At 36.8% G+C, this 57,671-nt stretch carries 51 protein-coding genes and 1 pseudogene (1 of these 52 cut by a window edge); 22 read left to right on the top strand and 30 right to left on the bottom strand.

Features of this window, described 5'->3' with window-relative positions; all coding sequences use genetic code 11:
* On the top strand, positions 1 to 1,052 hold the final stretch of the coding sequence (nifJ, locus tag ACNARN_RS01390; protein WP_416304037.1) for a pyruvate:ferredoxin (flavodoxin) oxidoreductase. The gene continues 2,503 nt to the left of window position 1, outside the view; the window shows 1,052 of its 3,555 coding nt (coding positions 2,504-3,555); the start codon falls outside the window, past its left edge; it ends in the stop codon at positions 1,050 to 1,052.
* Between the two features lie 76 nt (positions 1,053 to 1,128).
* On the opposite strand, the gene ydeE is transcribed toward nifJ, so the two are convergent.
* On the bottom strand, positions 1,129 to 2,316 hold the full coding sequence (ydeE, locus tag ACNARN_RS01385; RefSeq protein ID WP_196532712.1) for an efflux MFS transporter YdeE: 1,188 nt from the start codon (positions 2,314 to 2,316) through the stop codon (positions 1,129 to 1,131).
* Between the two features lie 305 nt (positions 2,317 to 2,621).
* Between ydeE and accA the strand changes: the two genes are divergently transcribed.
* Both accA and ACNARN_RS01375 read left to right on the top strand, forming a co-directional pair.
* Positions 2,622 to 3,584, top strand: coding sequence for an acetyl-CoA carboxylase carboxyl transferase subunit alpha (gene accA / locus ACNARN_RS01380; RefSeq protein WP_100158242.1), 963 nt, complete (start codon positions 2,622 to 2,624; stop codon positions 3,582 to 3,584).
* A 78-nt stretch (positions 3,585 to 3,662) separates the two neighbouring features.
* Entirely contained in the window at positions 3,663 to 4,550 is an 888-nt protein-coding gene (locus ACNARN_RS01375) for a LysR family transcriptional regulator (protein ID WP_102086831.1), read from the top strand.
* A 3-nt stretch (positions 4,551 to 4,553) separates the two neighbouring features.
* Here ACNARN_RS01375 and ACNARN_RS01370 read toward each other — a convergent pair whose 3' ends face one another.
* On the bottom strand, positions 4,554 to 6,056 hold the full coding sequence (locus tag ACNARN_RS01370; protein ID WP_416304036.1) for an MFS transporter: 1,503 nt from the start codon (positions 6,054 to 6,056) through the stop codon (positions 4,554 to 4,556).
* A 153-nt stretch (positions 6,057 to 6,209) separates the two neighbouring features.
* Between ACNARN_RS01370 and ACNARN_RS01365 the strand changes: the two genes are divergently transcribed.
* Both ACNARN_RS01365 and ACNARN_RS01360 read left to right on the top strand, forming a co-directional pair.
* The gene (locus ACNARN_RS01365) at positions 6,210 to 6,806 is read left to right on the top strand and encodes a TetR/AcrR family transcriptional regulator (protein ID WP_102086730.1); all 597 of its coding nucleotides are present in this window, start codon (positions 6,210 to 6,212) and stop codon (positions 6,804 to 6,806) included.
* 22 nt (positions 6,807 to 6,828) lie between these two features.
* On the top strand, positions 6,829 to 7,059 hold the full coding sequence (locus tag ACNARN_RS01360) for an MFS transporter (RefSeq protein WP_349443076.1): 231 nt from the start codon (positions 6,829 to 6,831) through the stop codon (positions 7,057 to 7,059).
* A 70-nt stretch (positions 7,060 to 7,129) separates the two neighbouring features.
* Here the strand turns inward: ACNARN_RS01360 and fhuB are convergent, their stop codons facing one another.
* The 4 genes from fhuB to ACNARN_RS01340 all read right to left on the bottom strand — a co-directional run bounded on the left by fhuB (position 7,130) and on the right by ACNARN_RS01340 (position 12,939).
* Positions 7,130 to 9,097, bottom strand: a complete 1,968-nt coding sequence (fhuB, locus tag ACNARN_RS01355; RefSeq protein WP_198632718.1) for a Fe(3+)-hydroxamate ABC transporter permease FhuB — start codon at positions 9,095 to 9,097, stop codon at positions 7,130 to 7,132.
* Positions 9,087 to 10,007, bottom strand: coding sequence for an iron-siderophore ABC transporter substrate-binding protein (locus ACNARN_RS01350; RefSeq protein WP_416304035.1), 921 nt, complete (start codon positions 10,005 to 10,007; stop codon positions 9,087 to 9,089). Before ACNARN_RS01350 ends, fhuB begins: the two co-directional genes overlap by 11 nt.
* Positions 9,998 to 10,780, bottom strand: coding sequence for an ABC transporter ATP-binding protein (locus ACNARN_RS01345; protein WP_198625626.1), 783 nt, complete (start codon positions 10,778 to 10,780; stop codon positions 9,998 to 10,000). The genes ACNARN_RS01350 and ACNARN_RS01345 overlap by 10 nt, the downstream gene beginning before the upstream one ends.
* Positions 10,781 to 10,854: 74 nt before the next feature.
* Complete coding sequence (locus tag ACNARN_RS01340; RefSeq protein WP_416304034.1) at positions 10,855 to 12,939, bottom strand: TonB-dependent siderophore receptor; 2,085 nt, start codon at positions 12,937 to 12,939, stop codon at positions 10,855 to 10,857.
* Between the two features lie 339 nt (positions 12,940 to 13,278).
* Here ACNARN_RS01340 and ACNARN_RS01335 point away from each other — a divergent pair, with 339 nt between their 5' ends.
* The gene (locus tag ACNARN_RS01335; RefSeq protein ID WP_198619518.1) at positions 13,279 to 13,908 is read left to right on the top strand and encodes a hypothetical protein; all 630 of its coding nucleotides are present in this window, start codon (positions 13,279 to 13,281) and stop codon (positions 13,906 to 13,908) included.
* Between the two features lie 14 nt (positions 13,909 to 13,922).
* Positions 13,923 to 15,908: a hypothetical protein gene (locus ACNARN_RS01330; RefSeq protein ID WP_416304033.1), complete on the top strand. Its 1,986-nt coding sequence runs from the start codon at positions 13,923 to 13,925 to the stop codon at positions 15,906 to 15,908.
* 90 nt (positions 15,909 to 15,998) lie between these two features.
* On the opposite strand, the gene ACNARN_RS01325 is transcribed toward ACNARN_RS01330, so the two are convergent.
* From ACNARN_RS01325 to ACNARN_RS01300, 6 genes are all read right to left on the bottom strand, one after another.
* On the bottom strand, positions 15,999 to 17,597 hold the full coding sequence (locus tag ACNARN_RS01325) for an ABC-F family ATPase (protein ID WP_198625623.1): 1,599 nt from the start codon (positions 17,595 to 17,597) through the stop codon (positions 15,999 to 16,001).
* Between the two features lie 227 nt (positions 17,598 to 17,824).
* Complete coding sequence (locus tag ACNARN_RS01320) at positions 17,825 to 18,451, bottom strand: NAD(P)H-binding protein (RefSeq protein WP_416304032.1); 627 nt, start codon at positions 18,449 to 18,451, stop codon at positions 17,825 to 17,827.
* A gap of 6 nt (positions 18,452 to 18,457) precedes the next feature.
* Complete coding sequence (hutX, locus tag ACNARN_RS01315) at positions 18,458 to 18,946, bottom strand: heme utilization cystosolic carrier protein HutX (protein ID WP_232797447.1); 489 nt, start codon at positions 18,944 to 18,946, stop codon at positions 18,458 to 18,460.
* Positions 18,947 to 18,988: 42 nt separating this feature from the next.
* A complete protein-coding gene (hutW, locus tag ACNARN_RS01310; protein WP_198632715.1) occupies positions 18,989 to 20,335 on the bottom strand; it encodes a heme anaerobic degradation radical SAM methyltransferase ChuW/HutW in 1,347 nt (448 codons plus the stop codon).
* Between the two features lie 13 nt (positions 20,336 to 20,348).
* A complete protein-coding gene (locus tag ACNARN_RS01305; RefSeq protein WP_349443002.1) occupies positions 20,349 to 21,227 on the bottom strand; it encodes a heme/hemin ABC transporter substrate-binding protein in 879 nt (292 codons plus the stop codon).
* A 2-nt stretch (positions 21,228 to 21,229) separates the two neighbouring features.
* Positions 21,230 to 23,368 (bottom strand): TonB-dependent receptor plug domain-containing protein, encoded by a 2,139-nt coding sequence (locus ACNARN_RS01300; RefSeq protein WP_416304031.1) that lies wholly within the window; start codon positions 23,366 to 23,368, stop codon positions 21,230 to 21,232.
* A gap of 305 nt (positions 23,369 to 23,673) precedes the next feature.
* Between ACNARN_RS01300 and ACNARN_RS01295 the strand changes: the two genes are divergently transcribed.
* The 3 genes from ACNARN_RS01295 (at position 23,674) to ACNARN_RS01285 (ending at position 26,169) form a co-directional block, all read left to right on the top strand.
* Entirely contained in the window at positions 23,674 to 24,129 is a 456-nt protein-coding gene (locus ACNARN_RS01295; protein WP_040133470.1) for a YaiI/YqxD family protein, read from the top strand.
* Positions 24,130 to 24,268: 139 nt separating this feature from the next.
* Positions 24,269 to 25,669: an amidohydrolase gene (locus ACNARN_RS01290; RefSeq protein ID WP_198625620.1), complete on the top strand. Its 1,401-nt coding sequence runs from the start codon at positions 24,269 to 24,271 to the stop codon at positions 25,667 to 25,669.
* Between the two features lie 266 nt (positions 25,670 to 25,935).
* Complete coding sequence (locus ACNARN_RS01285; protein ID WP_416304162.1) at positions 25,936 to 26,169, top strand: DUF4139 domain-containing protein; 234 nt, start codon at positions 25,936 to 25,938, stop codon at positions 26,167 to 26,169.
* A gap of 110 nt (positions 26,170 to 26,279) precedes the next feature.
* Here the strand turns inward: ACNARN_RS01285 and yidZ are convergent, their stop codons facing one another.
* The 3 genes from yidZ to mnmH all read right to left on the bottom strand — a co-directional run bounded on the left by yidZ (position 26,280) and on the right by mnmH (position 29,720).
* The gene (yidZ, locus tag ACNARN_RS01280; RefSeq protein WP_311747729.1) at positions 26,280 to 27,257 is read right to left on the bottom strand and encodes an HTH-type transcriptional regulator YidZ; all 978 of its coding nucleotides are present in this window, start codon (positions 27,255 to 27,257) and stop codon (positions 26,280 to 26,282) included.
* A complete protein-coding gene (locus tag ACNARN_RS01275; RefSeq protein ID WP_416304030.1) occupies positions 27,247 to 28,419 on the bottom strand; it encodes an MFS transporter in 1,173 nt (390 codons plus the stop codon). Before ACNARN_RS01275 ends, yidZ begins: the two co-directional genes overlap by 11 nt.
* 215 nt (positions 28,420 to 28,634) lie before the next feature.
* A complete protein-coding gene (gene mnmH, locus ACNARN_RS01270) occupies positions 28,635 to 29,720 on the bottom strand; it encodes a tRNA 2-selenouridine(34) synthase MnmH (protein ID WP_416304029.1) in 1,086 nt (361 codons plus the stop codon).
* A gap of 480 nt (positions 29,721 to 30,200) precedes the next feature.
* Between mnmH and ACNARN_RS01265 the strand changes: the two genes are divergently transcribed.
* From ACNARN_RS01265 to ACNARN_RS01250, 4 genes are all read left to right on the top strand, one after another.
* A complete protein-coding gene (locus ACNARN_RS01265; protein ID WP_040133164.1) occupies positions 30,201 to 30,608 on the top strand; it encodes a DUF6122 family protein in 408 nt (135 codons plus the stop codon).
* A 126-nt stretch (positions 30,609 to 30,734) separates the two neighbouring features.
* Positions 30,735 to 32,087, top strand: coding sequence for a molecular chaperone (gene yegD / locus ACNARN_RS01260; RefSeq protein ID WP_198619528.1), 1,353 nt, complete (start codon positions 30,735 to 30,737; stop codon positions 32,085 to 32,087).
* A gap of 147 nt (positions 32,088 to 32,234) precedes the next feature.
* Positions 32,235 to 33,260 carry a threonine aldolase family protein gene (locus ACNARN_RS01255; RefSeq protein WP_416304028.1) on the top strand — a complete coding sequence of 342 codons (1,026 nt, stop codon included), beginning with the start codon at positions 32,235 to 32,237 and terminating at the stop codon, positions 33,258 to 33,260.
* A gap of 163 nt (positions 33,261 to 33,423) precedes the next feature.
* Complete coding sequence (locus tag ACNARN_RS01250; protein WP_040133167.1) at positions 33,424 to 33,687, top strand: DUF3811 domain-containing protein; 264 nt, start codon at positions 33,424 to 33,426, stop codon at positions 33,685 to 33,687.
* A 101-nt stretch (positions 33,688 to 33,788) separates the two neighbouring features.
* On the opposite strand, the gene xylB is transcribed toward ACNARN_RS01250, so the two are convergent.
* From xylB to ACNARN_RS01230, 4 genes are all read right to left on the bottom strand, one after another.
* Entirely contained in the window at positions 33,789 to 35,243 is a 1,455-nt protein-coding gene (gene xylB / locus ACNARN_RS01245; protein ID WP_416304027.1) for a xylulokinase, read from the bottom strand.
* A 72-nt stretch (positions 35,244 to 35,315) separates the two neighbouring features.
* Positions 35,316 to 36,632, bottom strand: a complete 1,317-nt coding sequence (xylA, locus tag ACNARN_RS01240; RefSeq protein WP_311747392.1) for a xylose isomerase — start codon at positions 36,630 to 36,632, stop codon at positions 35,316 to 35,318.
* A gap of 10 nt (positions 36,633 to 36,642) precedes the next feature.
* Positions 36,643 to 38,118: a Na+/H+ antiporter NhaC gene (gene nhaC / locus ACNARN_RS01235; protein ID WP_098942911.1), complete on the bottom strand. Its 1,476-nt coding sequence runs from the start codon at positions 38,116 to 38,118 to the stop codon at positions 36,643 to 36,645.
* Between the two features lie 6 nt (positions 38,119 to 38,124).
* Positions 38,125 to 39,294: a MalY/PatB family protein gene (locus ACNARN_RS01230; protein ID WP_198619532.1), complete on the bottom strand. Its 1,170-nt coding sequence runs from the start codon at positions 39,292 to 39,294 to the stop codon at positions 38,125 to 38,127.
* 188 nt (positions 39,295 to 39,482) lie between these two features.
* On the opposite strand from ACNARN_RS01230, the gene ACNARN_RS01225 reads away from it, so the two are divergent.
* Entirely contained in the window at positions 39,483 to 40,649 is a 1,167-nt protein-coding gene (locus ACNARN_RS01225) for a XylR family transcriptional regulator (RefSeq protein ID WP_040133172.1), read from the top strand.
* 31 nt (positions 40,650 to 40,680) lie between these two features.
* On the opposite strand, the gene ACNARN_RS01220 is transcribed toward ACNARN_RS01225, so the two are convergent.
* Positions 40,681 to 40,971: a VF530 family DNA-binding protein gene (locus ACNARN_RS01220; RefSeq protein ID WP_040133173.1), complete on the bottom strand. Its 291-nt coding sequence runs from the start codon at positions 40,969 to 40,971 to the stop codon at positions 40,681 to 40,683.
* A 170-nt stretch (positions 40,972 to 41,141) separates the two neighbouring features.
* Between ACNARN_RS01220 and ACNARN_RS01215 the strand changes: the two genes are divergently transcribed.
* Positions 41,142 to 41,486, top strand: a complete 345-nt coding sequence (locus ACNARN_RS01215) for a fimbrial protein (RefSeq protein WP_416304161.1) — start codon at positions 41,142 to 41,144, stop codon at positions 41,484 to 41,486.
* Between the two features lie 61 nt (positions 41,487 to 41,547).
* Here ACNARN_RS01215 and ACNARN_RS01210 read toward each other — a convergent pair.
* The 3 genes and pseudogenes from ACNARN_RS01210 to ACNARN_RS01200 form a co-directional block, all read right to left on the bottom strand.
* Positions 41,548 to 43,083 (bottom strand): annotated as a pseudogene (locus ACNARN_RS01210) (MFS transporter).
* A 127-nt stretch (positions 43,084 to 43,210) separates the two neighbouring features.
* Positions 43,211 to 45,079: an amidohydrolase gene (locus ACNARN_RS01205; RefSeq protein WP_040133175.1), complete on the bottom strand. Its 1,869-nt coding sequence runs from the start codon at positions 45,077 to 45,079 to the stop codon at positions 43,211 to 43,213.
* A gap of 278 nt (positions 45,080 to 45,357) precedes the next feature.
* Entirely contained in the window at positions 45,358 to 45,993 is a 636-nt protein-coding gene (locus ACNARN_RS01200) for a Crp/Fnr family transcriptional regulator (RefSeq protein ID WP_198625609.1), read from the bottom strand.
* 428 nt (positions 45,994 to 46,421) lie between these two features.
* Here ACNARN_RS01200 and ACNARN_RS01195 point away from each other — a divergent pair, with 428 nt between their 5' ends.
* On the top strand, positions 46,422 to 47,543 hold the full coding sequence (locus ACNARN_RS01195) for a JmjC domain-containing protein (protein ID WP_416304026.1): 1,122 nt from the start codon (positions 46,422 to 46,424) through the stop codon (positions 47,541 to 47,543).
* Between the two features lie 174 nt (positions 47,544 to 47,717).
* Here ACNARN_RS01195 and arsC read toward each other — a convergent pair whose 3' ends face one another.
* The 3 genes from arsC to ACNARN_RS01180 form a co-directional block, all read right to left on the bottom strand.
* Entirely contained in the window at positions 47,718 to 48,143 is a 426-nt protein-coding gene (arsC, locus tag ACNARN_RS01190) for a glutaredoxin-dependent arsenate reductase (protein ID WP_198619536.1), read from the bottom strand.
* 10 nt (positions 48,144 to 48,153) lie between these two features.
* Positions 48,154 to 49,443, bottom strand: a complete 1,290-nt coding sequence (locus tag ACNARN_RS01185) for an arsenic transporter (protein ID WP_198619537.1) — start codon at positions 49,441 to 49,443, stop codon at positions 48,154 to 48,156.
* Between the two features lie 73 nt (positions 49,444 to 49,516).
* Positions 49,517 to 49,852, bottom strand: a complete 336-nt coding sequence (locus ACNARN_RS01180) for a metalloregulator ArsR/SmtB family transcription factor (protein WP_198632706.1) — start codon at positions 49,850 to 49,852, stop codon at positions 49,517 to 49,519.
* A gap of 826 nt (positions 49,853 to 50,678) precedes the next feature.
* Between ACNARN_RS01180 and ACNARN_RS01175 the strand changes: the two genes are divergently transcribed.
* Positions 50,679 to 50,960 (top strand): hypothetical protein, encoded by a 282-nt coding sequence (locus ACNARN_RS01175; RefSeq protein WP_416304025.1) that lies wholly within the window; start codon positions 50,679 to 50,681, stop codon positions 50,958 to 50,960.
* 101 nt (positions 50,961 to 51,061) lie between these two features.
* On the opposite strand, the gene tehA is transcribed toward ACNARN_RS01175, so the two are convergent.
* Positions 51,062 to 52,039 (bottom strand): dicarboxylate transporter/tellurite-resistance protein TehA, encoded by a 978-nt coding sequence (gene tehA / locus ACNARN_RS01170; RefSeq protein WP_232799490.1) that lies wholly within the window; start codon positions 52,037 to 52,039, stop codon positions 51,062 to 51,064.
* 239 nt (positions 52,040 to 52,278) lie between these two features.
* Here tehA and osmB point away from each other — a divergent pair, with 239 nt between their 5' ends.
* The 4 genes from osmB (at position 52,279) to ACNARN_RS01150 (ending at position 54,252) form a co-directional block, all read left to right on the top strand.
* A complete protein-coding gene (gene osmB, locus ACNARN_RS01165; protein ID WP_109374011.1) occupies positions 52,279 to 52,500 on the top strand; it encodes an osmotically-inducible lipoprotein OsmB in 222 nt (73 codons plus the stop codon).
* A gap of 255 nt (positions 52,501 to 52,755) precedes the next feature.
* The gene (gene ydfG / locus ACNARN_RS01160; protein WP_109374010.1) at positions 52,756 to 53,505 is read left to right on the top strand and encodes a bifunctional NADP-dependent 3-hydroxy acid dehydrogenase/3-hydroxypropionate dehydrogenase YdfG; all 750 of its coding nucleotides are present in this window, start codon (positions 52,756 to 52,758) and stop codon (positions 53,503 to 53,505) included.
* Positions 53,506 to 53,605: 100 nt separating this feature from the next.
* Positions 53,606 to 53,962 (top strand): DUF1283 family protein, encoded by a 357-nt coding sequence (locus ACNARN_RS01155; protein WP_088495660.1) that lies wholly within the window; start codon positions 53,606 to 53,608, stop codon positions 53,960 to 53,962.
* Positions 53,963 to 54,015: 53 nt separating this feature from the next.
* Positions 54,016 to 54,252, top strand: coding sequence for a DUF1161 domain-containing protein (locus tag ACNARN_RS01150; RefSeq protein ID WP_099075341.1), 237 nt, complete (start codon positions 54,016 to 54,018; stop codon positions 54,250 to 54,252).
* A 278-nt stretch (positions 54,253 to 54,530) separates the two neighbouring features.
* Here the strand turns inward: ACNARN_RS01150 and bioD are convergent, their stop codons facing one another.
* From bioD to ACNARN_RS01135, 3 genes are all read right to left on the bottom strand, one after another.
* Positions 54,531 to 55,202 carry a dethiobiotin synthase gene (bioD, locus tag ACNARN_RS01145; protein ID WP_416304024.1) on the bottom strand — a complete coding sequence of 224 codons (672 nt, stop codon included), beginning with the start codon at positions 55,200 to 55,202 and terminating at the stop codon, positions 54,531 to 54,533.
* Between the two features lie 196 nt (positions 55,203 to 55,398).
* Positions 55,399 to 56,610 carry an ROK family protein gene (locus ACNARN_RS01140; protein ID WP_409281703.1) on the bottom strand — a complete coding sequence of 404 codons (1,212 nt, stop codon included), beginning with the start codon at positions 56,608 to 56,610 and terminating at the stop codon, positions 55,399 to 55,401.
* Between the two features lie 128 nt (positions 56,611 to 56,738).
* On the bottom strand, positions 56,739 to 57,653 hold the full coding sequence (locus ACNARN_RS01135; protein ID WP_198619541.1) for a LysR family transcriptional regulator: 915 nt from the start codon (positions 57,651 to 57,653) through the stop codon (positions 56,739 to 56,741).
* Positions 57,654 to 57,671 lie beyond the last annotated feature (18 nt).

The following is a 57,671-nucleotide window of genomic DNA, read 5'->3' as shown; positions in this document are numbered from 1 at the left end:
TTAAATTATTAACTCAGCTTTATGGCGATGAATTATTAATTGCAAATGCCACAGGGTGTTCATCTATTTACGGTGGTAATCTCCCAACCACACCCTATACCACAAACAGAGAAGGCAGAGGGCCTGCTTGGGCTAACTCCTTGTTTGAAGATAATGCCGAATTTGGTCTAGGTTTTCGTCTCACCTTAGATCAGCATAAAAAACGTGTTGAGCGCTTATTAAATCGATTTGCAACAGAAATACCCGCTTCACTTTATCAAACGTTGACTGATACGAATAATTCTAATCAGGATAAACGCAATGGAATTAATGAGTTATCCACCTTATTAGGTCACAGTAGTGATCCACTAGCCAAAGAGTTACTCCATGATGCGCACTATTTAATGCAAAAATCTGTATGGATGGTTGGCGGTGACGGTTGGGCTTATGATATTGGTTTTGGCGGACTTGATCATGTATTGAGTAGCGGTGAAAACGTTAATGTACTGGTGTTAGATACACAATGTTATTCCAATACTGGTGGACAACAATCTAAAGCAACCCCAATGGGCGCTATTACTAAATTTGGTGAGGATGGAAAAAATAAAGCTCGCAAAGATTTGGGTATCACCATGATGATGTATGGCAACATTTATGTTGCTCAAATCGCTATTGGTGCTCAAATGAACCAAACTATTAAAGCCATTCAAGAAGCGGAGGCCTATCAAGGACCTTCACTGATTATTGCTTATAGTCCTTGTGAAGAGCATGGTTATGACTTGGCCTTTAGCTATGAACAAATGAAGCAACTGACTGCATCAGGTTTCTGGCCTCTCTATCGATTTGATCCTCGCCGTGAACAAGAGGGCAAAAATCCGTTAACGCTAGATTCAAGAGCTCCTAACCAAGTCGCTTCTGCGGTGTTAAATAAAGAGCAACGTTTTAGTCGACTATTTAAAATCTATCCTGATAAAGCAATGGCATTAGCGAATCAAGCACAACGTAATATTGAAAAGAAATATGCTTTACTTAATCTATTGGCAGAAAAAAGCATAAAGTCAGAGACTGAATAAACTATAAATCCCACTCGGCTAAAAATCATAACCACTCGTAAGATGGGTGGTTATGATTTTATTAATACCTAATATATTAAACAGATATCATTTTATTTCGGCTGGCATTCATACCTTGGATCATACAAAACCAAGCCAATGCAGAAACCACCATTAAAATAGCGAATAAAGAGGCGGGCGGAAATGCAGTTAAAATAAAACCACTGGCAAGTGGATTAAGCGCCGCACCTAACCAACCGAGTGACTGTGCAGAGAAATAACTTGCTTTCATTCCTAACGGTGCAATGTTATCAATCATCATATACTCGCCTGGTGCATAAATTAATTCACCAAAGGTAAACACAGCGATAGCTAGTGCCCAAAAGATTAAATTGTCACCAGCAAACATAAAGCCAAGTAAGCCTGTCATAAAAAATAACGTACCTAATGTCATTAATTTACGTAGCCTTTCTGCGGTAACATGTTTACCCACTATATATTGTAAAGAGACTACAATGGCAGCGTTTACAGGTAATACCACGGCGATAACAGACTCTGCTAATTTTGCATCGTAAACCACTAAAATATATTGCGAAATACATGAGGCAAAAGAGCCAAACGTTAATGTACCGAAAAAAGTTGAGAGTACAAACCAACTTAATGCTCTATCTTTTAGCATTATTTTCGGATCCCATTTCACACTATTTTCTTCATCTGTATTCACCGCTTTTGAGCGTTGAACAAAAACTTGGATCATAAATAGTGGAAATGTTGCCGAAATAGCTGCAAGCCAGAAAGGTAATTGTGTTCCATACATTAATAATAAGGTGCCGATAGGGGGCCCCACCGTCCATCCCATATTGATAAAGGTATAGTTTAGAGAGAATATTTTAGGTTTTGCTGAAACTGATAAGGTTTCGGCAAAATACGCTTTTAATACGGTTGAAAACACTAAATAAGAGCAGTTAATCACAGAAAAAAAGATAACGACTAAAATAGTGCTATGAACAAGAGGGATTGCAGCAAATCCAAAAATAAACGTTAGAATTGCAAGGATCATATAACGTTTTTTCTCAAATTTATCAGCAAGCATGCCAAAGCCAAGGCTGAAGAAAATCCCCGTTGTTAATGCAATAGACATGGCAATACCAATATCATCGACAGGTAATTGATACTCCCTCGACAAATAGATAGCCATAAACGGTAATGTTGCACCTCTTCCTATTGTAAGAAGAAGTGATGAAAATAGCAGTGCAGCTGTTGAGCGTGTTTTTTTTGAGAACATATTATCTTTATTCTAATTATTTGTATTTTATGGCGTGTTTTATAATTCGTACGATTTTTTACGGGTGAAAAAAAGAACAAATTCGCACTGTATATTAATACATAACTTAGTAATTACTGTATAGCTTAAAGTCAGAAAAAAAGCTCTTTTTGATCTTATCTTTTTTCTTGCTGATCTTGTTGTAATGTTCAATTATCCCATTTTTGATAATAGTGTTTATCAAATTCTAATCTATTAACACATTGTTATTTTTTCTAAACTGAGCCAATCATTGTTTTATTTACTGAATTAAATCTGAGGTCGTTATGTCTTTTATTCATCTTGAATTTGAAAAACCTATTGTTGAATTAGACGAAAAAATAGATGCATTGCTCACCTTTAAGCAATCTCAAGATGAACCAACAGGTATTAATTTAGATGAAGAAATCGCACGTTTAAGGCAAAAAAGCCTTTCGCTGACAAAATCTATTTTTACTGATTTAGGTGCTTGGGAAATTGTGCAACTCGCTCGTCACCCAATGCGTCCATATACCCTTGACTATATTAAAGCGGTTTTTACTGATTTTCAGGAGTTGGCGGGTGATAGAGCTTATGCCGATGATAAAGCGATTGTTGCGGGTTTAGCGCGTTTAGACAAAATGCCAGTCATGGTGATTGGGCAGCAAAAAGGGCGTGATACAAAAGAGAAAATTCTTCGCAATTTTGGTATGCCGTCACCAGAAGGTTATAGAAAAGCATTACGTTTAATGAAAATGGCGGAGCGCTTTCATCTACCCGTAATTATTTTTATTGATTCTGCGGGAGCGTACCCTGGTGTTGGTGCTGAAGAGCGCGGACAAGCTGAAGCTATCGCACGTAATATTCTTGAAATGTCACGATTAAAAACACCTATTATTTGCACTATTACTGGTGAAGGATTTTCTGGAGGTGCGCTAGCTATTGGTGTTGGTGATAAAGTTAATATGCTGCAATACAGTACTTATGCAGCAATTTCACCAGAAGGCTGTGCATCTATTCTGTGGAAAAGTTCTGATAAAGCGCCAATTGCGGCAGAAACCATGGGAATGACAGCACCTAAATTACAATCATTAGGTATTATCGACGCCATTATTCCAGAGCCATTAGGTGGAGCTCATCGAGATCATCAACAAGCTGCCGAATTTCTTAAACAACAGTTATTAACTGACTTAGCCTTATTAAAAAGCTATTCAACCGAAGAACTTTTAGATAAACGCTATCAAAAACTCATGTCTCATGGTTACTGTTAATTATTAACGAGTGAAAAGAAAATGAATGATACACTGCCTATATTGAGTAATAGAAATACAGTAGGCAGTGAATTATTTATGCAAATCGATCTTAATTTATTACGTATTTTTTCTGCCGTAGCAGAGCAAGGGCAATTTGCAGCAGCAGCTCGGCTATTATCTATGCCTACCTCAAATATCAGTCGTGCAATTAAACAGCTTGAACAGCAACTCAATTGTAAACTTATTGATAGAACAACTCGAAAAATGCGCCTTACTGAACAAGGCAAAATACTCTATCAGCAAGGAATAAAAACCTTAACTGAATTAGACAATGTTGTAAGCAATATCACTAGTGATGGACCATTAACGGGTACTTTCCGTTTAACTATTCCGAGTGAATATGGCAGTGAGCTACTTGGTGATATTTTGGCTGATTTTGCTGCACTTCATCCTAATTTACTTATTCAATGTGATACCCAACTAATGCCAAGAAATATCATCGATGATGATATTGATTTACTGTTAACTTTTCATCGTGGAAATTTAGCGGATAGTAGCTATCACTCACGCTTAATTAAATCATGGCGCAGTATTGTTGTGGCATCTAATGAATTATTAGAAAAAACAGGAATACCCACACATATTGAACAATTAAGCAAAATGCCTTGTATTTCTAGCTTAAGCGCACTAGAAGGGCAACCTTGGATATTTATGGATGAAGATAAAAAGCCAATCAGAGTAACCATTAATAGTAATTATCGAGTAAACAGTGCCATATTAGCAAAATCAGCAGTATTAAAAGGATTGGGATTTGCTATTTTAGCTGAGCATTGCTGCCTTGATATGATTAAAGAAGGGAAGTTACGAGCTATCGAGTTTCCTCAACAACCCGCAACGATTAACTTAGTGGCAATATATGCAACTCGTAGCACACTCTCACGTAATATTGAGTCTTTTCTTGAATTTCTAGCTCAACGTTTATAGATATTAATCTGTGATTTGTTGAGTAAGTGCCTTATGTTTTGCTTTAACAGGAAAGAGCACAATAAATAAAGTCACAAAACATGAGATCCCCGCGATCGCAATTGCATAAGCAAACCCCGAATTAAATACCTCTGGTAATAGAGTGACAAATCCTTTGTCTAAACTATTTGTCGTATTTTCAGTCACCAAACTAACAATATCGGTATAACTTACAGATATTCCCAATGTCTGACTTTGGAGCACCATATAATGAATTGCTTGCTGCACCATCAAAGTGCCTAATAAAGCAATTCCCATTGTCATACCCGTTTGTCTTAATGCATTCATGGTTGCAGACGCCATACCAGAACGAGATGGTGACACACTTTTCATCACTAAAGCACCTATTGCGGGTGTTGCTAATCCCATTCCAGCACCTAATACAAACAGATAGCTTCCGGTTATTCCATAATGGCTATTTGTTGCTAATGTCGCTAATAAACAAGAAGAAATAGCGATTAATAAGAAACCACAGATCATAAGTTTTCTAACAGAGAAATAAGAAGATAACCGTCCAAAAGACATAGAAAATAGTGCCATTGCAATAAATTCTGGTGCCATTCTCCAACCCGCTTCTAATGCACTCCAACCTTGTGCTTTTTGCAAAAAGAATGCGATAAAAAATACATTACTGTATGTAGCAAAACCCAAGGTAAAAGAAGAAAGGTTATATTGAAAGAACGTGCGATCTTTAAATAAAGCCAGTGGTAATAAAGGACGCTCCACACGTTTTTCTATCATTAAGAAAAGGGCAAGGAATATAATCCCCATAATCAGTGTTGATACTGTTCTATAATGTGACCAACCCACAGAGCCAGCTTCAATTAAACCATAAGTCAGTAATCCTAATCCCAACATACTGGTTAATTGGCCAAAAGGATCTAAAGCAACATTTTCAGGATCAGCACTCTCACTTAATCCATACCAACCTAATAAGATGGTAATAATGCCAATAGGAATATTAATAAGAAATATACTCGCCCAGCCACTCACATAAACTAAAAAACCGCCTAAAATAGGACCAATAATTAACGATAATGCACTGACTGAAGACCAAATACCGATAATGCGAACCCGTTCAATATCAATAGGAAAAGCATGAGTAATTAAAGACAATGCACCCGGAATAAGTGTAGCCGCGGCAATACCTTGAATAATACGTCCAAGAATTAATATTTCATGTTGCTGTGCAATCGCACAAATTACTGAACCTAACGTGAAAATAATCACGCCCCATAGCCATACCTTCTTTCGCCCAAAGCGATCGCTCAAAGGACCTGATGACAAAATACAGGCTGACAAACAAAGCGCATAAGCATCAACAATCCACTGCAAGGTTGCCATATCAGCATGTATATCATTTTGAATAGTTGGCAGAGCTACATTCACGATACTAATATCGAGAGTTGCCATAAAAGTACCTAAACAAATGGCACAGATAAGTGACAGTCGTTTTAAATAAGTCATAAGCTTTTATTGCCTTAATGATGAATAATAATGGCATAATAATACTCGACCGACCGTCGGTCAATTGATATTGATAATGAGTTTCATTTGTCATCATTGTGACTCGCTTTAATATAGAGTACTCTTTACAAGCGACTTTGAGGGAGATAAGCAATGTCATTAGAAGAACAAATAACAGATAAACCAAGAACAAAACCCGCAGAGGTTCGTTTAGAAGAGTTAATGAATGCCGCAGAAGCGTTATTTCTTGATAAAGGTTTTGATGCCACAACCGTTAGCGATATTGTAAAAAAAGCAGGGGTAGCAAAAGGAACGTATTATCACTATTTTTCTGCCAAAACAGACGTTCTTGATGCGCTCAGAACACGTTATATGGATTGGTATTTAAATAAAATAGATAACGCCATGGATGCCTGCTCACAACAAGATCATCGTGAGAAATTAAAACAGTGGTGTGAAATCAGCGTTATTGCTTATGTTGAGAAACAAGAATTACACGACATGCTTTTTCATCAAGTATTTCATCAAAGCAGCAATATTCATGAAAATAGAGCATTACAGCAAATTCAAACACTGTTAATTTCGGGTACAGAAAATAAAACTTGGCATGTTACACAACCGGAATTAACCAGTACATTGATTTATCATGGTATGCATGCTGCTGTTGATAATTTAGGTCATAGCGAAGAATATACCGCAAAAACATTAGGTAATATGCTATATCAGCAATTTACTCAATTGCTAAAATAAGCGTTAATGATATATCGTGACAATGTCACTTATTGAGAAGATAGTCCCAGAAAATCAGCTTACTGAAGGAATGACATGGTTACTTTCAGGATTAAATGTAGGCACAGCAATTGGTGCAACATTAACAGGGCAACTTATTGATTATTCTGGTGTTCAATCTGGCGTATGGGTTGCCATTGGCGCAAGTACTTTAGTGATGTTAATTGCATTTATTGGCTTTAAATGCATAAATAATCACAACAGTAAGATTTAAGCACAATCAATAATAATTAAAGCCTAAGAATATCAGCAAGATTAATGTTGATATCTTAGGCTTTTTTCGATCAGCGACTACGATTTAACAGCATTAAACAAAGGAAATAGCTACCACCTAAAATCGCTACTAAAGTTCCTGCGGCAATTTGTGCAGGATAAATCAATATTTGCCCAAGCCAATCAGCCCAAACCATTAAAGTCGCACCGATTAATCCCGAAAGAATTAATTGTGATTTTATTTTTTGAGCGCCAATTAATACCGCCATATGAGGAGCGACTAAGCCAATAAAGGCGATAGGGCCAACAGTTGACGTAACTAATGCACATAACAGAGAAACAATAATCAGTAAAATAATACTTGCTCGCGCTGTATGTAATCCTCGCGCTAAAGCAAAGTTTCGACCAATTGATATTAATGCCAACCATCGAGTGAGTAATAAAACAACGCCCACAATAAAGATGATAGCTAATGCAAAATAAATAGCTTGTTGCCCTGTTACACGATAAGTCGAGCCTGATAACCACAATAATATTTTATAGCTACTTAACGAACCTTTCGCTAAGAAAAACTGAATAAAAGCCTCTAAACTCGCGGTTAATGCAATACCCGTTAAGATTAAACTGGCAGGGGCATATTGGTGCCTTTTACCCAACACTAATAAGATAATCATAACAACACCGCTTCCTAATAACGCCGTTCCCCATTGTGATGTTTGTAAAGTGCTTCCCAGAATTAAGCTAGAAAATACCAAAGCGAAGGTTGCACCTGATGAAACACCTAAAATATCTGGGCTGGCTAACGGGTTATAAATTAAACGTTGTAAAATAACGCCAGCAATAGCCAGTGCAACACCAGCAAAGAGTGCTGTTAATAGACGAGGGAAACGCAAAGCCCATTGATAAACTGAAGGTATTTCCCATAACCATTGGCGCTCATTAATATGAATAAACAGGGTAAGCGCTAATCCAAGTATTAATAATGCCGTTATTCCTATGACCGTATAATTCGATATTTTTTTAGTTTGAGAAATAATTGAAATAGAAAGCTGATCTTGAGCTCGCATTTTCTTACGACTAAACCAAATTAATGCTGGCGCCCCAATAGCCGCTGCCGTAACACCACTAGGAATAACTGTATTGAGCCACTGACCAACCCATATCGCAAGACTATCGGTAATTAACAGCAAACATATTCCCATTAATCCACTTGCAATGAGTTCTTGGCTAGCCGTTCTAGCTCCTAATGTTCTAACTATATTAGGTGCAAGTAATCCGATAAAACTAATTACACCAACAGCCGTAATAGAAACAGAAACTAACCAAGTACTTAATATAATGAAAAAGGCAAATGCAGGTAAAACAGAAAGCCCACGAGCCGCCGCACCTTCATGCCCTAAACGTAATAAAGTGAGAATACGAGGTGCAAAGATAAAAATAAGTAAAACAGGTGTTATTCGTGGTAATAACCAATAAACTTTATCCCAGCCATCTTGTGCTAAATCACCAGCTCCCCACATGAATATATTTTGAGCAAATTGTGAGTTTAATGTCACTAATGCCGTTGCAATAGCGCCTAATAAAATATTGACCACCATACCTGAAACAACTAAAGGTAAGCCGGTCATATTGCGAATACCTGCAATAATAATCACCAGAGAAAAGGCTAATAAAGCGCCAATTGTTGCAGCTACTGCACTGTAATCTGCAACCCAGCCAGTGAACCAAATATTAACGATCACTAAGGCTAGCCAAGCACCTGATGAAGTTCCTAAGGTTAAAGGGGAAGTTAAATTATTTTGCGTTAATTGCTGCATTAAACTGCCAACAACACCAAATAACCCGCCAATAACAACGGTTATAGCTAAACGTGGTAATTGTGCGTGCAAGAAAAAAACATCAGCAAAAGGCATTGTTGTGGCTGAATTAGCCAATAAATACAATTGGTGAGATAAAGAAAGAGAATTATCAATTTGTAAGTTGGTAATGCTTAATAAGATAATTACCAAAAAATAGAAAGTAAGTTGCTTAATTTTCATTATTAGGTGCCATATCTAATAAGCTTTCAGTAATGGCTTGCGCCATTAATGTCAATGATGTCATTCCTCCATAATTCCAGACAGGTTTGACTGAATGAAAATGCCCATTTTGTACAAATGGCATGGCTTTCCATAATACTGATTTTTGCAGTTTACTTTCATCAGGAAAAGGCAACATATAAAGGACATAACCATGTTTAATCTGTTGCAATACATTCATTCTTCGTTGATCAATACCCCAAGGTTGTGGCGGTAATGATATTGCCGATTTCAGCCCCAGCTTATTTATCACATATTCGGTTGTTGAATTTTCAGTATATAAAAAGATGGAGGTGAGCGTAGAAAAACGGATCACTTCTACTTCAGGTAATGTGATAAATGCCTGCTGTAACTTTGCTTTAAATTGCGCAAAAGTAGCGTCCATTTCAGCTAACTTCTGTTGTGCGAGAGCTTCTTTTCCCAAAAGCGAAGCAAGGGTATTAAAATGCGCTAGAGCGACTTGTGCCGCATTATCTTGGCGAGAAAAATTAGGTAAATAAACCACAGGAGCAATGGTTTCTAATACAGGTAATAAATCTTGTTGTGAGCTTGATGCTAAAATAAGGTCAGGTTTTAACGTCGCTATTTTTTCTAAATTAGGCTCTGCTCGCATACCAACTTCTTCAATAGAATTCGGTGCAATAGGGCGAGCAACCCATTGGTTATAACCTGCAATTTCAGTTGCCCCTACGGGGATAACTTCAAGTGTTAATATTTGTTCAAGTAAATCCCAGTCTAAAACAATAATACGTTGCGGTGTGTTAGAAGCCTTTTCATTATTATGTTGCGCCGCATTTACTGTGGGGGTAATTAATAAAATTACTAAACAAAAGGACAGTAAATTAACTATTTTTTGTAATATTACACGCATACCACCGCCACTTTATGTTGTTGTGAGCCTTTATTATCAGGGTGTTCAATCAGCTTAATGGGTGTTTCATAAAGCGAGGAGAGTCGCTCTTCATCAAAAAGTAACGAGGCTTCACCTTCAAACGCAATTTTCCCTTTTTTAAGTGCGATGATATGAGTGGCATAACGCAAGGCAAGGTTAAGATCATGCAAAATAACAATAATACCAACGTGCTGAGTTTGATTTAACTCACTCAACAATTCCATTAATTGGTATTGATGATGTATGTCTAATGCCGAGGTTGGTTCATCTAAGATCAAGATCGGTGATTGTTGAGCGAGTAACATTGCAACCCAAGCCCGTTGACGCTCACCACCTGATAAATCATCTGCAAGCGTGTCAGCGAAAGGAAGTACTCCCGCTTTTTCCATCGCCATTGTGATAATTTCATCATCTTTTTTATTCCAGCGGCCTAATGTTCCACGCCAAGGAAAGCGTCCTAAACGCACTAATTCTCTGACAGTTAATCCAGCAGAAGCGGGAAGTTTTTGGGGAAGAAACGCGATTTGTTTAGCCAAATCACGAGGCTTATATTGTGAGATATTACGGTTATTTAGTGTGAGACATCCGCTATCAGGAATTTGCTGACCCGATAACAAACTGACGAGTGTCGATTTACCTGAGCCATTATGGCCAAGCACAATGGTTAATCCTGAATCTGAAATACGCAGTGAGGGTATTGATAAAATAGTGCGTCCACCGCGATCCATTTGAATATTTGAGAGTTCAAACATGGTCACTCATTTATAAAATCATATTCCGCCTTTTATTGCATGGTTAACAATAAAAAGCGGAATAAAAAAGAAAATTACCAGCGATATTTAGCGTTTAATAAAACAGAACGAGATTGCCCGTAATAGCAGTAATAATCACAGCCAGAGAGATATTCTTTATCAAGAATATTGTTGATATTTAGCTGTAATTGCCACTGTTTATTGAAATTATAGGTTGCTGCCATATCCCATAATGTTGCACTTGGTACTGTTAAATCACTGCTCTTAGGATTATCTTTAGATTTACCTAAATAACGAACACCCGTTCCTAAAGTTAAATCTTGGGTTCCTGTTATTGGAATAGTGTAACTACCCCAAGCAGAAGCAGTATGTTTAGGAATTAAACCTGCTTGTTGTTTACCTCGATTACCCGTGTCATCGGTTTGCATATCGGTATAGGTGTAATTGGCTTTTAACGCTAAACGTTCCGTTAATTGCATTTCACTTGTTACCTCAATACCTTTTGAAGTCACTTTACCTGTTTGTGTTGAAACAAATGTCGTTGGGTTTGCAACAAGCGCATTTTTCTGAGTAATATCAAACCAAGCAATATTAAAGTAGCCATCCATAAAATCAGGTGTATATTTCACACCTGCTTCAATTTGCTCACCTTTTAACGGTTTATACAGATCCTTTGTTGCTGGATCGATAGTGCTCATTACCTCAAAGGACTCGGAATAACTGACATAAGGCGATAATCCATTATCCGCTAAATACATTAATCCTGCATTCAGGCTAAATTCGCTATCAGTACGAGATTTATCCTCATTTTTTACTTTTGCTGTATTCTCTGTTTTTACCCAATCTTGGCGTACACCAGCAACGGCAATCCAGCGACTATCAAATTTGGTTTGATATTGTGAATAAAGGCTATATTGGGTTTTATCAATAGTCCTATTAACGTTATCTGCTGGATTGAGTGGGGTATAGTTTCCGTAAATAGGGTTCCAAGGATTAATGGTGCCAAAACTATAATTATCTTGTTCATCACCTTTAGTTTGGTGATATTGCAATTCTGCGCCTACTAATAATGTGTGCTCAAAGTTATCCGTATCCCATTCACCGACCACATTATTATCAAAGGTAATACTTTGATTTTTACCATCACGGAAAACAACACCGCGATTCAATTCTGTTGCTGTTATATCTGAATTAGGAAATGCATAAACACTACGTAAGAGCAGATCGTTATAACCATAATTTAAACGTTGAGAAAAACGCCAAACATCATTGATGTTACTCTCTAATAAATAACCAGCTGAAATTTGGGTTCGTTTATATTTATCGTATCCTGGTTCACCTAAGTTGGTAGTAGGCTTTATTTTACCAAAAGGAGATGAAATTAATGTACCGGCAGCAGGGAAGAAAGGATTAGTTGGCGTACCATCATCATGCAAATAGGTTGCCATAAAGGTTAATGATGTATCATCAGTCAGGTTGATCGCAACACTTGGCGCAAGGTAAATACGCTCATTATCAGTGTGAGATAATTCTCCATCTGACTTTTTCATTAATCCAACAAGACGATAGCGCACACGTTTATCATCGGTAGCACTTGAAACATCAAAACCTAAACCACGTTGGTCATTATTTCCGACCTCAAGAAATACTTCATTTTGAGGCTTAAAGCTGGGTTTCTTTTGTACGACGTTAACCGCACCACCTGGTGTCGATTCACCAAATAATACCGCCGATGCGCCTTTTACCACTTCAATTTGTTCAAAACCATAAGGCTCTAATAACCATGTATAATAACCATCACGGAAAAGACGGCTACCATCTAAATAGGTTGCTGCTTCAAAGCCACGAACACGAAGCCAATCTGTGTCGTTATCCGCACCATAAGGTTGAGAGACAACACCAGATGTATAACGCAATGCTTCATCTAATTTTTGTGGAGCATGTGTTTCTAGATCTTGTTGAGAAATAACAGAAACCGATTTAGGTGTTTCTTGCAAACGTGTATTTACTTTTAGTGCTTGAGCGCTCACAACAAGCTTCTCAACGTGTTCTGTTTTTGCTGTTTCTTCAGCAAAAGCCTGTGTAGTCAAAATAAAAGGAAGGGTGGCAGAACAAAGTAATGCCACAGGTTTCAATTTAAATGCATAAAAATTAATCACAATAAGTCACCGAATAATAATCATTACTATTACCACTATTATTCATGTAATCGATACTAAGGTAAATTAATTTATGCAAAAATGTCTATAAATGATAATTTTTCGGGTTAATTAACTGCTTATGTCAATCCAAGCAAGGCGTCCACCGACAGAAGTGCTGCGATGTTGTGCATGGTGGCTTAAACATAAAAATAGTATTATTGATATATTGGCATATGCTCTATATTATAAAAAATAAAAGTATTTTTTATTAAAATAATCAATATATTTATTTATATTAAGTAATTTTATTATTATTTATTATTATTTTACTTTAAATATTTTCAAACTAAGTGAAATATGAATAGCATAACCATAGGAAATAGTAAACTAACGTCAGCTCAAGTTGATAGGGTTTTATCTGGAGAAAAAGTCAATAAAGTCATGACTATCTGGGATAAGATAAAAGATTTTTTCCATATTAGCGATAAAAAGCAAGTCATGACATTGTTTTATGATGTTTATTATAACCCTAAAGTTTCATTTTTAGATAAAATAGATAAGTTTCAAGAACTAAGGAATTTATCACTAAATGATTATAAGGATACATTTAACATTAAAATAGATGATAATGTTTTTTATTTTGAGATAGGGGACATTCAGGATGGTACACATATATCTCAATCATATTTTAAAATTGATTGCACAGAAGAACAAAATGAAAATATCATTAATAATCAAAGTATTAAATCATTGTTTAATCAATCACCCCAAAATGATATTGATAATATAGTATCAATAGTAGTAGATAAAATAGATAGAATAAATAAAATGGAAAATAAAAGCACGGAAGAAAAAATAGAATTAATAAGAAGCACTTTATCATTATTATTGAATGATGATAATTATAGAGATAAAGAACTCGATTCTTTTAAGAAAGGAAAATCAAAACTAAATGAGATTGCATCAAAAAAAATTGTAGCGGAATGACAGAAAAATATGTCATGGATAAAATATGGATAAAAGAAAATGGTAATGAAAAATATAATGACTATTACACCAGCTTATTAATAGACAATATTTTTAACGATAGGTTTTATTCAACCTATAATATAATATATAGTTATCTGGGACTGAAAGAAATTCTCAATAAAGATAGAAAAATATTAGATATAGAGTTTACACCAGAAAAAGTAACTTTTTTTCTTCTAGATGAAAATAATAATAAAATCATATCCAATGAACATTCAAATATAACACAGAAATTTAATTTAGACTTTGCAGCATTTGAATACATTATAAATAATGAAAACGTATACAATAATGCAACTTTAAAGGAAGATAAAGAAAAATTAACTAATTTTTTATCTACTTACTATATATTAAGTGAAAAATTAAATGAAAAAGACAAAGGCGACATGTTTATTAACATATTGAATTTAAAGGAAGAAAAAACCATATTAGGTGATAAATTAGAATTAATTAAATCGATATCTAAACAATATAATAATAGTAATATAGATAAAAAACTGGACATTAAAATAACTCAAGAAAAACAAATAGAATTTAAGCTTAAAACCAGTGAAAAGGGGAATGACAATGTATTAAAATTTACCATTCCTTATGATGATAATAATTTAGGTTTACTTAATATAAATAACTTTAATAATAGCGATTTCTCCATTGAAAACAAAATAAATATATTAGCAAATTTAGATAAGTATAATAAAAACTCAACTATATTAAAGATCTTTCATTATCATAATTTTGAAAAATCTTCAGAGTTAAAGGAAGAATTTAAAAAAGAATATGGAGAAGAATTTGAAAAAGAATTTCGCGGAATAATCGAGCCTTTATTGATGGATAAAGAAAAGACAAATATTTTTGAAATTAGCACCGAAGAAAAAAACATAATAGAAAAATTACCTAAAAACACCGATATTTATAGTGTAAAAGAAATAAATGAAGTATTTAAATATTATAATGACATATTATTTATAAAAAGATTAGACTTACAAGATATTAATAACAAAAATAAATATTTAATAAATTCAAAAATCGACAACTTAATTTTAAATGGCAATAACAAGAAAGAAACTATTAGCGAAGAGTTTTCCGCTGAGCTAAATAAAATAGTTGTAGAAAATATCATCGAAAAATTAAAAAAAATAGAAATAGAGTCTCAAAAAAATAAAATAAACATTTTATCTTCCAATAAATTTGACACAGAAAATCTTAACAAAGAAAAATATCTCGACATCTTATTTTCTGGAAATTTTAATAAAATTATAGAAACAAACCATAAAGATGGAAAGCTTCCAAATATAACTGATTTACTGGAAATTAAAGTAGATAAAAAAAGTGAAAAAGATGAAGATATAATTAAAATTAGAGTATCAGAAAAAAGAACTCAAAGTTATTTAATTAATAAAATTAAAGAATATGTTGAATCCCCTGCAAGTTTTCTAGCAAATAAGCTTAGCAATTCAATGAAAAAATTAAATTCAATATTAAATTTAGAAGTTATAAATCACTCTTTATTGATCGAAATTAATGATGAAATAAAATATTTAATGAAAATTATTACAGAAAAACAAAATGAAAATGATTTAAATGATATTAAAAATTCATTGTTGAGGTATGAAAATAACAGTGAAATGATTAGTAAAAACGCAAATATAAATAAATTAGCAAAGAAAGAAAAAGATACTACTGGGTCTATAATCAATGATAGTGCGTTAAATGTAGCATTATTAAACAATATAGATATGTTGGGTATTTTATTATCAGATAAACATATGGATTTAAAATATAAAAAGGATAAAGAAGAGAAATTTAAGCTTATCGAAGAAAAACAAATCAGTGAAGGTTTATTATTTGAAACTCCTTTATTATACAGTGGCTTGGAAATAATGATAAAAATAAATAGAAAAATAAAAAATAAGCCTGATGTGGAAATTTCAGGAAACTATAATAAAATAAGAATGTAAAAACCCATTTATCTAAATTTTAAAAGGCTTAGTCAATTCACTAAGCCTTTTTCATTTATCTTATCTACTATTTAATAAATAGGGCGGCGATTAAGCCTCAACACCTTTTTTCGCTAAGAACTCATCATAAGTTCCTTGGAAATTAGTCACTTTTTCAGGTGTAATTTCAATAATACGGTTTGCTAATGAGCTAACGAATTCTCGGTCATGAGAAACGAAAATCAACGTACCTTGATAAAGCTCTAATGCCATATTCAATGATTCGATAGATTCCATATCTAAGTGGTTGGTCGGCTCATCCATAATTAAAATGTTTGGTTTTTGCATCATTAGCTTACCAAATAACATTCTACCTTTTTCACCACCAGATAAAACTTGGACTGATTTCTTCAAATCATCTTGAGAGAACAGTAAACGACCTAATACGCTGCGTACAGATTGCTCATCGTCTTCTGGTTTCATCCATAAGCTCATCCAATCAAATACTGTCATATCCACTTCAAAATCAGTTGCGTGATCTTGTGCATAATAGCCAATGTTTGAGTTTTCAGACCATTTTAAACGACCTGTATCAGGTGTTAATTCACCGACTAATGTTTTGATCATTGTCGATTTACCCACACCGTTATTACCTAAAATAGCCACTTTTTCGCCCACTTCAAGCATCATATTGACGTTTTTAAACAGCGGGGCATTATCATCATAGCCTTTAGAGATATTTTCCACTTCAAGCGCATTACGGAATAATTTTTTCTCTTGTTCAAAACGAATGAATGGGTTTTGACGGCTAGACGCTTTCACTTCTGCTAATTGAATTTTCTCAATTTGTTTTGCACGAGAGGTTGCTTGGCGTGATTTAGATGCATTAGCACTAAAGCGACTCACGAAAGATTGTAATTCACTAATCTGTGCTTTTTTCTTCGCATTATCCGCTAATAAACGCTCACGAGCTTGGGTTGCAGCAAACATATATTCATCATAGTTACCCGGATGAACAGCAAGCGCACCATAGTCTAAGTCTGCCATGTGCGTACAGACCATATTTAGGAAGTGGCGATCATGGGAAATAATGATCATGGTACTGTTACGTTCATTTAGCGTTTGCTCAAGCCAACGAATGGTATCAATATCCAAGTTATTCGTCGGTTCATCCAATAATAGAATATCTGGATCAGCGAACAGGGCTTGCGCAAGTAACACACGTAATTTCCAACCGGGAGCCACTTCACTCATAGGGCCATTATGTTGTTCTAATGGAATACCTACGTTTAGCAATAATTCGCCAGCACGAGATTCAACGGTATAACCGTCCATTTCACCAAATTTCACTTCAAGATCAGCAACACGTAAACCGTCTTCTTCGCTCATTTCAGGTAAGCTATAGATGCGTTCGCGTTCTTGCTTCACTTCCCAAAGTTCTGTGTGACCCATAATTACCGTATCAAGCACAGTAAACTCTTCATAAGCAAACTGGTCTTGTTTTAGTTTACCAAGGCGTTCATTAGGATCGAGAAATACGTTGCCGCTACTTGGCACTAAATCGCCACCTAAAATTTTCATAAAGGTTGATTTACCGCTACCGTTGGCACCGATTAAACCATAGCGATTTCCGCCACCGAATTTGACAGAAATGTTTTCAAACAGAGGCTTTGAGCCAAACTGCATAGTGATATTATTGCTGATTAACAAGACGAATACTCATTATTAGTGAATGACAAAAGGTAATGGGGCGGCATTATGCCACAAGTTACCCCTATTAAGACAGTAAAGTGACGAATGACTATAAAGGAATTTTTGTTGTGAGAGAAAAACACATCGTAATGTGAGTTATTGCCCACGAGAAAAATAAGAAAAAAGAGATAACACAAAAGTGCTATCTCCAAGAATAATAGAGTAGATATTAATACATAACGTGCTTATTTAGAAGGCACTAAACCAGGTTCAACTACGGCATAGACTTGATCGTCTAAAAGGTCAGCGTCTAGAAGTTGTGCCACTAAACGTGCAACATCTCGGCGATTAACTAAACCATGAGTTTCTTCGTATTGATAAAGCTGAGCCTTACCCGTTTCTTCACCATTCAGTAATCCACTGGGTCTGACAATCGCATAATCAAAACGACTGGTTTGCAACCACACTTCAGCCAATGATTTTTCTCTCACAGCTTGACCAAACGCGGCTTTTGCTCTGTCAGATAACGCGACCCAACTATCGCCACACCCTAACGAAGAAACCATTAACATACGCTGAAAACCCATTTTCTCCGCAGTATCAATTACGGTTCGATGAGCTAAATAATCATTTTCACCGCCCATTGTGGAAATGATGTCTGCTTCTTTTCCTGCCAATGTTAAAACAGCTTCAACAGCCTTAGCATCAATCGCATCGCCGATAACTGTTTTGATCCCTTTTTCTTCTAACCGATTAGCTGCCTCTTCGGAACGAACTAAAGCCACAATAGGGCGTCGTTGTGTAACGCCAATATCTGCAATATGTGCGCCAACACCTTTACCGCCAGCGCCAAAAATAACCCATGTTTTCACGCGCAATTATTCCTTATTTAATTGTTGTGCTAATTGACGGAAGGCTGATAATTGCTCTGGTAACAATTGACGATGTTCGTCTCTACCAAGGAAAATCTTAAACATTGCAACGCCTTCATGATTGAAAAATAAGATAGAGGCGGTATCCATACCCATAAATTTACGCTCGATCATCGCAATATATTGGCAATTTTCGGCTTTAATATGGCCTGTCATTCCTTTTTTACCACGTAAGTTAAAATAGCCATGACGATGAAAACCACTTGGTAATTCACCGCTAAACTCTAAAATAACATCTTGAGTATGCACAAGCGTGGTGACATTACCCCATTTCATGACGTTATCCCACACTATATCGAATTGCTCACCACCCATTAATGAACGTGATGGTAAATGTCTTACAACGTCTAATAACGTTGTATTAAATTGCGTCGCAATAGTTTCCAATGTGCCATCAGGCTCTGTCATTAAAAATTGTTGTAACTCTGTATTCATGATGTTGTTTCCATCTTTTCATTAATAGTAAGGGTGATGAGATTAACGAGGAGTATTTAACTGCAAAATTAATTGCTGTAAGGAAGTCAGTAAATTACTTGCCCAAAACCGACCTTCATTGGTCAGTTTCATGCAAAGAAAATCATCTTCAACAAGACCTGCTTGATACCATTGATTTAATAAAGGGGAGAGCTGAGTCGCTTGCGGACTTAATTTGGCTAAATCAACACGACCACATTCAATGCCCGCTTGTAGTTCATGACGCCAACGAAAACCGCTGTCTGTTGTACGGCTCATCATCATCAACGGTTTTTGGTTATCCGTGATTTTTTGATAATAATTATCGAGTGAGCGTTCAATCATCCAAGAATAACCATTAACTGAACCACCAGCACCAGAGCCAAAGGCAAGACAATCCGCGCCTTGTTTAATTAATAAATTATAGAGATTGCGTTCACGAGTTGTTCTAGCCCAATGACTATTACTGATCTGACGCCAACCCACGTTATCCATAAAATCACAACCTTGAAGATAAAGCGCTCGCCTTTCTATCGGTGTTGGTACTGTCACACGTTGATTTTCGACAGCTTTACCTAATGGTGTATTTGGCAATAAATTCAAGGCATATAAATCGACACCATCTAAGCCAATATCATGGGCAATAGTCAGATCCTCTTGCCAATTCAGCGCATTTTGTCCCGGTAATCCAAATAACAGATCACACACCACAGCAGCTCTATCTCGTAAACAGAGTCCTTTCATAAACTTAGCGGCTTCTTCACCGGTTGATGTCCTTGCCATTCGTTTACGTATTTTGCTGTTAAAGGTTTGAATACCAATAGAAAATCGATTTGCACCTGCATCTAAACAAGCATCAATTCGATTATCATCAAAATTTAAAACGCGACCTTCAATCGTGATTTCGCAATCTGGTGCTAAGGGGAGTGATTGGCGTAAATGTGTGATCACACGATAGAGATCTTTTGCTGATAATGCAGAAGGGGTTCCACCGCCAAAGTAAACTGCATGAATTGGTGCTGACTGATAAAGTAAGCGATCTGATTCAGCCGATATCTCACGCAGTAATGCGTCGGTATAACGCTTACAGGCTGCTTCGTGATAGTTATTTTGATAGAAACCACAAAATGTACAATGCGTTGCACAAAAAGGGATATGAATATACAACAAACGTTTACACGCAGGCGTTTTACTGTTTAACAGAGTTTGCCATGTAGATTGTTGATCTCCTTTCGCAATAGGTACAGAGCCTCGCCACGGCATTGTGGCATGTCTATCACGAAAAGGGCTATCACCCTCAAGTGCAAAATGGGGAGTAAGATCGATTTCAGTCGAAAATTGCGTGCTATGTGTTGCGACTAACTCTTTCATTATTAAATCATTCCTACTTATTATCATTAACAGGATCAGCGGGATAAAATTGTTGATGCAATAACTCCACGGCATCCACAATACGAGGTCCCATTCCCAAAATAAGGGATTGATCAATTTCAATAATGCGTTGATTTTTCCATGCTTGTGTCATTGAGACACCGGGAACGGACGCTAATCCTTCAGAGGCTCTTATACCGCCAGTATGGTTTTGTTGGCTTTGTGTGGTTATCACGATAACTTCTGGATCAGCCGCGATAATGGCTTCTGCGCTATAGATACGATAATTTTCGTGAGTGGCGATATTATCTCCACCCGCTAATGCCAAAATGGCATCTGCAACACTGTTTTTTCCTGCAACTTGAGGAATTCCCCCTCCTGGTGAAAGAAAGAACAACACTTTTACTTTACGCTTAATGTGATTATTTTTAGCTGTGATCGTCGCTAAACGAGATTGCAGTGAACTAATCAAAGTTTCTGCTTCTGTCTGTTTATCTAATGAAACCGCTAAGGTACGAATATTTTTAAGCATTAATTCAAACGTAGCGGGTGTTCTTGGTAAAGAAATAACCTTTACATTATGTTGTGCGAGTTGGCGTAATACCATTCTAGGTTCAGCATCATCCCAAGTCACAAAAGTAGAAGGGCGTAATGACAGAATGCCTTCTGTACTTAACTGTTTCCAATATCCGATATGAGGCAATGCTTGTGTTTGTTCAGGATAAGACGTTGTTTCATCAACACCGACAACCTTATTGCCAGCACCTATGGCATAAACCAATTCCGTTATAGAGCCTCCAGCAATAACCCAGCGTTCATTATTTTTGTTTTCTTTTGCCATTAAGTTAAAAGGCAACAATAACAAACTAAGTGCGATTACTATTTTTTTCATAATTAAAATGCCCATGTCAGACCAACTGCTGCATTAATTCCCGCGGCAGGAATAGATTCATGAGCCGTTTGATAACGCTTATTTAAAATATTATTTAAATCGAAGTTAATACGGTATTGATCGTTATGACCAAATTCTGTACTCAATGAAAGATTAATCGTCGTCCAACCTGCATAGTGCTGTTTATTTTCGGGGTTACTATGATCTTTCGCTTTTGTTGCTGCTCTTAAATATAAGTCCGACATTAGATTCATATTATTGAGCAGTAATAAATGCTTAGCACCAATACGAGAAGTTAATGTTGGTTCACCGGTATCCCATGTTTTCAATGTTGAACCAATAAATTGACGACGTATCACATTGGCAGAAACATAAGGAGTAATTGACCAACCTTGGTATTGAGCCATCACTTCCATACCATAAGTTTTCGCGCGATCGATATTGTCGTAATAGAAATAATCTGCGCGGCCAGTTTTACTATTTCCTTCGCAAATACGTTCTCCCGCACAAGCGATAGATGTGATGTAATCTTTGGCTTCAGAATAATAAATCGCGCTATCGATGTACCAATTATTCCCTTTATAACGCGCACCAAATTCCACATTATTAGAATGTTCAGCTTCAAGATCGCGATTACCGTAAGTCACCGCACCGCCAGCAGTTGTGTTCATGAATTGCTGAACAAGTGTCGGGAAAACATAACCTTGTGCAAACGCGAGACGTAATTCTGTATCTTTAAATCCAGAATAACGCAAATGAGATGACACAATAAAAGCGTTATCTTTCACAGAATCGTAAGCTAATGTCTTATAACTTGTTCCTGTTTTATTATGGTGAATAGTTTCATCACCATCTTGTAATTCTGATTCCAACCAATATTGTCTGGCGCCCATAGTCCATGACCAATCATCTGTTATTTTCCAATCATTTTGGGCAAAAACAGAGATATTGGTTTGTTTACTGCGGTTATGCAAAAGAGATTGTTTTTCATAATTAACAGCAGGTGGAAACCCCGTTGTACTATTTGAAGAAGTCTGCCCAGCGGACGTTTGTTTTACTTTATCTTGTTGATATTGAGCGCCTAAAATTAACTCATTATTTGCAGGTAAAGTAAAATTAGCCTGCATAGTCATTCCATAAGTATTTTGAGTGTCTTCAGACTGAGTTCGGTTTTTAACGGTTAAATTACCAATCATTGGGCTACCCGTTGGGGTAACAACACCAACACGGTTTTCAAATTTTCGCTCTATACGTTGTGTATAGGCATCAATATGAAGTTTTTTGAAATAATCTGTATCAGTATCATAGTCATAAAATAAACCGACTTTTTCACGCTCAAGTTTAGGCACTTTAACGCTAAACTCTTGATATTTTCCTTCATCAGCATAATAAGATTGTGTTGATAAATTATAACGATCGAGCGAAAGACCAAACTTATGTTTATCCACTTTATAACCTAACCATGCACCTTGACCGTTATTTCTAAAATGCGTATTAGGTAAACGCCCATCAGGAGTATATCTATCACCATGATCGGCATAACTTCCATTAAGGCGATATTCAAAATCACCGACAGTACCTGAAATTAATGCAGACTCTCGCCATCCCATCGTTGCTGAGTCATAAACGACTTTGACATTTCCCCCAAAAGGCTTATCGCCACCTTTTTGAGTAATTAAATTCACCACACCGCCAATAGCTTGTGAGCCATAAAGCACAGAATAGGGGCCTTTAACCACTTCAATACGCTCTAGTGCAGATTCATCAATTAAAATACCGGCACCATAATTTTGACCGCCTCGTTGATAGGTTACTTCTTGTCCATCGACCAATAAAAGTACACGCGATGATGCTTCTCCACGAATACGGATCTGTTTACGGCCAGCAAGGCTATTGTCTGTAACTTCAACACCAGGAATATCACGTAATTGGTCAGCAATAGAAGATGAATTTGACTGGCTTAATGTTTCTTTATCAATAACTTGAATAGTAGCAGGGCTGTTCCATAAAGAAGTTGCGCTACGTGTTGTTGTCACAACAAGTGTTTCTTCTTTAGGTGGAGCATTATCAGCAATAGCATATTGAGAGAGTGAGAGTGTTAAAGCGGACAACACGAAGCAAGATTTAAATTGAATGCACATAGTCGCAGACCTTAATGAGATCGGTAATTATTATCATTCGCTTTATAATTTAAGTTTTGGTATTCATCAACATAAAAATGGCAAATAGAATACATCTTTGATTTTGATCAAGGTAAAATTGTGATCTCATGCACAATGGATGCTTAAATAAACAAAAAAGGCATAAAAAGAAGGGTTTTTAAGCAAATAAAGAAAAGGAGACGAGAAAGAGTAAAGCTTCAATCACTTAGTTAGTATTAATGTGTTATTTTAAACACCATAAATATAGACCATTTAATACCGAAAATAACAAAGAGAGTGTTGTTATGCCTATATGGGTTGATGCTGATGCATGTCCAAAAGTAATCAAAGAAGTGTTATATCGTGCAGCAGATAGAGAAAAAGTGATTATTACGTTTGTTGCTAATCAACGATTAATTGTACCTGCATCGCCTTTCTTACGTACATTACAAGTTTCGGCTGGGTTTGATGTTGCTGATAACGAAATTGTTCGCCGCACCAATAAAGATGATTTGGTTATTACCGCTGATATTCCATTAGCTGCCGAAGTCATAGAAAAGGGCGCAGTAGCACTGAATCCAAGAGGTGAACGTTATACTGAAGCAACTATTCGTGAACGTTTAAATATACGTGATTTTATGGATACGATGAGAGCAAGCGGTATTCAAACTGGAGGACCCGCAAGTTTAAGTCAGCGTGACCGCCAACTTTTTGCGAATGAATTAGATAAGTGGCTTTTACAACAAAAAAAGCGCGCTTAATTTAAGTCAGTAAACAAATGCGATAATAACTTCAATTAATTATTTATTCGGTGATCTCATTCACTTTCAATTGATATCAAAAACCAATGAATTTATTTATAATCTTAAGGAAATTTTCCCATCAAGACGAGAGGTAATGATGTCATTTTCTAAATCTATGCTTGCTTTGGCTGTAATGGCTGTATCCTTTTCTAGTTACGCGGCAAAACAGGCTGATTTGATGATAGTTGACGGCACTGTTCTGACTATGGATCAGCAAAATAAAATCATTGAACAGGGTACTGTTGTCGTAAAAGAAAATAAAATTATTGCCGTTGGTGGCCCTGAGCTTTCTAAAGAGTATCAAGCTAATAAAGTATTAGATGTTGATGGTGATATTGTGATGCCGGGTTTAATTAATACCCATACTCATGGTTCGATGACGGTATTTCGTTCATTAGCCGATGATGTGCCAGACAGACTTCACCGTTATATTTTCCCACTTGAAAGCAAAATGGTTTCTCGCGAAATGGTCAGAGTAGGTGCTGATCTTGCAAATATCGAAATGGTAAAAGGTGGCGTAACAACTTACGTTGATATGTATTATTTCGAAGATGAAGTAGCCAAGACTGTTGATAAAATGGGTAATCGTGCAGTATTAGGAGAGTCTGTTATTAATTTCCCTGTTGCCGATGCAAAAACACCAGAAGAGGGTATCCAATACGCAGTAAACTTTATTAAAGAATATAAAGATCACCCTCGTATTATCCCAGCATTTGCACCACATGCTCCTTACACAAATACCACAGAAAACCTTCAGAAAATTGCTAAGTTATCAATAGAACTTGATGTTCCTGTTATGATCCATTTAGCTGAAACTGATCGTGAACAAGAAGAAATCGCTAAACGTACTGGCGGTAAAAGCCCAGTTCAATATATGGCAGATATCGGAGCGTTAAATAATAAAGTTATCGCGGCTCACGCAATTATGGTCGATGATAACGATATTGATTTACTGAAAAAATATGATGTTGGTGTCGCTCATAATATTAGTGCAAATACTAAATCAGCGAAAGGTGTGGCGCCTGTCGTCGCGATGCTAGAAAAAGGTGTTCGTGTAGGTTTAGGGACTGATGGCCCAATGTCAAGTAACACACTAACGACGATGAATGAGCTAAATCTTGTGGGTAAAATCCATAAGTTAGAGAATAAAGATCGTGCTGCTATGCCACCATTAACCGTTGTAGAGCTGGCAACAATGGGGTCGGCGAAAGTATTACATATGGAAGATAAATTGGGATCTTTAGAATCAGGTAAACTTGCTGATATTATCGTTGTTGATACTAAATCACCTAACATGGTGCCAATGTATAGCCCTTATGCAGCATTAGTTTATGGTGCAAATGGAAGTAATGTTCGTCATACCATTGTTGATGGAAAAATCTTAATGGAAGATCGCCAATTATTAACAGTTGATGAAAAAGCCATTATTAAAGAAGCGCAAGATTTCTCTGATAAAGTGCGTAAAACTGTTATCGACAGCGGTGAAGTTGTTAAATAAAAATCGATAGCAATATTTTTATCCTAGGCAGTTTGTTTTTAAACTGCCTTTTTCATTGTTTATTACTGAAATTTTTCTCTTATTCTTATCTAAACAAGACGATATAAAGCTAATAAAAGCTAAATATTTCCCCATCATTAAGATAATCCTTATTATTTAAATATTCATTTAATTAAAAATACTAATATACTGTTTTATCTATTCTTTTCACCTTCACGCTATTAGATCTTTAAGTTTATTCTGTTATCTAATTTGAGAGTTATACCATTAAAGTAAGAAACACTTACAATTCTCCTGTAAAAGTAACTATTTACGATCAGCTACCACTGAGTCAGGAAAACAATATCAATGTAGCAGATGCGGTTTATAAAGATGGCGTACTTGATAAAGATACTGGCGAAATTAAATGGAATATCACATTAGGTGCAAAAGAGGAAAAATCATTACCACTAAATTACACCCTTTCTTATCCTAAAAATAGACAAATTATGGGATTATGATTTTTCTCATCTAAATTTAAAAAGTAAAATAGAAGAAATAGACGAAATAGAAGAGGGGGCATTTGCACCTTTTTCTATTTTAAATAGCAGTAAAAATAGCAGTAAAACTTTTAATAAGTATTTTTCTGCATAAACTGATTAACACTATTTTTGATAGTTTCTCTTAACCACAGCACTTTAGAATTATACGCATGGCGTTTATGCCATAGTAAAATAAATGAAATATCAAGTTGTTCAGAAACACTATGTGGTAGAGGGATAGGCAATGTTACTAAATTAGGTAAAACTCGTGAGGTATAATGGACACAATATCCAGGCAAACAAGTAATGAGTTCATGATTAGGTTGAGAAATCGTAAATAAAGTTTGCTCAAATGACGTGTAAGTTATCGCGATATTACGTAAACGCCCATGCTCTGCCAATATATCATCTAGTGCCCAATGAGCACGTTTATCATATTCTGTTGAAATGTGAGAATAGTGCAAAAATGTCTCTAAATTCCAAGGTTCCTTTAATAAAGGATGATCTTTTCGAACATAAACCAATGGTGTATCACGAAAAAGCTCTTCACAATCGATGACTTCAGGTAATAAATGTAACGCCTCTTTAGAGCCTGAATAATATTCACGACCTAAAAAAGCAATATCAGCATCACCATCGATAATGCTTGATAACGAGTTATATTCCCAATTTCGTATTTGCACCATTGATTGAGGATAATAATTCAATATTTCCAAAGGAAATTGATTGAGTAGTACCTGATGTAAAGGAGATTCTAATATTAAACTGAAATGAACACCTTTAGGCGTTTCGCTATTTTGCTTGCTCGCGATATGGTTACCAATATTAATAAAATCAGAAAGAGACTCTTCAATACTTAATGTCAAAGGTGTTGGAATTAATCCTTGAGGGCTACGAACGAAAAGGGGATCATCAAACCAAATCCGTAATTTAGCCAATGCTTTACTGACTGCTGAAGGCGAAATAGACAACCATTTTGCAGTTAATGTAACACTGCGCTCTTGTAAAAGAATTTGAAAAATAACTAATAAATTCAAGTCTATTCGATGTAATGGCTTATGCATCACAATTCACCTTTTGTTGTTGTCCAGAAGAACGAAAGAGATGCAAAAAGGTAAAACCAATAAGGCAACTAGCAGACAATATAACCATCAGCATATTAAGTGCAGATATTCCCAACCATCCCATAGTCCAGATATAGAGAGATGCAAAACTCAATTGCGAAATCCCTAAAATCGAACTGGCAAGCCCTGCACGCTGACTAAATGGAGAGAGCGCTTGGCTCATTATAATACCAAATAACAACGCAAACCCCGCACCACATAATGAAAATGAAGCAAAGAACCAACGAGGATCACTGTTTTTTCCAATAAAAAGAAAAATAACTGCACCTAAAAAGCTCGATAAGCCAGTATATAAAATGGTTTCATAACGAAGTTTTGTTAAAATTTTAGGCATCATAAACGACGTTGCCATACTGACCATTGAAAGCAATGTAATTGCTGTTGAATACTGCCCAGTAGTGTAATGCATTTGTTGCATAATCACGATTGGAGAGATATTAACATAAGTCAGGATCACGCTCATTCCCAAGCACGAAATAAGCAAACGACTTAAAAAGAAACTATTTAAGAAAGACTCATCAGTGATTGTGTTATTTTTATTTTTAGTCCACTGTTTTGGTTTAGTTTCTTTTATTCCAAAGAAACAATAAATAAAAATTAATAGCGCATAGATTGCCATAGCATAAAACATCACTGGCCATTTAAATTTTAATAAGATCAGAAAACCTAAAACAGGCGCTAATACTGGAATAATACAAGTAATACCATTTATCATAGAAAGGACTTTAGCGCGTTGTTTTTCAGCTAATGTATCTCGTAATATCGCAAAGGTAACAACGTAACAAAACCCAGCCCCAATACCTTGGAAAAAACGTGCAATTAAAAAATTATTTTCCGTTACAGAAATTCCCGCATTAAATGATGCCAATAAGAAAATAGCTGTTCCAAGCAATACAATGGGCTTACGCCCTAAATTATCACTACACCATCCTGCAACTAACATGGATGAAACCATGCCCATTAAATAAATTGAAAAAGCTTGATGTAATGTCGCTTCTGATGCGTCTAAATCATTCGCTATTGCCGTTAAACCTGTTAAATGTAAATCCACACCAAGAGGGTAAATCAGCACTAAATAAAAGCTAAAAAGGATATATTTTGTCATCCAGCCACCTCAATTATTCTGATGAAGAGGCATTCTAGTCGTCAAAGAAACTGAAACCTAATGACAAAAAAGCAATCTCTAATTTCCATTTTGGAAATAATATATTTATCTCATTATCAAAGTTTAAGATCATTACAGCATTAAAGCCCCGTAACATAAATTTACGGGGCTTTTCTTTGGTATACGCATTTAATACAAGAAATCTTAGCTATCTACTAATTTTTAAACCACTGCATGACTTCTTCATAACTTCCTTGGTAAATAATTTTATCTTCCTTTTTACTTAATTGATAACGATACATAGGATCGTAATACTCTTTAAGTAAAAGGGTTAACCAAGAAAAATGCGCTTCTGTATTACCACTCATTTTTTGTGTTTCTAATGCTTTATCAAGTAATTGAGTTAATTCAGAGGCTCTTTGAGAGCCTAATCGACGACGTATTGCAAATAGCCCATGATGTAAATAATCACTATAAGCTTGCCAGCCTTCATTTTCGCCATAAACATCTAAAAAATCGTGTGTCATACGATCAAAATATTCTGCTTTCAAACGTTCTATGCGTCGTTCAAAGGGATCATCAACAACAACTATTGAAGCCTCAACCATTTTTGCTCGTAAACATTCAGGTAATCCATTGGCGCCAATGGCACGACCTTCATCCTCAAGTACCCATCGTGTATATTTCGGTGCTTTCTGCAACATTTCAACACCAAGATGGTTTTCAAATGTGGCTTGAGGAAATTGTTCTTCTACAGTGCGGCCAAAAGATGAACCTCGATGGTGTGCAATACCTTCAAGGTCAATACCCTCAGGTAATGAACGCACTAAAGTCGTTTTTCCATTACCGGTACATCCACCAATTAAGATAATAGGCCGTTGAACCAATTCATTGGTCATTTCAATAACAGTCTGTCTTAACGCCTTATATCCACCTTCAATTAATGGATAATCTATACCTATTTCTTTAAGCCATTGCTGAACTATATGAGAACGCATTCCTCCTCGAGCACAGCAAATATAACCATTGGGAAATTGCTCACAAGCTTCACGCCAAGCTGCAATACGGTTGTCACGAATTTCACCACTAACCAATTGATGCCCTAAATCAACCGCTTTTTGTGAACCTTGCTGTTTATAACAAGTCCCCACAGCAGCGCGTTCCTCATCATTCATTAAAGGCAAATTGATAGCATTAGGGATCGAACCTTGATTAAATTCAATAGGCGCACGCACATCAATAATAGGTGTGTTATTAGCAAGAATATGTCGAATATTTTGAGCAGAAAACGCTGATTCCATAATAAAAATTGTTATATCTAGTCTGGCTGAAAGATTGACTACTATACTCTTAAGAGCATGTGATGACACGCTTTGATCGTATGTTTTTATTAAATTATAAAGTGTTATTTCTGACAGAATAATTTTTTCTAGAAATATGCATGGCGACAATGTATTTTTTACCTCTCTTATTTATCACAAGAAGAGCTTCAACAATTTATCTTATGGGCAGAGAACTATATTGATACCCAATCTCAATATTTTAAAACGTTATTTATACCCATTTGGAATGGGCTAATAACCGTAATAAATACGCCACATGACTATAATTATGATGATAAAGCATCACATCTTATTTTTTATGGTTGGTCTAAAAAACATTGGATGATGAAGGCTATTTTAAAAGCTAATGGTGAAGAAATTCTTGAATAAAACCCAATAAAGCAGGGTGTTATTTATTTAAAATGAACCGTTAAAAGTAGATACTGTTACGAGGTTTATGTGATATTTGAGATTGTTAGAACGCTTTTACATTACAGCTTGCACTTTTTAGCTCCTATTTTATTAGGCTATCTTTTCTGGCGTAAGAATTGGAAGATAGCCTCACTTCTTATGATAGGAACAATGGCTATTGATATTGACCATTTGTTAGCAACACCTATTTTTGATCCCAACCGTTGTAGCGTGGGTTTTCACCCATTACATACCAGTTGGGCTGCTTTAATTTACTTAGGCATATGGTTTTTACCCTCATGGAAATTAAAAGCCATTGCGGTAGGGTGTTTATTTCATTTATTTACCGACTCGGTTGACTGTTATTTAGGTGGATTAAAACCCAATTTAACAATAACGATGAGTTGTGATAAAAATTACTTTATATCTGTTCTAAATAGCAACTCTATTCTCTAAGCCTCTAATATGCTGAATGATTTCACTTATTTTCTCTCTTTCAAGCCACATAATATGATGGCAATTACAAAAAGCTTGATGTAGAGTGCTCAGTCTTTTTTTAATGAAGTCTATTGGGGAGGCTAAATGTTTATTGGCTTTGACTACGGAACATCGAATTGTTCTGTTGCAATGATGAAAGAGGGAAAACCCACTCTTTTGCCTTTAGAAGGTAATGATGTGTATATTCCATCAACCCTTTGTGCGCCAACCCGTGAATCCGTTTCTGAGCACTTATTTCGCCATTTAAATATTAAACCGTCCAGTGAAGTTGGCGAACAATTACTAAGAAAATCGATCGCGTTTAATCGAGAAGAAGATATTGAATTAGTTCCTGAAGATATTCTTTTCGGACAATCTGCATTAAGTTTATACCTACGTGATCCTCGTGATGTCTATTACGTTAAATCACCTAAATCCTTTTTAGGTGCATCAGGCCTACATGAGATACAAATTAGCTTCTTTGAAGATTTAGTTTGCGCCATGATGGCAAATATTAAGCACCAAGCAGAAAAAAGCACACAAGAAGCGATCACAGATACTGTTATTGGCAAACCTATTAACTTTAATGGGTTAGGTGGCGATGCTTCAAATAGGCAAGCTGAAAGCATTCTTATCCGTGCAGCTAAAAGAGCTGGCTTTAAGAATATTATGTTTGAATTTGAACCTGTTGCTGCCGGACTTGAATATGAGTCGACGTTAACTAAAGACCAAACTGTATTAGTCGTTGATATTGGTGGTGGTACAACTGACTGCTCATTAATTCAAATGGGGCCAAGTTATCAAGGTAAAACCGACCGTTCAAACACATTACTTGCGCATAGTGGACAACGTGTTGGTGGTAATGATCTTGATATTTACCTTGCTTTTAAACAAATTATGCCATTATTTGGTATGACAGGGTTAACGTCTTCAGGTATTAAATTACCTCTGAAACAGTTCTGGGATCCTATTGCGATTAATAATGTAGAAGCTCAAAAAGATTTTTATTCTCGTCAAAACCTTGCTGTATTAAATCAGTTAAGACGGGACGCAAAAGAGCCTGAAAAAATAACACGCCTTATTGAAGTCTATAATGAAACATTGGGTTACAGCATTGTTCGACGTGCTGAAGAAGCCAAAATTGCCTTATCAGATTCTCCTGAATATATTGCTAATATCGCGTTATTAAGTGAAACCTTAGAATTAACGATTGAACGTGATCAAATGGTTGAATCTATTGAATCACCAAAAAGTAAAATGATTGAATTGGTTAATGATGCGGTAAAACAAGGGGGAATAAAACCGGACGCTATCTTTATGACTGGAGGTTCGGCTCGTTCGCCTATTTTATGCCAAGCAATAGAACAACAGTTACCCAATGTTCCTATTGTTAAAGGTAATGATTTTGGCTCTGTCACCGCAGGATTAGCACGTTGGGGCGAGGTTTGCTTTAAATAATTAATATCAAATAATCGGTTTTAAATAACTGACTTTTTCAATATATTAAAGCGCTTTACATTCAATCTTTGTATTGATTAGATGTAAAGCGTTTTTCTTTTTTCTTTATAAAACACGATAAAAACACAACATTCGACAGGAGAACACATGTACCGCTTCCAAAATGATTATAATGAAATTGCACATCCTGCGGTCATGAAAGCAATCACTGATACAATAGGGCAACGCTATGATGGATATGGTATGGATAAGCTTTGTCATCAAGCTGCTCAATCAATAAAACAGCGTATTCAACAACCTAGTGCAGATATTCACTTTTTTAATGGTGGCACCATTACTAATTTAACTGCTATCTCTCATTTTTTACGTCCACACCAAGCTGTTATTTCTGTTAGTACTGGGCATATCGCTACACATGAAACAGGTGCTATTGAAGCAACGGGGCACAAAGTTATCACCACTTTTTCGGCAGATGGTAAATTAACGCCCGCATTGTTAAAACCTATTCTCGCTGAACATAACGATGAACACTGGGTTCAACCTAAGCTTGTTTATATTACGAATGCCACCGAAATTGGTACGGTTTATCGCAAAGCGGAGTTGCAAGCACTGCGTGATTTCTGTAACGAGCATAACTTATGGTTGTATCTTGATGGTGCTCGTTTGGCAGCAGGATTAATGTCTGCACAAAGCGATCTGACTATCGAAGATATCGCTAGCTTAACCGATGCTTTTTATATTGGTGGCACTAAAATTGGTGCAATGTCAGCTGAAACGCTAGTGATTTGTCACCCAGCACTAAAATCTGATTTTCGTTTTAGCTTAAAACAAAAGGGTGGATTACAAGCGAAAGGCTGGTTATTAGGCGCGCAATTTGAAGCTTTATTTAAAGAGGATCTCTATTTCAAATTAGGTAAACACCTTAATGAAATGGCATCACAATTAACTGAGTTCTTTACTGCACAAGGTTTTGAATTTTTAGCGCCACCAGAATCCAACCAAATTTTTGTTATTTTGCCAAACACGATTGCAGAAAAATTAACACAGCAGTTTGTTTTTCATCGTGTTTTACTTGAATACCCTAATTTGAGTTGTTTACGTCTTTGTACTTCTTGGGCAACAACACAACAAGATATTGATGAATTCAAAGTGACCTTTTTGAAATTAATTTAATTATTTAAGTTATTGGTTATTAAACTTCATCCATTACGCGCTTTTTTAAGGCGTAATGGATCTTCAATAAAATAGCGATCTAAATTTAAGAATATAGTGATGATGCAATAACGGGATAATGCTATATTAAAGACTCCTCACTCAACATAAGTAGGGTAATAGAATGAAGAAACTGACACTCCAAGAAATGACAGATGCCCAACAAATGCGAGTAAGAACCCGAATAGGTCAAGAGAGAAAGAAATTAGGGCGTGAATTAACGAATGCTGAAATGAACAAAGTCAAAGACTCCATTATTACCGAAATCTCCCTCGAAGTTGAAAAAGCCACCAAAAAAGCACAAGCCCTCAAGAAAAAACAAAAACTAGCCCCAAGTGATGAAACCTACAGTTGGTCAGCCAAAAACCACAGTCGGGGATATCGTTAATTTTTTGCCTTGCTAGTAAATTCGATTACTAGCAAGGAGTTACCTTAAAGGTTTTACTTTCAATTAATTGCTCTAAATACCCTGATATTGACGCAATATTGTTATATTTCCATCGTCTCTATTAATGAATATAACTTTTTAAATGCATGATATTTTTTATCGTATATTTTATGTTTTTCTAAATTTGGTGTATGACGTTTTTTAAGCTTAGGTTGAGAAAGAATAACTTGTGATAAATGTGCTGGATTTACCGCTAATTGAGCCAATCTTGCTGCACCAAGAGCAGGGCCAACATCACCGCCTTGGCGATAATCAAGTGTTTTTCCTGTAATATCAGCAAGCAGTTGCCGCCAATATCCACTTCTGGCTCCACCACCAATTAATGTAATATTATCAGCTGATTGACCTGCATTTTCAGCAACTTCAATACCTTGCCGTAACGCAAAACTCACTCCTTCTAGAACCGCTTGGCATAAATCAGCTCGTTGATGCTCATGGGTTAATCCCCAAAAGATACCTTTCGCATTAGGGTTGTTATAAGGTGTCCGTTCACCTGAAAGATAAGGTAAAAAAAGTAGAGGGCTATCAGCAAAAGTAGCGTGTTCAATTTCTTCAAACATCGCACTCACACTCTCAATACCTGTTAGTTGACACACCCAATCAAGACATGATGCAGCACTCAGCATCACCGACATTAAATGCCAAGTATTAGGTAATGCATGACAAAAACTGTGTACGGCATTATCACTATTTTGGAGAAACTGTTCACTCACCACAAAATAAACACCCGACGTACCTAAAGAAAGCATTGCCTGACCTGGTTGATAAACACCCACGCCAATTGCACCTGCTGCATTATCGCCGCCACCAGCAATAATAGGTACTTGTTTCATCTGCCATTTTTTAGCGATATCAGCCAATAGATAGCCCGTTATTTGATTACCTTCAAACAACGTGGGCATTTGACGACGCGTTAATCCTGTTGCCTTTAAAAGCTCATCACTCCAATCTCGCTTTTGCATATCTAACCAAAGCGTACCAGCTGAATCTGACATATCACTGGCGAAATTACCGCTCATCTTCCAACGTAAAAAATCTTTAGGTAATAAAACATGTGCAATGCGTTGAAAGATTTCAGGTTCATATTCAGCAACCCATTGTAGTTTTGGCGCAGTAAAGCCGGGCATAACTAAGTTACCCGTGATTTTTTTAAACTGAGGATATTGCGCCTCAAGCATTTGGCACTGTTTAAAACTGCGTCCATCATTCCATAATATTGCAGGACGTAAAACCGCTTGCTGATCATCAAGCAAAACGGCGCCATGCATCTGTCCGCTTAATCCAATCGCCTCAATTTGATCCATTGGAAAATGACATCCAAGCTGAAGAATGGCTTCTTCTGTTGCTTGCCACCATTGTAGTGGATCTTGTTCTGACCATTGAGGGTGAGGGCGTGAAATTGTTAAAGGAACTGAATGGCTAGTGACAACGTCACCTTGTTCATTCATTATGATCGCTTTAACGCTTGATGTGCCTAAATCTAGCCCTAAATACATGAAATTACCTCATGACCTGTATCTAATTAATAAACACAGCGGGTTTTCCGCTGTGTTATTACATTGATGCTATTAACCAAAAATATAGCGATTCACTAAGCTTTCGAGCATTTCTTGGCGTCCACTTTGTAACTGTGGTGCTAAGGTATTGCTTTGTGCATATTTCGCCACATCTTCAAGGCTTAATTGACCTTGTAAGATATTTTGACCAAATTCAGCACTCCAACCTGAATAGCGCTGTGCAGTGAATTTATCAAGTCCACCATCTTGGATCATTCTTGCCGCAATGCGTAACGCCATTGCCATCGTGTCCATTCCTGAAATATGCCCATAGAAAAGGTCATATTTATCATTACTTTGACGACGAACTTTAGCATCAAAGTTTAAACCACCCGTTGTGAAGCCACCTGATTTAAGAATTTCATACATCACGAGTGCATTTTCTTCTACGCTATTTGGGAATTGGTCTGTATCCCAACCTAATTGTGGATCGCCACGGTTAGCATCAACTGAGCCTAAAATCCCTAGCGCAATGGCAGTGGCAATTTCATGGTGGAAGCTATGTCCCGCCAATGTAGCGTGGTTTGCTTCAATATTTACTTTGACTTCTTTTTCAAGGCCAAACTGTTTTAAGAAACCATAAACAGTCGCAGTATCGTAATCATACTGATGTTTTGTCGGCTCTTGTGGTTTGGGTTCAATCAATAATGTGCCTTGGAAACCAATTTTATGTTTGTGTTCAACGACCATCTGCATAAAACGGCCAATTTGCTCTCTTTCTTGGCGTAAATCCGTGTTTAATAGCGTTTCGTAGCCTTCGCGTCCGCCCCATAATACATAGTTTTCGCCACCCAGTGTTTTTGTCGCTTTCATCGCTTCACAGACTTGTGTCGCTGCCCATGCAAAAACGTCAGGATCTGGGTTAGTTGCCGCACCTGCACCATAACGAGGATTAGTGAAGCAGTTTGCCGTTCCCCATAATAACTTAACGTTGGTTTCTTCTTGTTTTCTCGCTAATACATCGGTGATTGCCGCCATATTAGAGATATATTCATTGATATTATTACCTTCAGAAATAACATCGACGTCATGAAAACAGTAGAAAGGAACATTGAGTTTATGAAAGAATTCAAAGGCAACATCAGCTTTGCGTTTTGCTTGCTCTAAGACTTCACCCGGTGTTTGCCACGGTCTATCAAAAGTACCGATACCGAACATATCAGAACCATTCCAGCAGAAGTTATGCCAATAACAAGCCGCAAATCTTAGGTGATCTTCCATTCGCTTACCTAAAATAATCTCATCAGGATTATAGTAACGAAACGCTAATGGGTTATCGCTTGTTGTGCCTTCATATTGAATTTGTTCAATTTTATCAAAGTAAGACATGGAACCGTCCTTATTTAGTATCAAGTTGTAATTCTGAATGTGATTCAAGCTCAGCAGTCATTTCTTCCTGCTCTTCTGGTGTTAATTTGGCAATGCCAAAGCCCGTGAAACCCCACAGCATGGCAAAGAAGATGCCACTCCAGCACAATACGGCCCAAGGTAAGTAACTTAAGGTTGCAACACCTAACGTACCTGCCATATAAGCCCCTGCGGCTGTCCACGGTAAAATAGGTTCAAAGATAGTGGCGGAGTCTTCGACAGTACGAGCGAGGTTTTTAGGGTGTAATCCTCGTTCGATATAGGCACCGCGTAACATTTCGATAGGAATAAGGATTGAGATTTGTCCATTACAGGTCACGCCAATCATGGTTAGCCCGCAAGCAATTGTGGCTAAGATCATTGAACCTGTTGAGTGAACCATTTTTAACAATGCATGGACAATCACTTCTAATGCGCCACTTAACGATAAAGTACCGGCAAAAGAGAGGGCGCAGAAACAGATAAGCAAGGTGCTCATCATTGAGTTCATGCCACCACGATTTAATAAATTACCTAATAATTCAGGGACTTCTTTACCTTGGATCATCGAGACATTAAAGCCATCAACGGCACTTTTTACGATGTCATGTAAACCAAAACCTTGAATAAGATAAGCGTTAAACATCGCAATAGCGGCAGAAGCTAACATCACTGGGATAGTCGGTTTTTTCGTTACTGAACCATATAAAATCACTAAGACTGGAATGAGAAGGATTAGATTGAAGTTATAAACATTCTCAAGACCATTTGTAATTAATGTCACTTTTTCTGGCACACCTTGACCAGCTAAATCGCCATTCATGCCATAAACAGTCATCACAATCGCCGTTAAAATCAGAGAAGGCAGTGTGGTGTAAAGTAAGTGCCAGATATGCTGATAAAGGTCGATTCTAGCTGCCATAGCTGCAAGGTTAGTATCACCTGATAATGGTGAAAGTTTGTCACCAAAATAGGCGCCGGCAACTACCGCACCTGCGGTTGCGGCAAGGTTAGCATCCATACCTACAGCTACGCCCATAAAAGCAACGCCGATGGTTCCTGCAGAGCCCCATGAAGTTCCCGTACAGACTGATACTAATGATGTGACCAATAATGCCGTAACGTACAGCATTTCTGGGCTGATCATTTTTAATCCGTAATAGATCATCAGTGGAATGGTGCCACCAATCATCCATGTGCCTATTAATAAGCCCACACTGATTAAAATCAGCAATGCTGGCATGGTTTTAGCAATTTTTTGTGAGATTGCCGTTAAGATCTCGTCATAGCGATATCCTAATCGTTTTACTAATAGCGCAGCTACAACGGTAGATAGCACCATTAAAGGCTCTGGTGGTAAATCAAAAGCGGCGTAGCCTCCGCCTAATAGCACCACCATGGTGAATATAGGAAAGAGTGATTCGAGTAATGTAGGTGTTCTCGGGCTGTTTATCGTTTGCGTTTTCATTGTAATTTATTCCGAACTGGCATGAGGTAAGGTACGAATAAGCCGAGTGAAAACGGTTTCTAATATTGAACGAGGTGTCGCGATATTAATGCGGAAAAAACCATCCCCAACCGCACCAAAACCACGCCCCCAACTCATTTCCACTTCAGCTAATGAAACAAACCAATGTTTTAGTTGTTCTTCAGATAACTGCATCTTTTGGTAGTTGATCCATAGCATGTAGGTGCCATGACTTTGTGTGATAACCCAATTAGGAAAGTAACGTTCACATTGTTCTTTTACCCAACGACGGTTATCAGCAAGGTACATTTTTAATTCACCAACCCACTGTTGGCCTTGTAAGGTATAGGCTTGTAAAAAAGCGGGCACTGAAAAATAGCCAGGATTATGAATACCCGCAGCAATTAAGCATTGCTTGAATTTTTCACGATATTCAGGATTGGCAATAACAATATTGGCAATTTCAAGGCCAGCTAAATTGAATGTTTTAGCGGGAGAAGTACAAATAAAGGAGTGTTGTTCTACATATGTATTTACTGATGAAATAGGGTGATAAGTTGCGTCATCAAAAATAAAATCTGCATGCACATCGTCAGAAATAATAAAAACCTGATATTTTTGCGCAAGTTCCGCTATTTTTAATAAGTCACTTTTTTGCCATACCGTTCCTGTTGGGTTATGTGGCGATAGCAAAATAAAGCAGACAGACTGTTTAAACTTACTTTCCAAGTCATCAAAATCAATTTCATAATAGCCGTCACGATAAATCAACGGACTTTCTAATAGTTCACGTTGATTGACACAAACGGCATTGCTAATAGGATGATAAGCGGGTGACAGCGTTGTGACTTTATCGCCAATTTGTGTGAAGTTTTGAATATAAAGCGAAACCGCTTGAATAATACGAGGACAAAACACAATCGTCTCAGGGGCAACAACCCACTGATATTGCGTTTTAAACCAATTGGCAGCAACATTATTCCAATCATGGCTCAGGTCGGTATAGCCATAAATGCCTTTAAGATTAAATTGAGTGAGTTCATTAATAATAAAATCAGGCGCAGGAATATCCATATCTGCAACAGATAACGGGATAACATTGGCGTTACTATTACACCATTTTGCACTATAGGTATTTTGCCTAGAAATTAATTTATTAAAGTTATTCTGATACATGAGAAATCTCCTCGGCAATCGGGTTTAAAAACAAAATACTCGTTGTTATTAACATTGGTTATTCCTATTTTTTACTTTGCTATTACGAAATTTGGCTTGTGTGATAGTAGTCACATAGCGATGAAAGCAAGTTCTAGCAAAATTAAAGCTGTGGTTTAATGCCTGGCTGGGTAATTAGGTAGAGTAAAATGAAAAAAGATAAATACTTTCGTATTGTGCTGTTATTCAACGCTAATAAAGTGTATGACCGACAAGTGGTTGAGGGTGTTGGAGAATATCTTCAAGCATCACAGTGTCATTGGGATGTATTTATTGAAGAGGATTTTCGTACTCGGCTTGATAATATAAACCGTTGGGTTTGTGATGGTATTATTGCTGATTTTGATGATCCCATTATTACAAAACATTTAAGCCAATTACCATTAGCGGTTATTGGTGTGGGTGGTTCTTATCATCAAGAAGAAAATTATCCATCTGTACCTTATATCGCCACAGATAATTATGAATTAGTCCAGCAAGCCTTTTTACATTTAAAGCAAAAAGGGCTTAAACACTTTGCTTTTTATGGTTTACCAGCCAAAGATCACCCTCATTGGTCTAATGAACGAGAGCATGCATTTCGTCAATTAGTCACCAGTGAAAAATATCCGGGCATTGTTTATAACGGCATGGATATTACCCAAGAAAATTGGCAACATGCGCAAAACCGTTTATCCGATTGGATACAAACATTACCCCCACAAACAGGGATTATTGCAGTCACCGATGCAAGAGCGCGTCATTTACTGCAAGTCTGCGATAATTTAAATATTAATGTGCCTGAAGAAATAAGCATTATCGGTATTGATGACGAAGATATGACTCGTTATTTATCGCGCATTGCACTTTCATCTGTTGTACAAGGCTCACGGCAAATGGGATATTTAGCAGCAAAGCTTTTACATCAAACATTAGAAGGGCACTCAACAGATAAACAGCAAAGAATATTAGTCCCCCCTGTTAAAATTGTTGAGCGTCGTTCAACAGATTTCCATTCATTTAACGATCCTACCGTTGTACAGGCTATGCATTATATTTATTACAATGCTTGCAAGGGGATAAAAACGGAGCAAGTTTTAGATGCGGTTAATATGTCGCGTTCTAATTTAGAACAACGCTTTAAAAAGGAAATTGGCAAGACAATTCATACGGTTATTTATGAAGAAAAGCTCAAACGGGCTCAAAATTTATTAGCCACCACAACACTTGCGATACAAGAAATATCTGTGATGTGTGGCTATCCATCACTGCAATATTTTTACTCTATCTTTAAAAAAGAATTTGGTATGACGCCGAAAGAGTTTAGGGATGAGTGAGATAATCATGGCAAAAGGGAAATAAAAACGCCTATCTCTTCCTACTATTCGCCCACGGATCACAGTCTGGGTGATCGATAACTTCAATCACATCATCAATATCTGCTTCAAGAGAATCAAGATATAGCGCTTCCACTTCTGCTCGCGCCCAAGGTGTTCTGCGCAAAAATTTTAAACTCGATTTCACGCTAGGATCACTTCTAAAACAGTTAATTTTGATGAGTTGCCCTAATTTAGCCCAACCATATTTTGCTACTAGTGCATTTACTTGCATTTCAAGAGTGATGCCATGTAGCGGATCTTTAGAAATATGTCCTGTCATGATTTTCTCAAATACGTTTTAGTTATTTCAAAGGTAAGAAGCGGTGCAGAGTACAAGAAAGCGGTGAGAGTGGCAATAAACTAGGCTGAATAAAATAAAGGTGATGCATTGTTATCCAGCATAACGTGTTGATTACAACACACCCATTAAATCCTTAACCATAATGACTAATACCATTTCTATTTATTATTAATTGGAATTTAACCTTAGACTGTCCTGAAGGTTTACCCGTTATTTTAACGCCTAAAGGCACTGCATTTTCAGGAAATAGCACCGTACTTGCATTAAATACATCATCTGATAATGCCAAAGGTGTGGGTGTTGAAACACAGTACAGCGTTAATGGCAGTAATTGGACTGCTTTAGAATTAAATAAACGTAATACCGTGATTAGTGCTGCAAAAAATGAGGGTGAGGTAACATTGAATTTTAGAGGTTATTACAAACAAATGGAGAAGGACATTTTTCCTGGAACAGCAAATGCCACGTTAGATCTTGAGATTGTTTATCAATAAAACGTTTATTAAGCCAAGCCATTAAGTTAATTCAATAAGTTTTAATGGCTTGGCTAATTAATTACTTCTTACGTGAAAAAGCAGAAAAAGAGTGTGTCACTTTTTTAGCGCTAATTATTTTATCTAATTGTTGTTGCAACTGTTTATCATCCATTGTCGCGCGATCATGTTGACGAAGATGCTCAGCCCAAGAAGCCACCATAAAAGTTTCCATATAAGTTTGAGCGTTATTTTCCGTAATCGCATCAGATGAAACAAACAATCCCCATGAATAACCGCCATCTCTTAAACGAACCGTTTTTAGTCGATTCATTAAACTGAGAAATTGCTCACGGTGAATTGCTTCAATTTGATAATTGACGGTAATTAACACAGGGCCTTTATCTGTTGTGATCTCAATAAGTCCATCATCAAGAATAAAGTGTTCTGAATGCTGTAAGTTGATGTTGTCGTGTTCTAATTTGACACGCAAAACACATAACCAAACTAAAATAATCCCAACCATTGCACACAGTAACGCGATCGTCACTGAAGTATGTGAAGCGATTTATCCCCAAACGAGAGATCCTAACGCCATAGAGCCTGAAAACACAGTTAAATAGAGTGCAAGACCTCTCGCACGAACCCAATTAGGTAATGCTGTTTGTGCGGAGACCATTAATGTGGAAAGGGTGATTATCCAACTAAATCCTGCAAGCATACTGGCGAAAATAGCGAGATATTTTGAAGTTGCACTGGCAAAAATAAATAACACCAAAGCTGTACCTATGGTGCCAAAAGCAATGAGTGTGCTGGTGCTAAATTTTTCACGTAATGTTGATAAGCTAAATGCGCCAACGACAGCACCAATACCAATGCTAGTCGTTAATAAACCGTATAATGTCGCATCACCTTGCAATGAGACACGAGCCACTAGCGGTAACATTGCCCAATAGGCACTTGCAAAAATAAAAAAGCTGGTGGCTCTTATAATCGTTTTTATCAACGCGGGGCTATAACGCGCATAACGTAAACCAGAGATCATTGCTGCCACAACAGATTCAGCAGGGAGTTTCTCTTCTTCTTTTTTCTCACCTTCCCACCACCAGACAGCAAGGATAATGGCGATAAAGCTCAAGGCATTAAGTAAAAATGGAAGATAAAGACCGACTTGAGAAATCAAAATACCTGCAAGTGCGGGGCCTATTGCACGGCTGATATTAATTCCCATACTGTTTAAGGCAATACCTGATTTTAATTCATGAGGCTCGACAATACTTGGCACAATAGCTTGCCATGCAGGGCCTAAAAACGCCGCACCAGAACCCAAAACAAAGGTAATTAATAATAACCAGCCAATACTGATAACATTGAAATAAACCAAAACAGCCAATAGAGTGGCAGCACAGAGCATTAAGATATTGACGAAAATAAGCAGTTTTCGTTTATCGAAAATATCAGCAATGGCTCCAGCTGGAAGTGCTAATAAGAAAACAGGTAATGTCGTCATGGCTTGAATAGCAGCAATCATAACGGGATCAGGGCTTAGGTTTGTCATCAACCAACCAGCACCCACATCATTCATCCAAGTACCAATATTAGAAAATAGCGTTGCCATCCATAATACGAAAAAAATGCGATTACGTAAGGGCGACCATGCAGAGGCGCGTTGCGTTGCCATCGTCTTATCTCTCTTTGTTTGAAATGGCCGGTAAATAAATTACCGACCATCGTTATCATAAAAATTAGAATGCAAAACAAGAACAGCCTAAAGCGCCCCAAAATGCATTATCATCTGAAATAGGAATGGATGATTGGCGAGCGATATCATGTTGATGCCCATGAACATGGCAGGCACCACAGCATTGATGTAACTGATTTAATACCGCTGTTTTTGTCTCTTGTTGTAAATAAGAATAATGACCTGGCACTTTGATCACAGGCGACCAATCTGGTAATACGGGAATAGACGGCGGTGTTAATGATGAAAAATCACCATTTGCATACACAATTTTTCCATCCACTACCGTTAAAAGTGATTCAATTGCTTTGATCTCGTTTTCTGGCACTCGAAAATAATCAGCAGAAAGGGCGATAAAATCGGCAAGTTGACCTGCTTTAATTTGACCTTTTTTACCTTGTTCATTGGAGAACCATGAACTCCCCATCGTCCATAACATAAGCGCTGTATCTCTGTCTAAACGATTATCGCCGTCATACATTTGTAGACCACCCACAGTACGCCCCGAAACTAACCAATAAAGTGCTGTCCACGGATTGTAACTAGCTACACGGGTTGCATCTGTACCTAATCCCACAGGCACTTCTGCATTTAGCATTTTGGCGATAGGCGGTGTTTGTTTCAGTGCTTTTGTGCCATAACGTTGTGCAAAATATTCGCCTTGGAATGCCATACGATGTTGAATTGCTAATCCACCGCCAAGCGCTTTAACGCGTTCAATATTTTTCTCACTGATGGTTTCAGCATGATCGAAAAACCAATGTAATCCATCGAAAGGAATGTCTTTATTTACTTTTTCAAAGACATCTAACATACGACTAATAGATTCGTTATAAGTGGCATGTAAACGAAATGGCCAGCGATGTTCGACTAAATGACGGATCACTTTTTCTAATTCAGCTTCCATATTTTCAGGAAGATCAGGTCTTGGCTGTAAGAAGTCCTCAAAATCAGCCGCAGAAAAAACTAACATTTCACCCGCACCGTTATGGCGATAAAAATCACTGCCATCACCAGGTGATACCATTGATGTCCATTGTTGGAAATCTTCAAATTCTTGTTTTGGTCTTTGGGTAAATAAATTATAAGCAATACGAATAGTTAATTGATTATTCTTGGCAAGCTCATCAACGACTTGATAATCTTCAGGATAATTTTGAAAACCACCACCCGCATCAATAGCGCTAGTTACACCAAGGCGGTTGAGTTCTCTCATAAATTGACGAGTTGAATTCACTTGATATTCAAGGGGTAATTTAGGGCCTTTTGCTAATGCAGAATAGAGCAACATAGCGTTGGGTTTTGCTATCAACAATCCGGTAGGGTTGCCATGTTCATCACGCTGAATTTCGCCTCCCGGTGGATTGGGAGTCTCTTTGGTATAACCAATCGCACGTAAAGCGGCTTTGTTTAGCAATGCACTGTCATAGAGGTGTAATACAAAAACTGGCGTATCAGGAGAAACCGCATTTATTTCATCTAGCGTTGGCATACGGCGCTCTGCAAATTGAAATTCGCTCCAACCACCAACAACACGCACCCATTGCGGTGACGGTGTCACTTGTGCTTGTGCCTTTAACATCTCAAGAGCAATAGAAAGCGAAGGTACGCCTTCCCACCGTAATTCAAGGTTATAATTTAATCCACCGCGAATAAGGTGAAGATGCGAGTCATTAAGCCCAGGAATAATAATGTGTTTTTTTAGATCAATGATTTTTGTTTCTGCATTTTGAAACTGCATCGCTTCATCATTTGAGCCAATAAAAAGAAATTTACCTTGATAGACGGCTATCGCTTGAGCGATAGGATTTTCTCTATCAAGAGTATGGATCTCACCATTGATAAATATTTCAGTCGCGAAAGTTTTATTCATGATTTTTGATTTCCTATTTAAAAGGAATTAACCCTTTATTAAATAAAAGGTGTGAGCGTACCGCGCTTTATTAGCAATACAGATAACTATTTCTTTTTAAAATGAATTAAAGATATGAAAGTAAGTTTTTTTATGTTTATTCCAGCAGGTTTATTAAATTGTAGCTCAAGTTTATTTCATTACCATTTAAAACATTTGCTTTAAGGGATCAAAAAAAATGAACAAGATAGAGATGAGGTAATTAGTTGATATTCAATCGAATATCTATTATTTAAAACCTATTCATTTGAATTATCAATGTAGGATAAGCATTCACAATTTAATACCGTTATCGATTTGTTCTTTAATGTAATCGCTTTAATACTCACTAAATGTGCTAACGCGCGGTTTAATTGTCTGGTTGAGATCCCAAGCATTGCCGCTAATGGATCTCTTTTTTCTAATTGAAAAGAGAGTCCTTCTTGCTGAGTTTTAAAAAATAAATATCGGCGTAATTTAAATTCTGAAGAATAGGGGGATTGAGAGTGTTTTAACGATGATTGATAAAGTTTTTGGCTTAATTGTTGGCAAATAAAGGTCAAAAAATTTGCATCTTGTAATGCTTTTTGTCTGACAATAGAAAGTGGTAACGCTAATAAATAAGAAGGTACTAAGGCTTGTACAGTACTAAACACCATTTCATCTTTGGCTGAGAAAAGCTCTAAATCGCCAATAACACAGAAAGCTTGTTCAAAAGAAAAAACCACATGCTCACCATTTATTTCGTAGCGTTCAATCTGTAATTTTCCTTCCACTAAGCAGTATAAATGTGTTGCTTGGCTATTTTGCGTTATTAAGTATTCTCCTTTTTTCACTTCCATTAATCGCATAGAAGATAACAACGCATTAGATAAATAAGTATCGAGTTGATGCATTAAAATAAAAGCGTTACGTTTTTGTTCATCATTAACTATTAAATATTTGCTCAGTATTTTAATGTAAAAAGGTAAGGAGAAGGTTTGATACGAAATTGGCCATTATGTGGGGGTATTAATAAGGTTCACAAAGTCTGAGTTTATACATTGAATTCAATTTAACATAATATACATTATGCGAACCTTAGTGTCCAAATACGGATAGGCATTGAAATCTCTGTTTTTGGCTGGTTGATGATGTTGGTTGATTCTTAACTTAACACTTATTTGCCAATGCTTTTTCTAAAGCTTGAATATAGTTTTGTTTTTTCTTCAAAGCTACAAACATTCCCCTGACAGTTATTAACTACCATTTGACGCCAAACAAAAATATCACAATGCATTACTTCTATAATTACCAACTTACTCATTGATACAGATGTGGTCACATGGTTAACAAACTGAATCTTAACTGGCCTGAATTTTTAGAAAAATACTGGCAAAAAAAACCTGTTGTACTGAAAAACGCATTTCCTGATTTTGTTGATCCTATCACACCAGATGAACTGGCTGGTCTTGCAATGGAACCAGAAATCGACAGCCGCCTTGTTAGCCTCACTGGCAACAAATGGGAAGCAAGTCACGGTCCGTTTGAAGACTTCAGCGAATTAGGCGAAGAAGGATGGTCACTGCTAGTTCAAGCTGTCAACCATTGGCATATGCCAGCAGCTGAACTGGTGAAACCATTTCGAGTGTTGCCTGAATGGCGTCTTGACGACCTGATGATCTCCTATTCAGTGCCGGGAGGTGGTGTCGGACCACATATTGATAACTATGATGTTTTTATCATTCAAGGGATGGGACGTCGTCGCTGGCGTGTGGGTGATGCCCTGCCAATGCGCCAGTTCTGCCCTCATCCCGCATTACTGCATGTTGATCCGTTTGAGCCAATTATTGATGTGGAAATGGCACCAGGAGATATTTTATATATCCCGCCTGGATTCCCTCACGATGGCTTCACCTTTGAAGATACCATGAATTATTCTGTCGGCTTTCGTGGACCAAATGGCCGTGATTTGCTGAGTAGCTTTGCAGACTATGCACTAGAACAAGATCTGGGTGGGATCAATTATGGCGATCCAAACCTGACAGTACGCGACAATGCAGGAATAATGGAAGCTCATGAAGTTGAACGCCTGCGCGCCATGATGATTGAGATGATCAACAAGCCCGGTGATTTTGAACAGTGGTTAGGCCGTTTTGCAACTACACCGCGTCATGAACTAGATATTGCACCTTCAGAACCACCTTATCAGCCAGAAGAAGTACTGAATGCGTTGAATGACGGTGAAAAACTGGTCCGATTAAGCGGACTGCGCGTTCTACGCATCGGAGAAAATTTCTTTGTGAATACAGAAGCTTGGGCCACCAAAGAAACGAAGGGAGCAGATGCATTATGCCAGTTTACAGAAGTTGGAGCAGATCGACTTGGTGAAGCATTGAAGAACCCAGCCTTTGTTGCGGAATTAACCGAATTTATCAATCAAGGATATTGGTACTTCGAAGAATAAGCGATATTTGCTGAATATGATAAAACACCTGCTTGCGGGTGTTTTATTTTGTCATTTCCGCCCTCCTTCTTTCTCAAGTCAGATGGTGTTGGCTTCTTAATTGCCATAAGAAAACCTCGTCTTAACGAGGCTTCTATTACTGTAAAATACCGTAAAAATAGTTAATAGACTCTTTTATATCAGCCTATTCCCTTTTTCATCGACAACATTTTGTCCATCTTCTTTTGAAAAGGCACCTTTCTGTGCTTTTGGAAGAATATCCAAAACGACTTCTGAAGGACGGCATAACCGAGTTCCTAATGGTGTCACAACAATAGGTCTATTGATTAATATTGGATATTGCAGCATATAATCAATAAGTTGCTCATCAGTAGCATCAATATGACCAAGACCTAATTTATCATAAGGTTCAACATTCTTTCGTAATAATGCTCGAACTGAAATATTCATATCAGCAATGATTTTTTCTAAAATCTGTTTAGATGGTGGTGTGTCTAGATAATGGATAATTTCTGGCTCTATTCCACTATTTCGGATCATTTCAAGCGTATTGCGAGAAGTACCACAATTTGGATTATGATAGATTGTAATATTGCTCATAATGTCACCATCAATTTATTAACGTAAGTCTAAGTACTAAAGCAATTAATGTTACTGTCAGCACTGGGATAGTCATAATAATGCCCGTTTTGAAATAATAGCCCCATGTAATGGTCATATTTTTTTGTGATAATACATGTAGCCACAATAAAGTTGCTAAACTTCCTATTGGTGTAATTTTTGGACCGAGATCGGCACCAATGACATTGGCATAAATCATCGCTTCTTTAATTAAACCCGTCGCATTGCTACCTTCAATAGATAAAGCACCTACAAGAACAGTTGGCATATTGTTCATAATTGAAGATAAAAATGCGGTAATAAACCCTGTTCCTAATGTCGCTTCCCATATTCCTTTTTCTGCCAATGTGTTGAGTACTTCTGATAGATAATGAGTCAAACCCTCATTGCGTAATCCATAAACAACAAGGTACATACCAAGGGAGAAAATCACGATTTGCCAAGGTGCTTCTCGTAAAACTTTTCGAGTATTAATCGCCTTTCCTTGTGCCGCGACAAACCACAAAATTACGGCACCAACAGCTGCAATGGCACTAATCGGAATACCCAACGGTTCCAGTATGAAAAAACCAAGCAATAAAAGAAGCAATACCAACCAACCTGCTCTAAATGTTTTCACATCTTTAATCGCTGTCGCAGGCATCGCTAATTTAGAGGTGTCATATTGCTGAGGAATATCTTTGCGGAAAAACCAATGCAACATAATTAATGTCGCGATAATAGCGGCAATATCAACCGGAACCATCACTGAGGCATATTCCGTAAATCCGATATTAAAGAAATCAGCAGAGACGATATTGACTAAATTTGAAACAATTAAAGGCAAACTTGCGGTATCTGCAATAAATCCTGCCGCCATAACAAAAGCCAATGTTGTGCCTTTACTAAATCCAAGAGCGAGCAACATTGCAATCACAATGGGTGTTAAAATAAGTGCAGCTCCATCGTTGGCAAACAGTGCAGCAACGGATGCACCTAGCAGGATAATATAGCTAAATAAAAGACGACCCTTACCACCGCCCCATTTTGCAACATGAAGTGCTGCCCATTCAAAAAAGCCACTTTCATCCAAAATCAGACTGATAATAATAACAGCAACAAATGTGGCAGTTGCATTCCAGACGATATTCCAAACTACAGGAATATCTTGAAGATGAATGACACCTAACAGTAGTGCAACTAGTGCACCCGCGGTTGCACTCCAGCCGATACCTAAACCTTTAGGTTGCCAAATAACAAAAGTGATTGTTAGGACAAATATTAATACTGCAATAAACATAAAAACCTCTTTCAGAAGACTTATCTTCTAGTTCTTCATATCTGTTTTTTCATATATATAAAATTAAAAAATTTTATTCAGAGCAGCAACTAACCACTCCTTTCTTTTCAATAGTTCTAAGCAAATCTGCTATTTTATTTTTCTCTGTCGCGTAGGTGATTTCAATAATATTTTTCACCCACGGTAATAATGTGGGAGATAAACGATAATGAACCCATTTTCCATGTTTAGAATCAAGCAATATTCCACTTTCCCGCAACATAGCTAGGTGGCGAGAAGTCTTCGGCTGGGATAAGTTTAGGGCTGTATAGATGTCACAAACACACAACTCGCCAGATGCTTTAAGTAGCAACACAATATCTAGCCTTGTTTGATCACTTAATACCTTAAATAATTGCAATGGTTCCATATTTGCTCCTCTCTTTAGATTAGCTAAATTACACTTGCAACATATATCTGTCAAATCATATGTGTTTTAATGATTACTTTTGCAATCACCTTTCCACACAGGAAGCATACCCTGTTGACTTATATCAAATGAAACAAAGTTAAGCGAATCGATTCACCTTATTGATGAGATACTTCTCTTGACTTAATAACCAATGGGGTGAGAATGCACTAATACTTTAATTTTTCCTTATATGGCTGAAATGGCACTTAAAGACGGCATATAGCTGTATCTGTATCCCCTTACTTCCATTCGCTAAAAAATGCAGCGACGACATATTTCTTCATTATTTTTCAAAGCACATTTTCGATGAGTATATTAATGGCGGAGGAGCCAAAGGCGGCGGTGTATTATATATAATGGTGTTAATTCCATTGGTCATACCGTTAGCAATAGGATATTTTGTCTATCAAATTAAAAAGCATAGAAAACAAAGTTAATGAGTTTTCTTTTCATCGCTGTTAGTGAATAATTGGGAACTTCTTCGCTTTTCAAAACAGGATGATCAACGTTTAGATGCCTTATTTAATAATCATCTCTAATTATCCTAAAAGGTGATTATTATTCGCGATATTTCTTTATGTGTGGATGTATGTAATAAAAAATCATAAGCAAATAATCAATTAATAACTTTGCACTCTTTATATATTAATTTAGCCATCTTACCCATATATGTATTTATCTATTTTTATTTATCGATATAATCTAAGAGCTTATCTTTATAAAAAATATCATAACTCATTGTGTGCTTTATATTTGACAAGGAAAATAAATCATGAAAAATAATATGATGTCTTTTACTTCGGCATTATGTTGGCTTAGTTTTTGGTTCGGTGCCGTTCTTGTTGGTGCATCATGGTTATATGCAAGGTTACAAGAAAAGATATTTCTAACTGGATTAGATAAAGGATTTTTAGAGTTAACATCACCAGATAGCACTGTCGCATTAATGTTATCGATTGGTATTATGATGGTTGCTTTAGGTTTGATTTATGTTCCTTTATATTACTCAGCCATGTTTATCGGTAATACCGTGGCTATTTTAAGTAGAAAACCAATTAGAATTTAATTCTACCTATTAAAGTATTTTAATATTTTATTGAACTATCTTTCGACTTAAAATAAAAAGAGCCTAAAGGATCTTGTTTAGGCTCTCTTTTTCTATGGTTATTAAAATACTTTAGATGGACAACATAATTTTTTTAGCCCTCTAAAAACCCATAATAATGAATGCCAAATCAGTAGTAAGATAATTAAATTAGCAAAGATAAATAGTGCCGTTGATAATAACTGCATAAAACGGCTATTAGATGCCATACTCATATTTAATGATGCTTTTGCTAACGCAGAGACACCAAAGGAAAAACTCCAAAATGGTAATGAAAATGACTGTTTAACAAACCAAGGGATTAATCTCACCATAAATAAAAGTTGTAATAGGCCATAGCCTAATAACATTTTAGCGAAGAAGTCGATATGATTATCATTGATAGCCAAATATGCACTACAGGCAACTAAAGCAGGAGCTAATTGAATACCAAATGAGAGCCGTGACTTCTCATCCATTAACCCTTCACTACGTATTCTGTTTAAAATAGCAGGTTCTAAACTTAACCAAGAAAATACGCCAGCGCCAAAAAATAAAATACCCAAATCATTAAATCCAAATGCACCACATGCCATAGTACAGATAAAGTTATTCGCCACTGTCGGTAAATATAATGCAGGTGTGGTTGCCATTTTAGGATATTCACCCTTCCATTGATAACCAATCAGCCAACTGGAATACGCTAACTGAGCAATCGCACCGAGGCTAAATAATACAAGAGAAAATAACGGTGAATAAGGACTTAAACCTATCGATACTAAAACTGTTGTTGCGGGAAATAAACTGGTAAATCCACTGGCAACGGGATGTTTAACTTCATCAAGAATAGCGTGTCGATGAAATAACCATTTGCCCAATAGAAATAACGTCAGTGTTAGCCAAACCAAACAACCCACACTAATAAATATTTCACCAATATAAGCTGGATAGTTATGCTCTTTAGCCGCATAGCGCCATGCCATACCCGTACCTATCATCCCCAGTACTACACCAAAATAGCCCGATGCAAATTGTGAAGAGAGTATCTTAAATTTATTCATTAATATCATGCTGTTATCTTAACTCATATAAATGACATAGTGCATTGATGCTTTTCTTCTGAACATAGAATAATAATATAGATAATAAAAATTATTTTGATAAAGCGCATTTAAAATATAAGTTATGAATTATGACTCACTTTAAGAGTTTTCTCCCCTTATGTTCCCGAATATTCTGATGCTCGTGTAAATACGATAACGATATCTTTATATTGCCCTTTATTTCGGAGTTTATAAAAATGAATATCACGTTAAAAAAGGTTGGAACACTGTGTGTCGCTTCTGTTCTGCTTTTTTCACTTGCGGGTTGTTCTAGCATGACAAAACGCGACCGTAATACAGCAATTGGAGCCGGTGCAGGTGCTATCGGTGGTGCTATTTTAACTGATGGTAGCGCATTGGGTACTATTGGTGGTGGCGTCTTAGGTGGCGTTATTGGTCATCAAGTTGGTAAAAAATAACTGATATTGTCTTATTCAGCTAGGCTGGGTTTGTTGCTCAATAAGCCCAGTCTCAGCATTGTTAATTGCTATATCTAATCCCTCTTATCTTACAGTTGAAAACAAAAATCTTACTTATTATTAAAGATAAAAATCTTTCATATAAGAAAAGGATCTTGTTTTTAGCCTGATTTATCACAAACCCTACTTTTAAACTTGACTCTTTCTAGTGATAGCCTTTTACTTTCAATTATTATAACTATCGAGGGTAATTAAATGATTATTTTTATCACGGGTGCTTCTGCTGGTTTTGGTGAAGCCATTGCTCGTCATTTTATCAGCCACGGACACAAAGTTATTGGTACAGCCCGTCGTTTGGATAAACTGAATAACTTGCATAAAGAGCTAGGTGAACAATTTTATCCATTACAGTTAGATGTGACAGATAAAAAAGCAGTCAGTGAGATTTACACTCAATTACCTGAAAAATGGCGCGAAATTGATGTGTTAGTCAATAATGCAGGATTAGCCCTAGGTTTAAATACCGCCGATAAAGCCAACCTTGATGACTGGGATACGATGATCGAGACAAATAATAAAGGTCTGGTTCATGTCACCCGCGCTATTCTTCCTTTTATGGTAGAAAGAAACAAAGGTCATGTTATTAATATCAGCTCAACAGCAGCTTCTTGGCCTTATATGGGCGGTAATGTTTATGGCGCCACTAAAGCATTTGTTAAACAATTTAGTTTAGGATTACGTGCTGATCTCCAAGGTAAAAAAGTTCGTGTGACCGATATTGAACCAGGACTTGTTGGTGGTACAGAGTTCTCATTAGTTCGTTTTAAAGGTGATAGTAATAAAGTTGAGCAAACTTATGCTAATGCAAATGCGTTAACACCTGAAGATGTGGCAGAAGCGGTATATTGGACAGCAACATTACCTGCTCATGTGAATATCAATACCCTAGAAATGATGCCTGTTAGCCAATCATTTGCTGGCTTAAGTGTTCATCGTCAGAGCTAAACGCACTGAAAACTCATATTTTATTAAAGCATCAGCTATAATTATTAAGATATAATAGTCATTGACAGTAATAGCGACATAACTTTAGAGGATAGCAACCATGATCAACACACTCACTAAGAAACAAGTTATCAGAACAATGGTGTTCTCCTTATTTCTTGGTTTATCAGTGTCTTCTTTTTCTTCTGTTGCCGCTTCCACTAATGTAACCATTAATGGTGATGGCTATGATAATGTCTTAGATAAAGAACAAGCTCGACAAATGAAAGAGGATTGGGATCAAAAGCGTGAGCTACGTACCCAAGTCAATCAGCGAGAAAAAATTGAATTTAATAAAGTAGATAAAGCCATTGATGAGCGGGATGCTTGTCTGAAAAGTGCAAACGTCTACGCTTATTGGGAGCCTGAAACTCGTCGTTGTTTAGACAGTAATACGGGTCGCCCTGTTAACCCATAAGAAAATCGTGTAAAACAGTGATGTTTTGCTTTGTAAAACAAGGAGTGATTGAAATGAAAAAATATGTATTTGCAGTAATGGCCACACTGGTTGCATTTGCACCTTTAGCCGCAAATGCGGGTTGTGATGAAGTCGTTGAGTCTATTCAACAAAAAATCGTTAATAATGGTGTGCCAGCCGCTAACTTTACTTTAACTGTCGTTGAAAACGACCAAGTTGCACAAACAGAAGGTAAAGTTGTTGGAACTTGCGAAAATGACAGCAAGAAAATCATCTATACTCGTCATTAATCTATAAGTTGATAAAATCTTGTGTTAAAAAAGGGCGCAATGTTAGCGCCCTTTTCCTTTCCACTGTTTATCAATGACTACTCTTCTGATTTATCTGATCCGCTCTATCTTATTTAGTCTTAATTTTATGTGCTATTTTTATCATTAGTATGTTTGCGACTAAATCAGAAAAAACAAAAACACCCAATGAATTTACTCATCAGGCATTTAAAAGTAACAAGTTTGGTATCGTTTAAAAACAGATAGCAATCCACTTCGTTACTTATTTATATTCTCTCTTAAGCAGGTACAGCGATTTCCAACTGACTTAAATCGAGGTAACAAGAGAGATCACGTTCTTCAGGACGTAACAAATACGGGATTTCACCAATCAGCGGTGCAGGAATATGCTGAGACAGCCTTTCCACAATTTTCGCGTAATAAGGTAATCCTGGATTTATTCTGTTCGCAACCCAACCTACTAATTTCAAACCATCATTGATAATAGATTGCGCTGTTAATATTGAGTGATTGACACAGCCTGGTTGAATACCAACAACCAAAACAACTGGGATTTGTTCTTTCACCACCCAATCAGAATAAAAAGTATTATCATCAAGCAGATAACGCCAACCACCATTACCTTCGATAACAACACACTCTGCTTTTTTACTTAAATTGTCGAGCTCATTTGAAATTTTATTAAAATCGATTTCATTTTCGCTAACATAACAATTATCAAGCAAAATAGGATTAATTTCGTCGTAGCGAACTTCAACTGGTGATGAATTATGAATAATCATAGCGTCACGATTACCTTCACCATCAGCCGTTTCATGTAATTCTGTTGCAATAGGCTTATAACCTACTGCCGTTGACCCGCCACGATTTAATGACTGAAGAAGTGCTCGGGTTACAACAGTTTTACCCACGTTGGTATCTGTCCCCGTAACAAAAAAGCGTGTTAACATATAATTTACTTCCGTTATGACAGATAAATCAGGTTCATAAAAAATGACAGAGATTAGAGTTTAGGGTAACACTGTTTCTGGTGGCTTGAGGTAGCTCAATTTTTTAGTTAATTGCTCAAAAATAGAGAATTCGTTAATGATCAATTGACGCATTTACGCATACAAAACAGTTTTGTTACGTTTTATTTAGCTTAATTTAGCCTTGCATCAATTCAATTAGCAAAGAACCGTTGTACAGCGCTTCTTTCACTAAAGATGCAGCTGGCAATGTGCCTTTATTTCTTAACTCTGTTTCTTCAATAATGAGTGACTTTGCATAACGAGGCATGACGTGATCTTGAATATGATTCAGCATCAAAGGAAAGAGCACTGATTTAGCGCGACATAGCGGCGAACCAATTAATATTTTTTGCGGATTAAAGATATTGATCATAACAGCCAAAATAAAACCTAATCGCTGAGCGACTAAATTTACAATTTCAAGCGCGGGTTTATCGCCAACTAATATCGCATCACACAATGTCTCCACAGTTATAGGATATTTGTTTAGCAACGAAGTGGGATCTTCTTGAGCTAATAATTGGGCTTTCTTAATTAATTGAGGAATAGCAATTTCTGTTTCTAAACACCCTTTTGCCCCGCAATAACAGCTATTTTGAGAATCGATAACTTTAGTATGTCCAATTTCGACGGCGCTATGGCTGTTAGAATGTAATGTTTTTCCATTGTTTATTACGCCAGCACCAACAATGTCATCGATAACAATTTGCAGAACGTCTGAATTGTTTTTTGCCGCACCATATAAAGATTCGGCCATTGTCCATGCAGTTACGCTATGTTGTAAAAATACAGAAACACCTGTTTTTTCATGGATTTTATCGGCAAGTGGAATGTCTTTAATATCATAATAAGGTGAGCTATAAATAACACCACTAATAGGATCAACAATAGCATTCATTGTAATGCTAATTGCCGTCAATCTTTCAACATGAGATTGATAACGCTCGAAGAATTTATCAATTGCAGCTAAAAAATGATTAAGAAAATCATCGCTGTATTCTTTGGGGAAATCGAATGTATCTTCAGTAACCAGTTTGCTATCTAATTCTCTTAAACTAAAAAGTAAACTGCCTTTATTGACGCGAATACAGAGAAATTGCCAGCCTTGGCTTTCTAATTTTAATCCGACAGCAGGCCTGCCTCGAAATCCCACATCTGGGAATTCCGTTTCATGAATAAGATGCGCTTCAACTAATTCTCGCGTGATCTTAGTAATACTTGCTGGCGCAAGCTCTGCCTTTTTCGACAATGAAATACGAGAAATGGGACCATGTTCATCAATCAAGCGAAAGACTGTGCCAAGATTAAATTGTTTTACGTGATCGATGTGGCTAGGTTGGTTCCCCATTGAATGCATCCTTAATTAAAGAGCCATAATTAATTCGAGGCTCCAAATAATTCATTACCGATTATGTCGTCAATTTGTAATAATTGTACAATACTTACATAAAAAGCGTGATCAAAAACACAGATAAATCAAGATTTTTGGTGATCTAAGATATTTTTTAACAGCAATTGCGTTAATCGATTCGCCGCAGCAGGAATAGTTCGTTTATTATGTGAAACTAACCAAACTTCAGAGAACGCTTGAGAATTTGCAAAGTGTAGATAGTGCACTCCATCAACTTTCATTCGCGTAAATGATTTTGTCACAATAGAAATACCAAGCCCTGCTGCAACTAGCCCTAAAATTGTCATGGCTTCACCCGCTTCTTGTGCAATAGTTGGCGTAATTCCTGACAGACTAAGTAACTGAATAATCTCATCATAAAGTGCCGTACCAACATCTCTCTCAAAGAAAACAAAAGGATATTGCCCAATATCTTGAATATTGACCCCCGTTTCTTTGTAAGCAAGCAGTGGATGCCCTTCATAAACCGCTAATATAAAAGGCTCACGAAACAATAGCTGGTGGTGCAAATTTTCGGGTAATGTTGTGTTTCGCATGATCCCTAGATCAATACGCCCCGTTAGTAACGGCGATATCTGTTGTTTTGTATTCATTTGATGCATATGAATACCGACTTCTGGATAGTTTTCTCTAAACTGTCGCAAACTCAAGGTGACTAAATGCATAAAAGGCGTTGTTGAGGTAAAACCAATTGAAATTTCACCTAATTCACCTTTTTCCATTCTAGCGGCGCGCGTTGCGGCTGCGTTGACCTGCGCCATAATTTGATACGACTCTTTTAAAAACATTTGTCCTGCGGGTGTTAACGAAACAGAACGGTTTGTTCGCTCTAAAAGTCTAGCGCCTATTTCACCTTCAAGTGCTTGTATTTGTTGGCTTAAAGGAGGTTGAGAAATATTCAATCTTTCTGCTGCTTTACCAAAGTGAAGCTCTTCTGCAACAGCAATAAAGTAACGTAAATGTCTAAGTTCAATATTCATATTTCTCTCATGTCGCCA

It is taken from the genome of Proteus sp. TSJ240517 (assembly GCF_047921575.1).
Lineage (GTDB): Bacteria > Pseudomonadota > Gammaproteobacteria > Enterobacterales > Enterobacteriaceae > Proteus.
This window is presented reverse-complemented; position numbering and strand designations above follow the sequence as displayed.

Bases quoted from the DNA above. Each gene is read 5' to 3' on its own strand.
- ydeE (WP_196532712.1), bottom strand. From the start codon at position 2,316: ATGTTCTCAAAAAAAACACGCTCAACAGCTGCACTGCTATTTTCATCA.
- accA (WP_100158242.1), top strand. From the start codon at position 2,622: ATGTCTTTTATTCATCTTGAATTTGAAAAACCTATTGTTGAATTAGAC.
- ACNARN_RS01375 (WP_102086831.1), top strand. From the start codon at position 3,663: ATGCAAATCGATCTTAATTTATTACGTATTTTTTCTGCCGTAGCAGAG.
- ACNARN_RS01370 (WP_416304036.1), bottom strand. From the start codon at position 6,056: ATGACTTATTTAAAACGACTGTCACTTATCTGTGCCATTTGTTTAGGT.
- ACNARN_RS01365 (WP_102086730.1), top strand. From the start codon at position 6,210: ATGTCATTAGAAGAACAAATAACAGATAAACCAAGAACAAAACCCGCA.
- ACNARN_RS01360 (WP_349443076.1), top strand. From the start codon at position 6,829: ATGTCACTTATTGAGAAGATAGTCCCAGAAAATCAGCTTACTGAAGGA.
- fhuB (WP_198632718.1), bottom strand. From the start codon at position 9,097: ATGAAAATTAAGCAACTTACTTTCTATTTTTTGGTAATTATCTTATTA.
- ACNARN_RS01350 (WP_416304035.1), bottom strand. From the start codon at position 10,007: ATGCGTGTAATATTACAAAAAATAGTTAATTTACTGTCCTTTTGTTTA.
- ACNARN_RS01345 (WP_198625626.1), bottom strand. From the start codon at position 10,780: ATGTTTGAACTCTCAAATATTCAAATGGATCGCGGTGGACGCACTATT.
- ACNARN_RS01335 (WP_198619518.1), top strand. From the start codon at position 13,279: ATGAATAGCATAACCATAGGAAATAGTAAACTAACGTCAGCTCAAGTT.
- ACNARN_RS01330 (WP_416304033.1), top strand. From the start codon at position 13,923: ATGGATAAAATATGGATAAAAGAAAATGGTAATGAAAAATATAATGAC.
- hutX (WP_232797447.1), bottom strand. From the start codon at position 18,946: ATGAATACAGAGTTACAACAATTTTTAATGACAGAGCCTGATGGCACA.
- hutW (WP_198632715.1), bottom strand. From the start codon at position 20,335: ATGAAAGAGTTAGTCGCAACACATAGCACGCAATTTTCGACTGAAATC.
- ACNARN_RS01305 (WP_349443002.1), bottom strand. From the start codon at position 21,227: ATGAAAAAAATAGTAATCGCACTTAGTTTGTTATTGTTGCCTTTTAAC.
- ACNARN_RS01300 (WP_416304031.1), bottom strand. From the start codon at position 23,368: ATGTGCATTCAATTTAAATCTTGCTTCGTGTTGTCCGCTTTAACACTC.
- ACNARN_RS01295 (WP_040133470.1), top strand. From the start codon at position 23,674: ATGCCTATATGGGTTGATGCTGATGCATGTCCAAAAGTAATCAAAGAA.
- ACNARN_RS01290 (WP_198625620.1), top strand. From the start codon at position 24,269: ATGTCATTTTCTAAATCTATGCTTGCTTTGGCTGTAATGGCTGTATCC.
- ACNARN_RS01275 (WP_416304030.1), bottom strand. From the start codon at position 28,419: ATGACAAAATATATCCTTTTTAGCTTTTATTTAGTGCTGATTTACCCT.
- mnmH (WP_416304029.1), bottom strand. From the start codon at position 29,720: ATGGAATCAGCGTTTTCTGCTCAAAATATTCGACATATTCTTGCTAAT.
- yegD (WP_198619528.1), top strand. From the start codon at position 30,735: ATGTTTATTGGCTTTGACTACGGAACATCGAATTGTTCTGTTGCAATG.
- ACNARN_RS01255 (WP_416304028.1), top strand. From the start codon at position 32,235: ATGTACCGCTTCCAAAATGATTATAATGAAATTGCACATCCTGCGGTC.
- ACNARN_RS01250 (WP_040133167.1), top strand. From the start codon at position 33,424: ATGAAGAAACTGACACTCCAAGAAATGACAGATGCCCAACAAATGCGA.
- xylB (WP_416304027.1), bottom strand. From the start codon at position 35,243: ATGTATTTAGGGCTAGATTTAGGCACATCAAGCGTTAAAGCGATCATA.
- xylA (WP_311747392.1), bottom strand. From the start codon at position 36,632: ATGTCTTACTTTGATAAAATTGAACAAATTCAATATGAAGGCACAACA.
- nhaC (WP_098942911.1), bottom strand. From the start codon at position 38,118: ATGAAAACGCAAACGATAAACAGCCCGAGAACACCTACATTACTCGAA.
- ACNARN_RS01230 (WP_198619532.1), bottom strand. From the start codon at position 39,294: ATGTATCAGAATAACTTTAATAAATTAATTTCTAGGCAAAATACCTAT.
- ACNARN_RS01225 (WP_040133172.1), top strand. From the start codon at position 39,483: ATGAAAAAAGATAAATACTTTCGTATTGTGCTGTTATTCAACGCTAAT.
- ACNARN_RS01220 (WP_040133173.1), bottom strand. From the start codon at position 40,971: ATGACAGGACATATTTCTAAAGATCCGCTACATGGCATCACTCTTGAA.
- ACNARN_RS01205 (WP_040133175.1), bottom strand. From the start codon at position 45,079: ATGAATAAAACTTTCGCGACTGAAATATTTATCAATGGTGAGATCCAT.
- ACNARN_RS01200 (WP_198625609.1), bottom strand. From the start codon at position 45,993: ATGCATCAACTCGATACTTATTTATCTAATGCGTTGTTATCTTCTATG.
- ACNARN_RS01195 (WP_416304026.1), top strand. From the start codon at position 46,422: ATGGTTAACAAACTGAATCTTAACTGGCCTGAATTTTTAGAAAAATAC.
- arsC (WP_198619536.1), bottom strand. From the start codon at position 48,143: ATGAGCAATATTACAATCTATCATAATCCAAATTGTGGTACTTCTCGC.
- ACNARN_RS01185 (WP_198619537.1), bottom strand. From the start codon at position 49,443: ATGTTTATTGCAGTATTAATATTTGTCCTAACAATCACTTTTGTTATT.
- ACNARN_RS01180 (WP_198632706.1), bottom strand. From the start codon at position 49,852: ATGGAACCATTGCAATTATTTAAGGTATTAAGTGATCAAACAAGGCTA.
- ACNARN_RS01175 (WP_416304025.1), top strand. From the start codon at position 50,679: ATGATGTCTTTTACTTCGGCATTATGTTGGCTTAGTTTTTGGTTCGGT.
- tehA (WP_232799490.1), bottom strand. From the start codon at position 52,039: ATGAATAAATTTAAGATACTCTCTTCACAATTTGCATCGGGCTATTTT.
- osmB (WP_109374011.1), top strand. From the start codon at position 52,279: ATGAATATCACGTTAAAAAAGGTTGGAACACTGTGTGTCGCTTCTGTT.
- ydfG (WP_109374010.1), top strand. From the start codon at position 52,756: ATGATTATTTTTATCACGGGTGCTTCTGCTGGTTTTGGTGAAGCCATT.
- ACNARN_RS01155 (WP_088495660.1), top strand. From the start codon at position 53,606: ATGATCAACACACTCACTAAGAAACAAGTTATCAGAACAATGGTGTTC.
- ACNARN_RS01150 (WP_099075341.1), top strand. From the start codon at position 54,016: ATGAAAAAATATGTATTTGCAGTAATGGCCACACTGGTTGCATTTGCA.
- bioD (WP_416304024.1), bottom strand. From the start codon at position 55,202: ATGTTAACACGCTTTTTTGTTACGGGGACAGATACCAACGTGGGTAAA.
- ACNARN_RS01140 (WP_409281703.1), bottom strand. From the start codon at position 56,610: ATGGGGAACCAACCTAGCCACATCGATCACGTAAAACAATTTAATCTT.
- ACNARN_RS01135 (WP_198619541.1), bottom strand. From the start codon at position 57,653: ATGAATATTGAACTTAGACATTTACGTTACTTTATTGCTGTTGCAGAA.